This window comes from Rhizobium sp. BK181, assembly GCF_014193305.1.
In the GTDB taxonomy this organism is placed as follows: Bacteria; Pseudomonadota; Alphaproteobacteria; order Rhizobiales; family Rhizobiaceae; genus Rhizobium.
Window position 1 is genome coordinate 674296 of record NZ_JACHZA010000001.1, and the last position, 56857, is coordinate 731152.

Annotated in this window: 54 protein-coding genes, 2 tRNA genes and 1 pseudogene (2 of these 57 running past the window's edge); 24 read left to right on the forward strand and 33 right to left on the reverse strand. The window is 60.2% G+C overall.

Annotated features, from left to right (window positions below; all coding sequences use genetic code 11):
- On the forward strand, positions 1–440 hold the 3' portion of the coding sequence (locus tag FHT77_RS03335; protein ID WP_183752493.1) for a LysR family transcriptional regulator. It extends 457 nt beyond the left edge of the window; 440 of the gene's 897 nt are visible here — the last part of the coding sequence; the start codon falls outside the window, past its left edge; the stop codon is at positions 438–440.
- Positions 441–452: 12 nt separating this feature from the next.
- Here the strand turns inward: FHT77_RS03335 and FHT77_RS03340 are convergent, their stop codons facing one another.
- Positions 453–1304: a LysR family transcriptional regulator gene (locus FHT77_RS03340; protein ID WP_183752495.1), complete on the reverse strand. Its 852-nt coding sequence runs from the start codon at positions 1302–1304 to the stop codon at positions 453–455.
- 106 nt (positions 1305–1410) lie between these two features.
- On the opposite strand from FHT77_RS03340, the gene FHT77_RS03345 reads away from it, so the two are divergent.
- Positions 1411–2409: a zinc-dependent alcohol dehydrogenase family protein gene (locus FHT77_RS03345; protein WP_183752497.1), complete on the forward strand. Its 999-nt coding sequence runs from the start codon at positions 1411–1413 to the stop codon at positions 2407–2409.
- Between the two features lie 39 nt (positions 2410–2448).
- Here FHT77_RS03345 and FHT77_RS03350 read toward each other — a convergent pair whose 3' ends face one another.
- Positions 2449–3606, reverse strand: a complete 1158-nt coding sequence (locus tag FHT77_RS03350) for an adenosylhomocysteinase (RefSeq protein WP_183752499.1) — start codon at positions 3604–3606, stop codon at positions 2449–2451.
- Between the two features lie 93 nt (positions 3607–3699).
- On the reverse strand, positions 3700–4590 hold the full coding sequence (locus FHT77_RS03355; protein WP_183752501.1) for a LysR substrate-binding domain-containing protein: 891 nt from the start codon (positions 4588–4590) through the stop codon (positions 3700–3702).
- Positions 4591–4845: 255 nt separating this feature from the next.
- Between FHT77_RS03355 and FHT77_RS03360 the strand changes: the two genes are divergently transcribed.
- From FHT77_RS03360 to FHT77_RS03380, 5 genes are all read left to right on the forward strand, one after another.
- Positions 4846–5358: an NUDIX hydrolase gene (locus tag FHT77_RS03360; RefSeq protein WP_183752503.1), complete on the forward strand. Its 513-nt coding sequence runs from the start codon at positions 4846–4848 to the stop codon at positions 5356–5358.
- A 64-nt stretch (positions 5359–5422) separates the two neighbouring features.
- Positions 5423–6922, forward strand: a complete 1500-nt coding sequence (locus FHT77_RS03365) for an inorganic phosphate transporter (protein WP_183752505.1) — start codon at positions 5423–5425, stop codon at positions 6920–6922.
- A gap of 13 nt (positions 6923–6935) precedes the next feature.
- Complete coding sequence (locus tag FHT77_RS03370) at positions 6936–7673, forward strand: 16S rRNA (uracil(1498)-N(3))-methyltransferase (protein ID WP_183752507.1); 738 nt, start codon at positions 6936–6938, stop codon at positions 7671–7673.
- A 149-nt stretch (positions 7674–7822) separates the two neighbouring features.
- A complete protein-coding gene (locus FHT77_RS03375) occupies positions 7823–9196 on the forward strand; it encodes a glutamate--cysteine ligase (RefSeq protein WP_183752509.1) in 1374 nt (457 codons plus the stop codon).
- An 86-nt stretch (positions 9197–9282) separates the two neighbouring features.
- Positions 9283–10143, forward strand: a complete 861-nt coding sequence (locus tag FHT77_RS03380; protein ID WP_183752511.1) for a DUF937 domain-containing protein — start codon at positions 9283–9285, stop codon at positions 10141–10143.
- An 86-nt stretch (positions 10144–10229) separates the two neighbouring features.
- On the opposite strand, the gene FHT77_RS03385 is transcribed toward FHT77_RS03380, so the two are convergent.
- Positions 10230–10529 (reverse strand): DUF1127 domain-containing protein, encoded by a 300-nt coding sequence (locus FHT77_RS03385; protein WP_114711580.1) that lies wholly within the window; start codon positions 10527–10529, stop codon positions 10230–10232.
- A gap of 201 nt (positions 10530–10730) precedes the next feature.
- On the opposite strand from FHT77_RS03385, the gene FHT77_RS03390 reads away from it, so the two are divergent.
- Positions 10731–11687 (forward strand): LysR substrate-binding domain-containing protein, encoded by a 957-nt coding sequence (locus FHT77_RS03390; protein ID WP_016552862.1) that lies wholly within the window; start codon positions 10731–10733, stop codon positions 11685–11687.
- A 3-nt stretch (positions 11688–11690) separates the two neighbouring features.
- On the opposite strand, the gene FHT77_RS03395 is transcribed toward FHT77_RS03390, so the two are convergent.
- Positions 11691–12323, reverse strand: coding sequence for a TetR family transcriptional regulator (locus FHT77_RS03395; protein ID WP_246719637.1), 633 nt, complete (start codon positions 12321–12323; stop codon positions 11691–11693).
- Positions 12324–12698: 375 nt separating this feature from the next.
- Between FHT77_RS03395 and FHT77_RS03400 the strand changes: the two genes are divergently transcribed.
- Positions 12699–13604, forward strand: a complete 906-nt coding sequence (locus FHT77_RS03400) for a hydrogen peroxide-inducible genes activator (RefSeq protein WP_183752515.1) — start codon at positions 12699–12701, stop codon at positions 13602–13604.
- On the opposite strand, the gene FHT77_RS03405 is transcribed toward FHT77_RS03400, so the two are convergent.
- The 3 genes from FHT77_RS03405 to FHT77_RS03415 form a co-directional block, all read right to left on the reverse strand.
- Positions 13605–14480 carry a dienelactone hydrolase family protein gene (locus FHT77_RS03405; RefSeq protein ID WP_183752517.1) on the reverse strand — a complete coding sequence of 292 codons (876 nt, stop codon included), beginning with the start codon at positions 14478–14480 and terminating at the stop codon, positions 13605–13607.
- 106 nt (positions 14481–14586) lie between these two features.
- The gene (locus FHT77_RS03410) at positions 14587–15009 is read right to left on the reverse strand and encodes an MAPEG family protein (RefSeq protein WP_183752519.1); all 423 of its coding nucleotides are present in this window, start codon (positions 15007–15009) and stop codon (positions 14587–14589) included.
- A gap of 101 nt (positions 15010–15110) precedes the next feature.
- Positions 15111–15866: an SDR family oxidoreductase gene (locus tag FHT77_RS03415; RefSeq protein WP_183752522.1), complete on the reverse strand. Its 756-nt coding sequence runs from the start codon at positions 15864–15866 to the stop codon at positions 15111–15113.
- A gap of 95 nt (positions 15867–15961) precedes the next feature.
- Between FHT77_RS03415 and FHT77_RS03420 the strand changes: the two genes are divergently transcribed.
- Positions 15962–16879, forward strand: a complete 918-nt coding sequence (locus tag FHT77_RS03420; protein ID WP_183752524.1) for a LysR family transcriptional regulator — start codon at positions 15962–15964, stop codon at positions 16877–16879.
- A gap of 2 nt (positions 16880–16881) precedes the next feature.
- On the opposite strand, the gene FHT77_RS03425 is transcribed toward FHT77_RS03420, so the two are convergent.
- The 3 genes from FHT77_RS03425 to FHT77_RS03435 form a co-directional block, all read right to left on the reverse strand.
- Entirely contained in the window at positions 16882–17442 is a 561-nt protein-coding gene (locus tag FHT77_RS03425) for a hypothetical protein (protein ID WP_183752526.1), read from the reverse strand.
- Between the two features lie 2 nt (positions 17443–17444).
- Positions 17445–18929: an IMP dehydrogenase gene (guaB, locus tag FHT77_RS03430; protein WP_113364426.1), complete on the reverse strand. Its 1485-nt coding sequence runs from the start codon at positions 18927–18929 to the stop codon at positions 17445–17447.
- Between the two features lie 178 nt (positions 18930–19107).
- Positions 19108–20100: an MBL fold metallo-hydrolase gene (locus FHT77_RS03435; protein ID WP_183752528.1), complete on the reverse strand. Its 993-nt coding sequence runs from the start codon at positions 20098–20100 to the stop codon at positions 19108–19110.
- 253 nt (positions 20101–20353) lie between these two features.
- On the opposite strand from FHT77_RS03435, the gene FHT77_RS03440 reads away from it, so the two are divergent.
- Complete coding sequence (locus FHT77_RS03440; RefSeq protein WP_183752530.1) at positions 20354–21778, forward strand: MFS transporter; 1425 nt, start codon at positions 20354–20356, stop codon at positions 21776–21778.
- 3 nt (positions 21779–21781) lie between these two features.
- Here the strand turns inward: FHT77_RS03440 and FHT77_RS03445 are convergent, their stop codons facing one another.
- Genes FHT77_RS03445 through FHT77_RS03455 form a run of 3 tightly spaced genes read right to left on the reverse strand, consistent with a single transcriptional unit; the run spans position 21782 to position 24485 of the window.
- A complete protein-coding gene (locus FHT77_RS03445) occupies positions 21782–22165 on the reverse strand; it encodes a VOC family protein (RefSeq protein WP_183752531.1) in 384 nt (127 codons plus the stop codon).
- 58 nt (positions 22166–22223) lie between these two features.
- The gene (locus FHT77_RS03450) at positions 22224–22943 is read right to left on the reverse strand and encodes an RlmE family RNA methyltransferase (RefSeq protein ID WP_183752533.1); all 720 of its coding nucleotides are present in this window, start codon (positions 22941–22943) and stop codon (positions 22224–22226) included.
- A gap of 9 nt (positions 22944–22952) precedes the next feature.
- Positions 22953–24485 (reverse strand): Ppx/GppA phosphatase family protein, encoded by a 1533-nt coding sequence (locus FHT77_RS03455; protein ID WP_183752535.1) that lies wholly within the window; start codon positions 24483–24485, stop codon positions 22953–22955.
- Positions 24486–24741: 256 nt separating this feature from the next.
- Between FHT77_RS03455 and FHT77_RS03460 the strand changes: the two genes are divergently transcribed.
- The 5 genes from FHT77_RS03460 (at position 24742) to FHT77_RS03480 (ending at position 29876) form a co-directional block, all read left to right on the forward strand.
- Positions 24742–24815, forward strand: a tRNA-Gln gene (locus FHT77_RS03460).
- 139 nt (positions 24816–24954) lie between these two features.
- Positions 24955–25860 (forward strand): helix-turn-helix domain-containing protein, encoded by a 906-nt coding sequence (locus FHT77_RS03465; protein WP_246719641.1) that lies wholly within the window; start codon positions 24955–24957, stop codon positions 25858–25860.
- Positions 25861–26043: 183 nt separating this feature from the next.
- Positions 26044–26685 carry a (2Fe-2S)-binding protein gene (locus tag FHT77_RS03470; RefSeq protein ID WP_183752537.1) on the forward strand — a complete coding sequence of 214 codons (642 nt, stop codon included), beginning with the start codon at positions 26044–26046 and terminating at the stop codon, positions 26683–26685.
- Between the two features lie 3 nt (positions 26686–26688).
- Positions 26689–27666, forward strand: a complete 978-nt coding sequence (locus FHT77_RS03475; protein ID WP_183752539.1) for an FAD binding domain-containing protein — start codon at positions 26689–26691, stop codon at positions 27664–27666.
- The gene (locus FHT77_RS03480; protein WP_183752541.1) at positions 27663–29876 is read left to right on the forward strand and encodes a xanthine dehydrogenase family protein molybdopterin-binding subunit; all 2214 of its coding nucleotides are present in this window, start codon (positions 27663–27665) and stop codon (positions 29874–29876) included. Before FHT77_RS03475 ends, FHT77_RS03480 begins: the two co-directional genes overlap by 4 nt.
- 137 nt (positions 29877–30013) lie before the next feature.
- Here FHT77_RS03480 and FHT77_RS03485 read toward each other — a convergent pair whose 3' ends face one another.
- Genes FHT77_RS03485 through FHT77_RS03495 form a run of 3 tightly spaced genes read right to left on the reverse strand, consistent with a single transcriptional unit; the run spans position 30014 to position 32047 of the window.
- Entirely contained in the window at positions 30014–30805 is a 792-nt protein-coding gene (locus FHT77_RS03485; RefSeq protein ID WP_183752543.1) for an anti-sigma factor family protein, read from the reverse strand.
- Positions 30802–31407, reverse strand: a complete 606-nt coding sequence (locus tag FHT77_RS03490; protein WP_183752545.1) for an RNA polymerase sigma factor — start codon at positions 31405–31407, stop codon at positions 30802–30804. The genes FHT77_RS03485 and FHT77_RS03490 overlap by 4 nt, the downstream gene beginning before the upstream one ends.
- Before the next feature lie 52 nt (positions 31408–31459).
- Complete coding sequence (locus tag FHT77_RS03495) at positions 31460–32047, reverse strand: tetratricopeptide repeat protein (RefSeq protein ID WP_183752547.1); 588 nt, start codon at positions 32045–32047, stop codon at positions 31460–31462.
- 162 nt (positions 32048–32209) lie between these two features.
- Here FHT77_RS03495 and FHT77_RS03500 point away from each other — a divergent pair, with 162 nt between their 5' ends.
- The 3 genes from FHT77_RS03500 to FHT77_RS03510 all read left to right on the forward strand — a co-directional run bounded on the left by FHT77_RS03500 (position 32210) and on the right by FHT77_RS03510 (position 35084).
- On the forward strand, positions 32210–33262 hold the full coding sequence (locus FHT77_RS03500; RefSeq protein ID WP_183752549.1) for a type III polyketide synthase: 1053 nt from the start codon (positions 32210–32212) through the stop codon (positions 33260–33262).
- A complete protein-coding gene (locus FHT77_RS03505) occupies positions 33262–33762 on the forward strand; it encodes an isoprenylcysteine carboxyl methyltransferase family protein (RefSeq protein ID WP_183752551.1) in 501 nt (166 codons plus the stop codon). The genes FHT77_RS03500 and FHT77_RS03505 overlap by 1 nt, the downstream gene beginning before the upstream one ends.
- 74 nt (positions 33763–33836) lie before the next feature.
- The gene (locus tag FHT77_RS03510; protein ID WP_183752553.1) at positions 33837–35084 is read left to right on the forward strand and encodes an NAD(P)/FAD-dependent oxidoreductase; all 1248 of its coding nucleotides are present in this window, start codon (positions 33837–33839) and stop codon (positions 35082–35084) included.
- A gap of 8 nt (positions 35085–35092) precedes the next feature.
- Here the strand turns inward: FHT77_RS03510 and FHT77_RS03515 are convergent, their stop codons facing one another.
- From FHT77_RS03515 to FHT77_RS03550, 8 genes are all read right to left on the reverse strand, one after another.
- The gene (locus FHT77_RS03515) at positions 35093–35626 is read right to left on the reverse strand and encodes a gluconokinase (protein WP_183752555.1); all 534 of its coding nucleotides are present in this window, start codon (positions 35624–35626) and stop codon (positions 35093–35095) included.
- Between the two features lie 47 nt (positions 35627–35673).
- Positions 35674–36513: a dipeptide ABC transporter ATP-binding protein gene (locus FHT77_RS03520; protein ID WP_114711537.1), complete on the reverse strand. Its 840-nt coding sequence runs from the start codon at positions 36511–36513 to the stop codon at positions 35674–35676.
- The gene (locus tag FHT77_RS03525) at positions 36510–37346 is read right to left on the reverse strand and encodes an ABC transporter ATP-binding protein (protein WP_183752557.1); all 837 of its coding nucleotides are present in this window, start codon (positions 37344–37346) and stop codon (positions 36510–36512) included. Before FHT77_RS03525 ends, FHT77_RS03520 begins: the two co-directional genes overlap by 4 nt.
- Position 37347: 1 nt before the next feature.
- The gene (locus FHT77_RS03530; RefSeq protein ID WP_183752559.1) at positions 37348–38238 is read right to left on the reverse strand and encodes an ABC transporter permease subunit; all 891 of its coding nucleotides are present in this window, start codon (positions 38236–38238) and stop codon (positions 37348–37350) included.
- Positions 38239–38247: 9 nt separating this feature from the next.
- Positions 38248–39252, reverse strand: a complete 1005-nt coding sequence (locus FHT77_RS03535; RefSeq protein WP_183752561.1) for an ABC transporter permease subunit — start codon at positions 39250–39252, stop codon at positions 38248–38250.
- Positions 39253–39342: 90 nt separating this feature from the next.
- Positions 39343–40938 carry an ABC transporter substrate-binding protein gene (locus tag FHT77_RS03540; RefSeq protein WP_183752563.1) on the reverse strand — a complete coding sequence of 532 codons (1596 nt, stop codon included), beginning with the start codon at positions 40936–40938 and terminating at the stop codon, positions 39343–39345.
- Between the two features lie 328 nt (positions 40939–41266).
- Complete coding sequence (rirA, locus tag FHT77_RS03545) at positions 41267–41749, reverse strand: iron-responsive transcriptional regulator RirA (RefSeq protein ID WP_183752565.1); 483 nt, start codon at positions 41747–41749, stop codon at positions 41267–41269.
- Positions 41750–41960: 211 nt separating this feature from the next.
- The gene (locus FHT77_RS03550) at positions 41961–43457 is read right to left on the reverse strand and encodes a CoA-acylating methylmalonate-semialdehyde dehydrogenase (RefSeq protein WP_183752567.1); all 1497 of its coding nucleotides are present in this window, start codon (positions 43455–43457) and stop codon (positions 41961–41963) included.
- A 185-nt stretch (positions 43458–43642) separates the two neighbouring features.
- On the opposite strand from FHT77_RS03550, the gene FHT77_RS03555 reads away from it, so the two are divergent.
- A complete protein-coding gene (locus FHT77_RS03555; protein WP_183752569.1) occupies positions 43643–43957 on the forward strand; it encodes a putative quinol monooxygenase in 315 nt (104 codons plus the stop codon).
- Positions 43954–44835, forward strand: a complete 882-nt coding sequence (locus FHT77_RS03560; RefSeq protein ID WP_183752571.1) for a LysR family transcriptional regulator — start codon at positions 43954–43956, stop codon at positions 44833–44835. Before FHT77_RS03555 ends, FHT77_RS03560 begins: the two co-directional genes overlap by 4 nt.
- A gap of 21 nt (positions 44836–44856) precedes the next feature.
- Here the strand turns inward: FHT77_RS03560 and FHT77_RS03565 are convergent, their stop codons facing one another.
- The 4 genes from FHT77_RS03565 to FHT77_RS03580 all read right to left on the reverse strand — a co-directional run bounded on the left by FHT77_RS03565 (position 44857) and on the right by FHT77_RS03580 (position 47407).
- Positions 44857–45324: a DUF4174 domain-containing protein gene (locus FHT77_RS03565; RefSeq protein ID WP_183752573.1), complete on the reverse strand. Its 468-nt coding sequence runs from the start codon at positions 45322–45324 to the stop codon at positions 44857–44859.
- Between the two features lie 65 nt (positions 45325–45389).
- Positions 45390–45848, reverse strand: a complete 459-nt coding sequence (locus FHT77_RS03570) for a hypothetical protein (RefSeq protein ID WP_183752575.1) — start codon at positions 45846–45848, stop codon at positions 45390–45392.
- A gap of 236 nt (positions 45849–46084) precedes the next feature.
- The gene (locus FHT77_RS03575) at positions 46085–46330 is read right to left on the reverse strand and encodes a helix-turn-helix domain-containing protein (RefSeq protein WP_016552825.1); all 246 of its coding nucleotides are present in this window, start codon (positions 46328–46330) and stop codon (positions 46085–46087) included.
- A gap of 492 nt (positions 46331–46822) precedes the next feature.
- Positions 46823–47407, reverse strand: a complete 585-nt coding sequence (locus FHT77_RS03580) for a hypothetical protein (RefSeq protein ID WP_259126537.1) — start codon at positions 47405–47407, stop codon at positions 46823–46825.
- A gap of 754 nt (positions 47408–48161) precedes the next feature.
- Between FHT77_RS03580 and FHT77_RS32180 the strand changes: the two are divergent.
- Together FHT77_RS32180 and ppk2 are read left to right on the forward strand one after the other, a co-directional pair.
- Positions 48162–48479, forward strand: a pseudogene (locus tag FHT77_RS32180) (inorganic phosphate transporter); the annotation flags it as partial.
- A gap of 58 nt (positions 48480–48537) precedes the next feature.
- A complete protein-coding gene (gene ppk2, locus FHT77_RS03590; protein ID WP_183752579.1) occupies positions 48538–49455 on the forward strand; it encodes a polyphosphate kinase 2 in 918 nt (305 codons plus the stop codon).
- A 122-nt stretch (positions 49456–49577) separates the two neighbouring features.
- On the opposite strand, the gene FHT77_RS03595 is transcribed toward ppk2, so the two are convergent.
- From FHT77_RS03595 to FHT77_RS03605, 3 genes are all read right to left on the reverse strand, one after another.
- Positions 49578–50567, reverse strand: a complete 990-nt coding sequence (locus tag FHT77_RS03595; RefSeq protein WP_183752580.1) for a potassium channel beta subunit family protein — start codon at positions 50565–50567, stop codon at positions 49578–49580.
- 214 nt (positions 50568–50781) lie between these two features.
- A tRNA-His gene (locus FHT77_RS03600) sits at positions 50782–50858 on the reverse strand.
- A gap of 127 nt (positions 50859–50985) precedes the next feature.
- A complete protein-coding gene (locus tag FHT77_RS03605) occupies positions 50986–51435 on the reverse strand; it encodes a phasin (protein WP_183752582.1) in 450 nt (149 codons plus the stop codon).
- A 213-nt stretch (positions 51436–51648) separates the two neighbouring features.
- Between FHT77_RS03605 and FHT77_RS03610 the strand changes: the two genes are divergently transcribed.
- On the forward strand, positions 51649–55362 hold the full coding sequence (locus FHT77_RS03610) for a PAS domain-containing sensor histidine kinase (RefSeq protein ID WP_183752584.1): 3714 nt from the start codon (positions 51649–51651) through the stop codon (positions 55360–55362).
- A 222-nt stretch (positions 55363–55584) separates the two neighbouring features.
- Here FHT77_RS03610 and FHT77_RS03615 read toward each other — a convergent pair whose 3' ends face one another.
- A protein-coding gene (locus FHT77_RS03615) for an acetoacetate--CoA ligase (protein WP_183752586.1) crosses the window boundary here: on the reverse strand, positions 55585–56857 show its 3' portion. It continues 680 nt past the right edge of the window; 1273 of the gene's 1953 nt are visible here — the last part of the coding sequence; the start codon falls outside the window, past its right edge; it ends in the stop codon at positions 55585–55587.

The window sequence follows — 56857 nt, forward strand, 5'->3', positions numbered from 1 at the left end:
TCGTCGCGCGGCGACTCGCGTCGGTCAGGCGCCTGCTTTGCGCCTCCCCCGATTATCTTTCCGCCAACGGCACACCAGAAACGATCGAAGACCTGAAGCAGCACCGCTGTCTGCCTGCTCACAACAACGATGCCTGGCGACTGGAAGGACCTGAGGGCCCGCTTTCACTCCGGCCGGAAGGGATGCTTGTGACGAACTCCAGCGAGGTCGTGCGTGAGGCCGTGATATCTGGGCTCGGCATTGCTCTGCGCTCCACTTGGGACATCAGCCGCGAGTTGAAGGATGGTCGGCTGGTGCACATTCTCCCTGCCTATGAGGGGTCGCGCAGCGTGACGCTGTCGGCAGTCTATCCAAGCCGTCAATTCCTGCCGGCCAAGGTGCGGCTGTTCATCGACTATCTCGCCGAGGTCTATGGGCCAGTCCCCTATTGGGAACGCTAGGGCTTTCACTGGTCAACTCGCCAGCCTCTCGATGACGAGATCGAGGAGCGCCCGCAGGCGGGCCTGCCGTTTCATGTCCCGGTGATAGCCGATCCAGGTGTCGCGCCCAGGCGGGGCCTCGCCGAGATCGACCGGCTCGATGTCAGCGATCGCATCGCCGAGGGGGCGCGGCAGGACGGCGAGCCCCGCGCCATTCCTGCACAGCGTCGCCTGCACATCGCGGTTGTTGCTGCGCATGGCGATCTCGGCCTTTGGCAGGAGGCGCGCCAGCCACATGACATCGGGCATGCCGCCGAAGGCTTCGTCCATCGTGACCAGACGCGCGCCTGCGCCATCCCCTGCCTTCGGATGCTCTGCGCCCCGGCGGGTATAGAGCTGGTACTCGATATGCAGCAGCTTGCGCGATATTACATCAGGCTCGGTGAAGGGCGCGATCCGAACGACGACGTCCGCCTCGCGGCGGGAGAGGCTGAGCAGGCGGCTATCGGTCAGCAATTCGACGACGATCTTCGGATGGCGCAGCGAGAATTCCGCAAGCACCGGCGCAAGCACATGTGCACCGAACCACTCCGACGACGACAGGCGTAGGAAGCCGCTCAACTGCCGGCTTTGTCCGGCGAGTTCACGTTCGAGAGCCAGCGCTTCCTCTTCCATCCGTTCGGCGTGCGTGAAGACGGCCGTGCCCTCGTCCGTCAGCACAAAGCCGTCGGCTGTCCGCTGAAACAGCGTCTGGCCGAACGAAACTTCCAGAGCGCGAAGGCGACGCCCCATCGTCGGCTGCGTCAGGCCGAGGCTGCGGGCGGCAGCGCCGAGAGTTCCACGGCGGGCGATCGCCAGGAAGAGCTTGAGATCGCTCCATTCCACAATCCGGCTCCCAAACAAAAATGCATGAACATCGTGCATTCTCTTTCATTTCCATTCGCACATCAACGGCGCATTCTCCGGGCAATTCAAACGAACGGAGAGTTGCATGTCTCAGTCCACAACGATGAAGGCGCTCCTGATCGACGCGCCGAACGCCGATTTCCGCTTGGCCGAGATCGCCGAACCGACGCCACGCGAGGGTGAGATTTTGCTTCGGATCAAGGCGAGCGGCGTCAATCCTTTGGACACCAAGATCCGCGCCGGCAATGCCGCCCATGCGCGGCATCCGTTTCCCGCCGTTCTTGGCATTGATCTGGCCGGCGTCGTCGAGCAGGTAGGTCCCGGCGTCACCGAGTTCCGCAGTGGCGACGAAGTCTATGGCATGACAGGTGGCGTCGGCGGCATCCAAGGCTCGCTGGCTGAATTCGCGGCGGTTGACGCCAGGCTGCTCGCGCCGAAGCCCCACAATCTCTCGATGCGGGAGGCAGCAGCGCTGCCGCTGATCGCCATTACCGCCTGGGAGGGCCTGGTCGATCGCGCCAATGTCCGCGATGGTCAGCAGGTTCTTGTCCTCGGCGCCGCCGGCGGCGTCGGGCACATTGCCGTACAGATCGCAAAAGCCGTAGGTGCCGATGTATTTGCCGTCGACGGTGCCGCCAAGGCTGACTACCTCAGAAGCCTCGGAGCAACGCCGATCGACTACCGGGTGGAGACCGTGACGGACTATGTCGTCAATCACGCGGGGGGCAAAGGCTTCGACATCGTCTACGATACGGTCGGCGGCGCCAGCCTTGACACCGCCTTCCAGGCGATCGGCCGCTTCGGTCACGTCGTCAGCGCGCTCGGATGGGGAACACACGCGCTTGCCCCGCTGTCGTTCAAAGCGGCAACCTATTCGGGAGTGTTTACGCTGCTGCCGCTTCTGACCGGCGAAGGTCGAAGCCACCACAGCAAGATCCTGCGTGAGGTCGGCAAACTCATCGAGGCCGGAAAGCTGATGCCAAGGCTGGACGCGCGTCGCTTCGGACTTTCCGATGTCGCAGAAGCCCATGCTCTAATCGAAAGCCGTCAGGCAAACGGCAAGCTGGTGGTTGAGATCGCCTAAAGTTTGAAGGGCGCGGCGGGCTATCGCCGCGCCCTCTCCTTAACGCGCCAGATCGAGATAGGCGCTTGCCACCATCGCGTCGATATCCCTCGGCACCGGGACGATGCAGCTCTCGGCGCCGACTTCGCGCGTGGCGACACGCTCAAGGCAGCGCGCCTGCAGCGTAAAACCAAGATCCATCGATTCGACGGAATTGCCGAGCGGCCGGGGGCCGGCAAGGTTTGCCATATGCCCGCCGCCAAGAATATGGAAAGAGCGGCCATCCCTCAGGTGCAAGGTCTCGATATGCTCCGCCTCGTAGCGATCGATCCGGACGACTTCGGGGTGCTGTCGAAACGCCGCAACATCGATCTCATGCGGAAAATGTCCACCATTCATCAGGATCGCGCCATCCTTGATCAGCGGGAGGTCGGCGGCGGTGACGATCGCGGGAAAGCCGGTAACGGTGACAAGCACGTCGGCTGAGGCAATCGCCTCGTTGCGCAGCGGCGTGGAGAAGCCGTCGAGGTGCGCCTCCAGCGCAGTCACTGGATCGATATCAACGACGCTGACGGTTGAAAACGCATTGCGGAAGCAGGCTGCGGTGCCTTTGCCGCAGGCGCCGTAGCCGAAAACCGTCACACGCTTGCCGTTGGTCGAGCGATTGGTGAAGCGCATGTAGCTTTCGAACAGGCTCTGGCCGACGGCATGCTTGTTTTCGGCGAACTGCTTGATCGGGCTGTCGTTGATGACCAGGATCGGCATATTCAATTTTTCCCGCATCGGCAGCAGGCGTGTACGGCCAGATGTCGTCTCCTCGGTACCTCCAAGAAGGCCGGCGTAGGGCGCCTCGGCCGCGATTGCAAAAAGGTCGCCGCCGTTGTCGAGCAGCAGATCCGGCCTTTCCGCAACAACCGCCTCGAGGCTCTTGTGATGCGCGACCGGGTCCGTCGTCTGGGTCGCAAACACGGTGATCTCTTGCGAACGAAGAAACTCGACGGTCGAAGGCTGCGTGCTGTTGAGGTTTCCGGTGCAGACGAGCCGTGCGCCACCGGCCTTGAGTGTCATCAGCAGCGCCACGGTCTTCGGCTCCAGATGGATGCCGGTGCCGATGGTCAGACCGGCGAACGGTTGGGTTTTCTCGAATTCCGCCGCCGTTGCCTTGAGCAATCGGCAGCTGTTGCCGATCCATTCGATGCGCGTTGCGTTTCTCTGCATATCCGGTGTCCTTCTGCTGCTAATGCAGTGTTAGACCCGGCCACGCTTTTCGGCCATGGAGATAATTCTTCGCAATAGGGCAGAAAATCTGCCCTATTGGGCTGCCGCGCCCAACCGGACCAACCAATCTCGAAGTGCGGAGAACGCGGGCTTCTTCGCGTCGGCATTGCGACATGACAGACTGTAGCCGGCCGATCGGCGAACGAAGCCGTAGGGTGCCACAAGCACTTTGCGCTGCAAATCATCCTCGATGGCTGCGCGTGGCGCGAGAACGACACCGATTCCTGATCGGGCCGCCCCGATTGCCAGAAGCAGATCTTCAAACTCCTGCTTGCGCCGAAACGTCACTGCCTGTGTACCGCTCTCTGCAAACCACTCCTGCCAAAGGGTTGGCGCAGTGCGGCTGAAAAGAGCCGTGACCTCCGCCATCAGCCGAGGATCTCTCTCGATCCTGTCTGCAAGTTCGGGCGTCGCGACGGGCCCAAATTCGTCCTCCATGAACTTGACCGCCGTCACTCCTACCGCCGGCCGGTATTCAGCGCCCATAATGACCGCATCGAGTTCAGGATGCAGCGCCAACGGCTCGACGACCGTCATCGGCACGATATCGACATCGACGACGCCAAGCGCATCCTGCATGTTTGCAAGCCGTGGCATCAGCCACCATATGGCAAAGGCGGAAGGTACGCCCAGGCGGATGCGGCGATGCCCCGCACCGACAAAATCTGCAGCGGCGCGTTCCAGCGTCGCAAGTGCGGCATTGGAGGCCTCCGCGAACTGTACAGCTTTCGTGGTTGCAGCCAATTTTCTCCCGTCGCGTTCGAATAGTTTCTCGCCGAAGTAGTTTTCCAGAATTGAGATCTGCTGGCGCACCGCGCCCCGGACCACCCCAAGCTCGGCGGCAGCGCCGAGAATGCTTCCGTGACGGCAAACGGCTTCGAAGGCACGGACTGCTTTTAGAGGAGGAAGACGCATGGTTACCATAGTATTGACATAACAGTGTATGACATGACCCCGTCGTTGATCCGAATGCAAGACGGGTGCACATTGAACACCTGTGCAATGGCGGAATCAGGATAGTATTTGGCGGATTTTCCGAACCGTAGCGAAGCGGAAGCTGCCTTATTGATAAGTATCAAATCCCGCTGGAAAACTTGAAAGACGTATGGATCGCGCAAGCTTTCCATTGGATACTAATATAGCTGATCGAAGGAACTAAAATAAAAGGTGACCCGACCGTTGACTCTCCTCGCCCGTCTCGCTTCTGACGTACAGCTGATGTTCAGACGCCCACCGCGTCAACAATATGCTGCGCTTTGCTATCGGGTGAAGAAGAAGGCAGGCGAGATCGAGGTCCTGCTGCTAACGAGCCGCGACACTGGCCGCTGGGTCATCCCCAAAGGCTGGCCGATGGACGGACGTACCGCCTACGAGGTCGCGGCCCGCGAGGCCTATGAGGAAGCCGGCGTGCGCGGGACGGTCGAGAGTGAAATCCTCGGCACCTATTCCTATCCCAAGGTCTTGAAGAACGGCCTCAGCGTAACCTGCAGGGTTCAGGTCTACGCCCTCGAAGTCGCTAGCATCGCCAAGAATTTCAAAGAGAAAGGCGAGCGCAAGACCGAGTGGGTTTCCTGCGACGAAGCCGCGACGTGCGTCCACGAACCGGAGCTTCGGGAGATCTTTCTGCTTTTCAAGCGCCGCATGCAGGACCAATTCGCGGCAAGTGCGCCAAAACAAATTCCGGCGGAGTGAATACTGCCATCTTGCACTGCTAAACTTGGCAACGTTAAAGCAGGAATGAACGCCAAGGAATAGCATGCCCGAACGACCAGCCGTCCTCACGAAACGAACGCTCGACAAGGATCTCGACAAGCTTACGCATGTCGAGGACGCCACGAAGTTCGTCTCGCGAAAGCTGGTGGCACCAGGCATCGCGCTGGTCTTTCTCGGGCTCGCGATGCTTTTTGCCGGCGTCTATGTCTTTGACCGGCCCGGCGCCGTCCTCGTAATCGCCGCCGCGGCGCTCGCCGCTTACATGGCCATGAACATCGGCGCGAACGACGTCACCAACAACGTCGGCGCAGCGGTGGGCGCGCGTGCGATGACGATGGCGCAAGCGCTTGTCATCGCCGCCATCTTCGAGATTCTTGGAGCGACAATTGCCGGCGGCGAGGTCGTCAAGACCATCTCTTCAAGCATCGTCGATACTGTGCAGGTGCCTCCGGGGACGCTTGGCTGGATCATGATGGCGGCACTAATGGCCGCCGCCTTGTGGATCAACCTTGCGACCTGGATGAATGCGCCGGTCTCGACCACGCATGCGATCGTCGGCGCGGTGATTGGAGCCGGCGTCGGTGCGGTCGGCCCGGCGCCAGTGAACTGGCGGGTGATGATCGAGATCACCTCGGCCTGGGTGACGTCCCCTCTGCTTGGAGGGGTGATAGCAGCCGGCCTGCTCTTTATGGTGAAAACCCTTATTATCTACCGCGATGACAAGATCGCGGCTGCCCGGCGTTGGGTGCCTGTGCTGATTGCCATGATGATCGGTGGCTTCACGTCGTACATGGCCCTGCAGCTCGAAGCGACCAATGAGTTTACCCCGCTCACCATCATCCTTTTCGGGTTCGGCGCCGGGATCGTCGGATGGCTCGCAGCACGATCGTTCGTCCGCAGACAGTCGGTAGGGCTTGAAAACCGCAATAGCTCGCTGCGCGTCCTTTTCCAAATCCCCTTGATTGGCTCGGCCGCCCTGCTCTCCTTTGCGCATGGTGCCAACGATGTGTCGAATGCCGTCGGCCCGCTATCAGCAATCGTGCGCGCGGTCGGTGCGTCCCCTGAGGGTACGCATGGGCAGCCGCCGATCTGGGTGCTTCTGATTGGCGCTCTCGGCATCTCCATCGGTCTGTTGCTCTTCGGGCCGCGCCTGATCCGGCTGGTCGGTGAGCAGATCACCAAGCTCAACCCCATGCGGGCCTATTGCGTGGCGCTGTCGACGGCCTTCACCGTTATCGTCGCCTCGTGGCTCGGTATGCCCGTCAGCACGACGCATATCGCGGTCGGCTCCGTGTTCGGCGTCGGCTTCTTCCGCGAGTGGTACACCCGGCATTCGAAGCGCCGCATCGCATACATGCGCCGGAAGGCCGAAAGCTTCGCGACCGACGAGCCCGAAGATCCGAACACACATGAGGTTCGCCGTCGCTATCTCGTTCGCCGTTCGCATTTCATGACGATCATCGCTGCCTGGATCATCACCGTTCCGGCCTCCGCAGCGCTTGCAGCCATGATCTATTGGGTTATGTTCGCGCTCTTTGTTTGAGCAGGACCTTTCGATGCGCGCCAATTTCCGGATGCAACGGCTGTTCGTGGATGCACCTCTTGCTGCCGGAGCGACGGTGGAGGCAACGGCAGATCACTTCAACTATCTCGCCAACGTGCTGCGGATGGCCGAAGGGGCCGAGTTGCTCGTTTTCAACGGTCGCGACGGCGAGTGGAAGGCGCGCCTGACCTTTACGTCGCGGAAGCGGATTGTAATGATCCCCGAGGAGCAGACGCGACCACAACCGGTCCCTTCCGACCTGCACTATCTCTTCGCGCCGCTGAAAGTCGGCCGGTTGGATTATCTGGTGCAGAAGGCGGTCGAGATGGGCGCCGGCGTGTTGCGGCCCGTGCTGACCCAGCATGTGCAAGGTAAGATCACCAATCTCGACAAGCTGCGGGCAAACGTCATCGAGGCGGCGGAGCAATGCGGTATCCTTGCCGTCCCTGATGTTGCCGAGCCGGTGAGGTTGTTTGACTTGTTGGATACATGGCCGAGCGACCGCCGCATCGTCTATTGCGACGAGGGCGATGCGGGGCAGAACCCGCTTCCACTCCTGTCCAAAGTCAGCGAGCGAAAGCTGGCGCTCCTCGTCGGCCCGGAGGGCGGCTTTTCCGAGGAGGAACGCGCGCGGCTGCGCAGCCTCGATTTCGTCACCGCGATCCCGCTCGGGCCGCGGATCCTAAGGGCAGACACGGCGGCGGTTGCTGCCATGGCGGTCATTCAGGCGTCGATTGGCGACTGGGATTAACCTTAGGATCGGTCGCGGCCGAAATATGCTGCTATTTTTTTGATGGACCGTTGAAACAATTTCACTTGCAACATACGTGGGAGCGGTCCTAATCACCCTTCCAATTGCCCGGGCTTTCCCAGGCGCTCTCCCATTGCAGGTAGACTTGAATGGCTCGCGATACCACCGACCAGACGCCACTCTCTTCGGTTCAGGAGCTGACCGATTATCTTGCTGCGGGAAGCAAGCCTGAAGAAAAGTTCCGCATCGGCACCGAGCATGAGAAGTTCGCCTTCTTTCGTGCCGACAACAGCCCCGTGCCGTACTTCGGCGAGGCCAGCATTTCGGCGCTCTTGAAAGGACTGCAGCAAAAATCCGGCTGGGATCCGATCATGGATGGCGACAACATCATCGGCCTTGGCGAGCCGAAGGGAATGGGCGCCATCTCGATCGAGCCAGGCGGCCAGTTCGAACTGTCCGGCGCGCCGCTGGAAACGATCCACGAGACCTGCAAGGAATCGAATACTCACCTGGCCACGCTGCGCGAGATCGCAGAACCGATGGGCATCCGCTTTCTCGGTATCGGCGGCAGCCCCAACTGGACACTGGCCGAGACGCCGGTCATGCCGAAATCCCGCTACGAGATCATGACCCGCTACATGCCGAAGGTCGGATCCAAGGGTCTCGACATGATGTATCGCACCTGCACGATCCAGGTGAACCTCGACTTCTCTTCGGAAGCCGACATGCGCAAGAAGATGCGCGTTTCGATGAAGCTGCAGTCTCTGGCAACCGCCCTCTTTGCCTCATCGCCCTTTACCGAAGGCAAGCTCAACGGCTTGCTCTCTTGGCGTGGCGACATCTGGCGCGACACCGACAACAATCGCTCCGGTCTGTTGGACTTCACGTTCCGCGACGATTTCGGCTTCCATGACTATGTCGAATGGGCCCTCGATGTTCCGATGTATTTCATCGTGCGCGACGGGCACTATCACGACTGTACCCACGTCACCTTTCGGCAGTTCATGAACGGCGCACTGAAGGGCGAAGTCGCCGCATGGGAGCCGACCATGGGGGACTGGACGAACCATCTTTCGACGCTTTTCCCCGACGTGCGCCTGAAGCGCTTCCTCGAGATGCGCGGTGCGGATGGCGGGCCTTGGCGGCGCATCTGTGGGTTGCCGGCCTTCTGGGTCGGCCTTCTCTACGATGACGCGGCGCTCGAAGACGCCGATATGCTGACCAAGGACTGGACATTCGACGAGGTCAACGCCTTGCGTGACGCCGTCCCCTCTCAAGGCCTAAAGGCAAAGTTCCGCGGGCATGAGCTCTATGAAACCGCGCGCGAAGTGATCGCCGTTTCGAAAGCGGGTCTAAGGGCGCGCAACAAGCTCAACAAGGAAGGCCAGGACGAAACCATCTTCCTTGCACCGCTCGACGAAGTCATGGCCAAGAAGGCGACGTTGGCCGAGGACCTGCTGGCGCTCTATCACGGCCGCTGGAACGATTCGGTTGAGCCGGTCTTCGAAGAATATCAATACTAAGCCCTTCTACAAAAAGGGGTTTGCGCATTCCTTTTTCCGGCTATAGTGACGCAATTGCGCGTTGCGAAACCGGGAAGGGGATTACCATGCTGCCACTCTTCGACATGATGATGCAGGCCCAGAACGGCGCGGCGATGGATGCGGTCTCCAAGCAGTTCAATCTGGCTCAGGAGCAGACCGCCAAGGCGATTGCGGCGCTCATGCCGGCATTTTCCGCCGGCTTGAAGCGAAGCACCAGCAACCCCTACGACTTCATGGGGTTGATGCAGGCGGTCGCCTCCGGGAACTACACCAAATATTTCGAGGACATGAGCAAGGCCTTTACGCCGCAAGGGATCTCGGACGGCAACAACATCCTCGCGCAGCTGTTCGGCTCCAAGGAAGTCTCGCGGGCCGTCGCGGCGCAGGCGGCCCAGATGACCGGCATCGGACAGGAGATCTACAAGCAGATGCTGCCTGTCATGGCCGATACGCTGATGGGGGGCCTCTTCAAGCAGTCGATGGGACAGATGACGGCGCCAGTCAATCCGTTCGTCAACACGGCGATGGGTGAGAGCATTCAGAAATGGCTTGAAAGCACTGGCTTTGCGCCGAAGCAGGCGCTGGCACCCGAGCCCAGCATCTTCGACAACCCTTTCACGCAGGCGATGCAGCTGATGTTCGGCATGCAGAAGCCAGAGGCGCAAAAGGCCGTCACCAACCCGTTTTTCGACAATCCTTTTGCAAAGGCGTTTCAGGAAATGATGAGCTCGCTCGGAAAGCCGGTCGAACCGAAACCAGCCGAAGCACCGAAGGAGCAGGCAAAGGCTGAAACCGAAAACTACATGGACATGCTGAACAACATGTTCGATAGCGGACTCGAGGTCCAGAAGAACTACCAGAAAAGCATGGAAGCGATCTTCGAGACCTATATGCCCAAGGCGCCCCCCACTCCCCCCAAGGCATAAAAAAACCCGGAGACGGCTGGGAGGCCGGCACCGGGCAAGAGGCAGGGCTATTGGCTATCACCCTGCGGGGAAAAACTGGGCCGGCCTTAATCCTTTCGGGACCGGAAGAGCGACTTACGTCCGCGAACGCTCGCGGAGCGGGTCAGGTGTTCCGACGGATCTTCAAAGAAGGTGGACGCCAGGAACGCGGAAGTGAGATCGGTCCTTGAAAGGCCGATATCCTTCAATTGATTGTCATCGAGCTCGTGCAGCCGGTTGATCTCCATACGATTGCGGAACACGCGCAGTACGGATGACAGCGTTGCAAAGCCATGTGCGACGCGCTGAGCAAACGTCAGCGAGGTCGGGCTGCAGTCGAGTTCGAGTATCCGGTCTGTCGTGCGCATGGGACGATCCTTTCATAGGCGCGCAACAACCCACCCCTCCCGCGAGGTCGAGCGGGAAGGCATCGGTTGAAATCGATTCGGACAGGCAGGATGTCTGTCCTTCACTTTGCTTGATTTGCATCCCGAAGATGCCAAACACCTATTGATCAGTCCAACGAATGTTTCTAATGATTACCATCAGAGAACTTTATGGGTGAGATCATGTCAGCGCCTCTTGATATCGATCAGTTGCAGACTTTCATCGCAATCGTGGATTCCGGCAGCTTCACCAAGGCTGCCGACAGGGTCTACAAGACGCAATCGGCCGTTTCCATGCAGATGCGACGGCTTGAAGAGCGCATCGGCAAGCAGCTCTTCATCAAGGACGGCCGCGGCAACCGCCTGACCGCCGAGGGCGAAAAGCTCTTGAACTATGCTCGACGCATGATCCGCCTCAACAACGAGGCGATCGCCGCCTTCGACGACAACCGTCTCGAGGGTACGCTGCGCATCGGCACGCCCGATGACTATGCCGACCGCTACATGCCGGAGATCATTGGCCGCTTCGCCAAGACGCATCCGAACGTCGAACTCTATATCGTCTGCGAGCCTTCGGTGGACCTCGCCGAGCGCATGCATCGCGGCGAACTCGATATCGCGCTGGTGACGCATAATCCGCGCGAGCGCATGTCGGACGTCGTGCGAACCGAACCCCTCTGCTGGGTCGGCTCGGCGAACCATCCTATCCGTGACGATGCGCCGGTGCCGCTTGCCGTCGGGCGTCGCGACTGCCAGTGGCGTCAGCTTGCCTGCTCAGCACTCGATGCTGTCGGCCGCGAACATCAAATTCTGTTCACCAGCTGGTCGTGCACGGTCGTTGCAGCCGCGGTCCTCGCTGGCATGGCCGTTTCCGTCATGCCAGAATCGGCGCTGCGCACGGGGATGAAGGTGCTGAGCCAGGCGGATGGCTTCCCTGCCCTCCCCCCGGTCCAGATCGGCATCATGAAACGGCCGGGCGTCTCCCTGTCGCTCATGAACGCGATCACCGCCCATATCACCGCTTGCCTTGACAACATCACGCCCGCTGTCGTCGACGACAATCTGGAGCCTGATGTGAAGAACGCCTATGGGCGGGTCCAGCCCCGCCTCAAGGTCGCCAACGTCGTTCCGAGCTGGTAGGCGTCACGCAGCAACCGGCGAGAGGAAGGCCGTGCGGATCACGCGCTTCCACTCGTCGAGAATGCGTCTGGCGAGCGAGTCCTCGCTGACGACCGCAAGGCGGATCGAGGCGCCGAGCAAATGGCTGAAGAGGTAGGTCCTGGCCTGCATATCGGCTGCACACAGTTCGGGGGCGACGCGGCGGACGGCATCCTGAAAAATGTCGGCAATCCGCTTGCTGTGCTCGATGTTGAGGCGCAACAGATCGTGGTCAGTCTCGGTGCCCATCCAGATACCGAGATAGGCGGCATCGTTACGATAGTCTTCGTAGTGCCAGTCGATGGTCGCCGCGAGCACCTCAAGCGCATGGTCGACAGAGTGCACTGACGAAAAAGCCTCGGCGATACGGGCCTGAATTGCAGAAGCATGGCGGTCGAAGAGCGCTTTGACGATCGCGGCCTTCTCCGGAAAATACTGATAGACGGAGCCGATCGGCACCTTGGCGGCGACGGCCAGTTCCGTCATTCGCATGGCGCTTACGCCCTTTTCGGCAATAATTGCTGCTGCGGCCGACAAGATCAGGTCGAGCCTTTGAATACTGCGTTCCTGCTTTGGCTTCCGGCGGAGGCCAATACGATCCAAACTTCCGACCTTCATGTCGTTCCCATTTGTTCTATGTGGAGCGACGGAGGACATTCATGCCGGCGCCTTTTTGCCGATATGACATGCAGGTCTTCACGACTCGTAAACGAGATAGATTGGATTGTACGGATCCAGAAAAGCATAGCAAAATCGGGGTGATACACCCGGATTTGGTCGAATTTCGACCGCAAGCGAACGCAATCGCGGTCGGTCGATGCGCGCTCGTGCCGCTTGTTTGGGCACTACCGATTCGCAGCAGCCGGCGCCGCGGCACCCATCCCGCCATCGGCTGCTACAATGCCGACTACCCAGCGGCCCCTGTCGTAAATTCATTGACCTTCGATAACTTCCAATCGTATTTACTGAGACATTCGATTGAAAGAACTTATCATGCTGACCCTGCGACAGATGCGCTATTTCGATGCACTGGCAACGACACGCCATTTCGGTAGGGCGGCCGAAATGGTCCACATCAGCCAGCCCGCCCTGTCGACGCAGATCATGGAGATGGAAGAATATCTCGGCGCCAAGCTTGTCGAGCGAACCCGGCAGAGCACGATCCTGACGCCGAAGGGCGAGGAAGTGCTGCACTACGTCCGCGCCATTCTGCATCAGGTCGACCTGCTCGAGCAGACCGCGCGAAAGGGCGGCGGCACGCTTGAAGGACTGATCCGCATCGGGATCATTCCAACGGTCGCCCCCTACCTCGTTCCGCAGTTCGTTCCGCATTTGCGTAAGACCTATCCAAGCGTTGAGGTCGAGTTGCGGGAAGCGGTCACAGATCGATTGATGGCGGACCTTTTGACCGGAAAGCTCGACGCCGTCATCGCGGCATTGCCGCTCGATATCGAAGGCATCCAGACGCGGCCACTCTTCACCGACCGCTTCTTCATGGCGGTGGCGGATAACGGCGAGGCTGTGCTGACATCACCGCTGACCGAGCATGAAGTAAATGTCGATCGCCTGCTGCTGCTCGAGGAGGGCCATTGCCTGCGCGACCAGGCCCTTGCCGTCTGTAGCGCCGGCAAGCGCAGCCTGGTCAATTTCGGCGCGACGTCGATGGCGACGCTCTTGCAGATGGTCTCGCACGACATGGGGATGACACTTATCCCCGAAATGGCCATTCCGACCGAGACCAGCCGCAATTCGATCCGTATCGTTCCCTTCACCGATCCACAGCCGTCGCGCGAAATCGGCCTTGCCTGGCGGCGCAGCAACCATCGGGGCAAGGAGATGGAGGCGCTGGCAGAAGCGATCGTTGCTGTCGCCCCTACCCCGCGCGAGCTGGCCGCCTGATCAGCCGAGGTTCTTCTTCAGAAATTCGACCGTCCTCGTCCAGGCAAGGTCGGCGGCCTTCTTGTCGTATCGCGCCGACGACGTATCGTTGTTGAAGGCGTGGTTGACGCCGTCGTAGACGAAGATCTGGAAGTCCTTGCCGTTTTCCTGCAATGCCTTTTTGTAGGCGTCGATGCCGGCGTTGATGCGGTCGTCGAGGCCAGCATAATGCAGCATCAGCGCCGCCTTGATGTTTGGTACATCGGCGGCCTGCGGCTGGGCGCCGTAATAAGCCACGCCCGCCTTGAGTTCCGGTGATTTGGTGGCGAAGTCGTTGACCAGGCCGCCACCCCAGCAAAAGCCGATCACGCCGACCTTGCCGTTGGAATTGTCAAGCTTGGTCAAATAGGTAAGTGTCGCCTCTGCGTTCGCCACCGTCGCGGGCCGATCGAGCTTACCGAACATCTCGCGGGCCTTGTCCTCGTTTTCAGGCGTACCGCCCTGAGGGGAAAGGAAGTCCGGGGCCAGGGCGATGAAACCCTCCAGCGCCATGCGGCGCGCAACGTCGCGGATGTGCGGGTTCAGGCCGCGGTTCTCGTGGATGACAATCACGGCGCCGAGCTTTCCGGAGGCATCCTTGGGTTCGACGAGGTAGCCTTTCATTTCGCCAGTGCCGCCGGGATAGGTGACGTCCTTGGCCACCAGCCTTTTGTCATCGGCCGAGATCATCTCCGCGCTCGCCTTGTTGGCAGCGAGCATCGGCGCGATGACGGCCGCTGCACCGGCGGAACCGGCCAGTTTCGTCAGCTTGTCCATGAAGTTGCGGCGGTCGAGTGTCAGATGCGTATATTCGTCGTAGGCATTGATCATCGCCTGCGTGATTTCCGGCTTGTCCATGTGAGATCTCCCGTTCCCTACCTGTTGGATTTCACCTGTCGGGGAAGATAGGTCATGGACCAGTAACGCAGGAACAAAACTGCGTTACTTCAAGCGGTTCAGCCGATCAGCCATTGGGAAAGACCATCCAGATGGCCAGCCACACCCACATAGCGCCGAGCACCACGTAGGCAGCCCCGAAAAGCGGACTGCGGTAACGGAGGTCATTGCTGGTGACGTGCACGAAGGCGTGCAGATAGCGGAGCACAACGAAGGTCCAGGCAAGGACGACCGCGACCAGATTGTCGGCTTCGGTGATGTAGAGAAGGACACAGCAGGCATAGAACAGCACTGGCAATTCGAATTGGTTGGCCAAGCAATTCTTGACGACGAGGCCTTCCGGCGGTTCATCGCGGTTTTCGCGATAGTTCGAACGGCGGACCTTGCCTGCCTGAACCAGCTGACGGCGGCGATAACCGAGCAGCATGTAGAGCAAATAGACCAGGGCTACGTGGGCGATAATGGGCCAAAACATCTCGTACCCGGTCATGCTGTCTTCCCTTGCAGTTTTCCGTTTTATTTCCGTGCTGTAGAGGAAAACCGCGAACGCCGCAAATGCCCGCCGCAATTCTGCGACGGGCGAGGCTGGCATCAGACCTGAGCTATGCCACCATCGGCGAAGAGTTCTGCGCCGGTGACGAAGCTCGATTCATCCGAGGCGAGGAACAGAGCGGCGGCGGCGATTTCTTCGGCGCGGCCAACGCGACCCATCGGAACTTGCGAGCCGAGATAGTCGAGAAGACCCTGCTGCTGTGCCTTGTCCTTGCCGGCGAGTTCGACCAGGCCGGTGGTTTCGGTCGGGCCGGGGCTCAGGGTGTTGATGCGGATGCCGCGATCCTTCAGGTCAAGGATCCAGTTGCGTGCGAAGTTGCGGATTGCCGCCTTGGAGGCAGCGTAGACGCTAAAGGCCGGCGTGCCGGTCGCACCAGCGGTCGAGCCGGTCAGAATGACCGACGAGCCGTTGCCGAGCAGCGGCAGCGCCGTTTGCACCGTGAAGAGCACGCCCTTCACATTGCGATTGAATGTGTCGTCGAACTGCTCTTCGGTGATCTGGCCAATCGGCGCGAATGAGCCGCCGCCTGCATTGACGAAGAGAACGTCGACGCGACCGGCCTCGTCCTTAACGCGATTGAAGAGGCGGTCGAGATCGGCCTGCTTGGCGGAATCGGCCTGGATGCCGGTGACGTTGCCGCCGATCTCGGCGACAGCCGCTTCGAGCACATCCACCCGGCGTCCAGTGATGAAGAGGCGCGCGCCTTCGGCAGCGAAACGTTTGGCGGTGGCGAGGCCGATCCCCGATGTCGCGCCTGTGATGACCGCAATCTTCCCGTTCAGTCTCTGTGTCATATCAGTCGTCTCCTTTTGTTCGACTGAGCAGGAGATATGGACGAGGCGATCATTTCGGAATAGAAAGGACTGAAATCCATTGTTGCAGAACTGAAATGATGAAGCTGCCGGATTTCGAAGGTCTCGCAATGTTTGCCAAAGTGGCGGAGGAACGGTCGTTCGCCCGCGCCGCGAAGACACTCGGCATCTCGGTGGCAACCGTTTCGCGCGGCGTCGCACGCCTGGAAGAGAGGCTGGGCGCCCGGCTGTTCAATCGCACATCGCGCCAGCTATCGCTAACCGAGTTCGGCCTCCGTCTCGCCGAACGGGCGTCGCGGATCTATACGGATGCCGAGGAAATCGAGAACGCGGCGCTCGAATTGTCGAGCCGTCCGCGCGGCCTGATCCGGCTGGCGGCGCCGATGACGTTCGGTGTCCACTGGATTGCGCCGATCCTGCCTGACTTCTTCGAGCTTTACCCGGAAATCACAATCGACCTTCACATGAGCGATGCGAGCGTCGATCTTGTGGCGGAAGGCTTTGATGCAGCGCTGCGCATCGCGGTCCTGCCCGACTCATCGCTGATCGCCCGGCGGCTCGCGCCGGTTGCCCCGTTCATTCTGGCGTCGCCCGCCTATATCGAGAAATACGGATGCCCGCAGCATCCACGCGAGCTGGCCGCTCACCACTGCCTCGGCTATGCCTATCGCCCCCGACAGGACATTTGGCGCCTGACGAACAAGGCTGGCGACGAGGAATTCGTCACGCCAACCGGTCCGCTCCGGGCGACCAACTCGGAGGCATTGATCCCAATGGCGCTGCGCGGCCTCGGCATCTGCGAACTGCCGGAGTTCATGGCCAGCGAATACCTGGCTGACGGGCGTTTGAAGGCGATCCTGACTGATTGGAGCCTGCCGAGCGGTGCACTCTATTTTGTCACGCCATCTGCGCGCGCAAGACCGGCAAAGGTCGAGGTATTGGCGGAGTTCATGACAGCCCGCCTTACCAATCCGCCGTGGAGGTGGCCGCGATAAGGCTACCGTTCGCCGTCGCCGCGGTGCATGGCTCGAACGATAGCAAAACGGGCGATGATGATCAGGCAGATGGCGAGGCTCGCGAATTTCAGCCGTGTCATCCATGGCAATAACTCAGCGGCCCGGTCTGCCCAGGCACTGCCGCCAAAGGCAATCAAGCTGGCGATGTTCTCGCCATAGTCTGCAAGACCGTAAACAAAGGGCAGCACATAGATGAGCTTGATGAGGGCAGGACTGATCGGACGCGCAAAATAGGATCCGCCCGGCCTCAACTTCATCAAGACCAGCAGGAGGAGTGCGGTCAGAAGTGCCGGAAAGATCAGCTCGGGGCCGGCATACATGGCCCGCAGCAGACTATTGGCAACATCGTTCTCGCCGAGGAGCCGCTGCATGCGACCGACGGTCAACTCGTCATAGCCGGCGAAATAGATATCGAGAACCGCTTGCCCGGTCTCGTGCTTGAAGGGGACGACAAAGCCGAATGTCGTCCACGCAAGCACACCGAGGCAGATGGCCGCGAGCAGCGCGATAATCCAGAGCGGAATACGGCTGCCCGCGTTCATTTTCAGCCGCCGGCGCTCGGATAGTTGGGGCTCTCGCGGGTGATCGTCACATCGTGAGGATGGCTTTCGCGAAGGCCAGCACCCGAGATGCGCACGAAGGTCGCGCGCTCCTGGAAGTCCTTGATGTCCTTGCCACCGACATAGCCCATCGCCGCCTTGAGGCCGCCTGCGAGCTGGTGCAGGACGCCGGATACCGGACCCTTGTAGGGAACCTGGCCCTCGATGCCTTCGGGCACGAGCTTCAGCGTGTCACGCACTTCCGCCTGGAAGTAACGGTCTGCCGAGCCACGCGCCATGGCGCCGACGGAGCCCATGCCGCGATAGGCTTTGAAAGAACGACCCTGGTAGAGATAGACTTCGCCCGGGCTTTCATCGGTGCCGGCGAGCAGCGAGCCGATCATGACGGCGGAGGCGCCTGACGCGATCGCCTTGGCGACGTCGCCGGAGAACTTGATGCCGCCGTCGGCGATGACAGGGACATCCTGCGCCCGTGCTGCCTCGACGGCCGACATGATGGCGGCGAGCTGCGGGACGCCGACACCGGCAACGATGCGCGTGGTGCAGATCGAGCCCGGGCCAATACCGACCTTGACGGCATCCGCACCGGCATCGATCAACGCCTTGGTACCATCAGATGTGGCGACGTTGCCGGCCATGACCCGCACGGAGTTGGAGAGTTTCTTCACGCGCGCCACGGCATTCAGAACGCCCTGCGAATGGCCATGCGCGGTATCGACAACGAGAAGGTCGACTCCTGCTTCGATCAGGCGCTCGGCGCGATCGAAACCATCGTCACCGACGCCGACGGCGGCGGCGGCCCGCAGGCGGCCCTGCGCATCCTTCGATGCATTCGGGTTGAGCTGCGACTTTTCGATATCCTTGACGGTGATGAGACCGACGCAACGGCCTTCGCCGTCGACCACCAGCAGCTTCTCGATGCGATGTGCGTGCAGCAGGCGCTTTGCTTCCTGCTGGTCGACGCTTTCCTTGACGGTAACGAGGTTCTCGCGCGTCATCAGTTCGTAAATCTTCTGCTTCGGATCCGATGCGAAGCGGACGTCGCGGTTCGTCAGGATGCCGACGAGACGGCCGGTCTTTTCGACGACGGGAATGCCGGAGATGCTGTGGATCTTCATCAAGGCGAGCGCGTCGGCGAGCGTCGCGTCGGGGCCGATCGTCACCGGGTTGACGACCATGCCGCTTTCGAACTTCTTGACCTGGCGGACCTGCTCGGCCTGCTCGGCCGGCGTCAGGTTCTTGTGGATGACCCCCAGGCCGCCGGCCTGCGCCATGGCAATCGCGAGACGGCTTTCCGTGACGGTGTCCATGGCTGAAGAGATGATCGGAATGTTCAGCTCGAAGTCGGTCGCGATGCGGGTTGCGACGCTCGTCTGACCGGGCAGAACCTCGGAATGACCGGGCTGCAGGAGCACATCATCGAAGGTGAGTGCGTCCAAACCGGTTGGCGTTTCTATGATGCGAGCCATGGCCAATTTCCTTCAATTAAGAAAAATGCAACGCCTCCCGGAACGAATAGTCCGCACCGGCGGTGTGCAAGGGTTGCTTTGGAAGTTGGCGAGGGCTGGTAACACGTCTATGACAGGAAGGGAATAGCAAAAAGCCCGGCGTGTCCGCCGGGCCCGGTATGGCTGCCATGCAGCGAGGTCACAGGTCGAACTGGTAGGTCTTCGGAACGAAGCGATAGCCGTCCTCGTAGGTCTCGACGAAGCCGACCGACGGGAACGGCATGTGGTAGCCGACAAAGGCGATCTTCTCGGCGGCGATCATGCCGAACACCTTGCGACGCGTTGCGGCTGCCTGGGCCTTGTCCATATCGAAACGGACCTCCCAGTCGGGCTTCTGCAGCGACAGGATATAGTGGTTGGCGGTATCGCCTGTTGCCACCAGGCGCTTGCCCTCGGATTCGACGTGGAAAACCATGTGACCCTGCGTGTGCCCCGGTGCCAGCATCGCGGTAATGCCGCCAGCAATGGTCCCGCCATCGCCTATGAACGTCGCCTTCTCAGCAAGGGGCACCACGTTGGCGAGAACCGCCTTGTGACCGCCTTCGGCCGGGGTACCTTCGCGGGCCTTGTCCGTCCAGAAGTCGTATTCGATCTGGCCGATGACGTAGCGCGCATTCTTGAAGGCCGGAGCGCCGCCTTCCATCAGCCCGCCGATATGGTCGCCATGCAGGTGGGTGAGCGCGACCACAGTGATGTCGTCGGGCGAATAGCCAGCCGCCTTCAGGCCATCGCGAAGCTGGCCATTGCCTCGCGCACGGCCGCCTTCGCCAAAGCCGGTATCAACAAGGATGACGTCCGAGCCGGTATCGATCAACGTCGGCGCATAGGAATTGACGAACTTCTCGGTCGGCAGGAAATTCTTCGCGAGCAGTTCCTGGACAGTTTCCGGTTTCTGATTGGTCCCGAATGTCTCGTAGGGCTTTTCACCAATATTGGCGCCGTCCTTAAAGACGGTAAACTTATAGGAGCCGAGCTTGAATTGATTGAACTGGGGCTGCGTCGTCGCATCCATCTTGGTCTTGTCTCCGCTTGCGGCCCTTGCGGCCGTCTCTGTCAAAATCATCGGCGCCGCCAGCAGGCCGATGCCCGCTGCAAATAAGGTGCGCCGTTTCATCCCCGACGGTACTGCCATATCCCATCCTTCCAATAGCGTGCGACATCGTTGCCGCCCAGCCCCCAAATAGCGAACCGCTGCCATCTTTCTTGCAGCTGGCCGAAACGAACATATGTCAATCTTGACCGTTGAAATTGCTGAGCAAGCAGTCTCACGCAGACGTGATGCAAACGTGTTTCAGAAGCGGAATGAGGGGTTGGCAGAGGTCTTCCCGAGGACTACAGAGCACAGGCCCCCAGACGCCTTCGCAAGACCCTCAAGGCATTCGCGCATGAACCGCATTGTTCCGCTGATCCTCGCCGTCGCTCTCTTCATGGAGCAGATGGACTCCACCGTCATATCAACCGCCCTCCCCGCCATCGCCAACGACCTCCATGTCGGGCCGATCACGCTGAAGCTGGCGCTGACCTCCTACATGGTGTCGCTCGCTGTGTTCATTCCGATCAGCGGCTGGATGGCCGACAGGTTCGGCGCCAAGCGCATCTTTCGCCTTGCCATCTGCGTCTTCGTCGTCGGCTCCATCTTCTGCGCGATCTCATCCGGCCTGATCGAGTTCGTCGTCGCCCGCTTCCTGCAGGGCATGGGCGGCGCGATGATGACGCCGGTCGGACGCCTGGTGCTGGTGCGGACGACGAAGAAAAGCGAGCTCGTCTCGGCGATGGCGCTGCTGACCATCCCGGCGCTCGTCGGGCCACTTGCCGGACCACCGCTCGGCGGCTTCATCACCACCTATTTCACCTGGCACTGGATCTTCCTGATCAATGTGCCGGTCGGCATCATCGGCGTCTGGCTCGCGACAATCTTCCTGCCGGAAGTAGAAGCGACCGCGCCGCCAAAGCTTGACGTGACGGGTTTCGTGCTGACATCGTTTTCGGCGGCCGGCGTGGTCTTCGGCCTGTCCGTCGTCAGCCTGCCGGCCTTGCCACCAGTGATCGGCATCACGGCGACGGCAATCGGTCTCATCTGCGGTTTTCTCTATGTGCGCCATGCCAAACGGCATCCAGCGCCGATCCTCAATTTGAACCTCTTCAAAAACCCGACCTTCCGGGCATCGACCACCGGCGGCACACTGTTTCGCATCTGCATCGGTGCCATGCCCTTCCTGACGCCGCTGATGCTGCAGCTCGGCTTCGGCCTGACGCCGTTCCAATCCGGCCTCATCACCTTTGCCGGCGCGATCGGCGCGATCACCACCAAGTTCATGGCGCGCCGCGTCTTTGCGGCGGCAGGCTTCCGCACGACGCTGCTTTCGGCAGCGGGCGTCACGACGATTGTGACGGTGGTGACAGGCTTCTTCACGCCGCAAACACCGCACCTGGTCATCATCGCCGTCCTTCTTGTCGGCGGATTCTCGCGCTCGTTCTTCTTCACGGGCGTCAATGCGCTGGCCTTTGCCGACATCGAAGATGCGCAGGCGAGCCAGGCTACCTCCATGAGTTCGGTGATGCAGCAGATCAGCCTGGCGCTTGGTGTCGCGGTTGCCGCGGCAATCCTCGAGACCTCGATCTATTTCCGCGGCGAGGCACTGCAGGTGGCCGACTTCCACATCGCCTTCTATGTCATCGCGGTCCTGACGGTCGTGGCAACGATCCCTTTCATCCGGATGGACAAGAGCGCCGGGGCGGTCGTCTCCGGCCACCGGGTAAAGCGCATCTCCCCAGCAACAATCGAGGCCGAACAGCAAGCGGTGAAGTAAGGGCTATTCCGGAGTTTCGCAGACAGCGCTCAGCTTGTTGCCGTCCGGATCTCGAACGTAGGCGGCATAGAAATTGGCATGGAACGGCCGCAATCCCGGCGCGCCTTCGTCGACGCCGCCTGCGGCCAGTGCCGCAGCATGGAACGCATCCACATCCGCTCGACGTTCGGCATGGAGCGCGACCATCGAACCATTGCCGTTGGAGGCCCGCCGGCGATTGAACGGGGTGACGACCCAGAGCCGGCAGCGGGTATCGCCATCTGCGGCGTAGCCGATCTCTTCTTCGGAATAGCGTTGACGGCGGTAACCGAGCACTGGCAGGACGATGTCGTAAAACCGCCTCGCCTGATCGATATCATTGGTTCCGAGGGTGACGTATAGGAGCATGGTAGCCGGGCATTCCAGGTCTGGGGGCATCGATCATCACTCAAGACCAGCCCAAAGATCAAGCTCCCGAAATATCTGGTTCGGGTTGCCGTCCCTTGAAGCCCTTCGCCAGCAGGAACATTTCGACCGACTCCGCACGCGACGACGGCGGCTTGACGTGAACCACCTGCTTGAAATGCCGCTTCAGCATGTTGAGAAGATCGCGCTCCGTGCCGCCCTGGAAGGTCTTCGCCAGGAAGTGGCCGCCCTCACCCAGGACTTGGACGGCAAAGTGGGCCGCGACTTCGCAGAGATGCATGGTACGCAAATGGTCGGTGCGGTGGTGGCCGGTCGTCGGCGCCGCCATGTCCGAGATCACCACATCCGGCGTGCCGCCGACCGCCTCGATCAACTGCGCCGGCGCCGACGGATCCAGGAAATCGAGCTGCAGGATCTTCACGCCCGGCAGCTGATCCATCTCCAGGAAGTCGATCGCCGCGACGCGGATATCTTCGTCCGTGGAGCCTGTGACCTTGGCGGCGATCTGCGACCAGCTCCCCGGGGCGGCACCGAGGTCGATGATGCGGCGGGCGCCCTTCAGAATGTTGTGCTTCTCGTCGATCTCAAGCAGCTTGAAGGCGGCGCGGGCGCGATAGCCTTCCAGCTGGGCGCGCTGCACATAAGGATCGTTGATGTGGCGCTGCAGCCATTGCCGCGACGACGGCTTCATCTTCTTGTTCTTGACGCGCTGACCGAGTTTGCGGCCGGTGCGGTTGCCCGCAATGGTTGGCTTCGCCATGGTTGTCCCCTATTTGCCGCGCTGACCGCGGCGGTTGCGGTGGCGCCGCCAGACGCCGTCATCCGCCATCATGTCCGTCAGCAGGCCTTCCCTCAAGCCGCGATCGGCAACACGCATACGGGGGCTCGGCCAGCGACGGCGGATCGCTTCGAGAATCGCGCAACCGGCCAACACCAGGTCGGCGCGATCCGGCCCGATGCAGGGATTGGCGGCGCGGCTGGCGAAATCCCACGACAGAAGCTTGGCCTGCATCGCCGAGACCTCGTCGTCGGAAAGCCAGATACCATCGACCTTGCGCCGGTCGTAGCGCGGCAGATCGAGGTGAACGCCGGCCAACGTCGTCACCGTTCCTGATGTGCCGATGAGATGGAAGTCACCGGCATGACCGATGTCGATCGCAGGGCAATCGAAGCGCTCAAGCATGCCCTCCACCTCCACGACCATGCCTTCAAAGACGTCCGGCGTGACATCCCGCCCGCCGTGACGCTCCGAAAGCGTCACGACGCCGACGGGAAGCGAGGTCCAATGCGTGATGTGATTGGCGAGGCGATTGAAGCGGCTATCGCCGATGCGGATGACCGCGATTTCGGAGGAGCCGCCGCCGATATCGAAGAGGACAACCGACCGTGTCTCCCGACCGACCAGAGACGAGCAGCCGGAGACGGCGAGCCGCGCTTCCGTCTCCCTATCGATAATCTCGAGTTCGAGGCCGGTCTCGGCCACAACGCGCTCGAGAAACTGGGCGCCGTTGACCGCCTGCCGGCAGGCCTCGGTGGCGATCAGCCGCATCCGGCGGATTTCACGGCTTTTCAGCTTGGAAGCGCAGACGCGCAGCGCATCGACCGCCCGATCCATCGCATCGTCGGAGAGCCGACCACTTGCCGCCAATCCTTCGCCGAGGCGCACGATCCGCGAAAAGGCATCGACGACGCGAAACTGGCCGGGCCGCGTCGGCTGCGCGATCAACAGGCGGCAATTGTTTGTGCCGAGATCGAGAGCGGCATAGAGCTCGTCCGGCCACGGATGTTCGCCGTGATTGCGGTACCCATTTTCGGCCTGCCGCGGCGCCCGATTCTCGTTCTGACCTATCCGCGATTCAGCGGTGTCACTCCCTTGGGTCGCCTGCTGCGGCTGAGCTGGACGTCCGACCGGCTTCTCATGCACCAGGGGACGTCCCTGCAGACCGCGTTTGCCGCGATGCTTGCGGCGATTGCGGCGGCTCGGTACCGACTCGCTGTCAACGCGAGCGGCTTGCGCTGCGATGGCGGAAACTTCGTTGCTTTGACGACGTTGTTGCGCGGCTTCGCCTGAGGCGCCTGTACCACGACGGCGACGCTTTCGCTTGCGCGCCGCGTTGCCGGCTTCGATTGGGCGTGCCGCCTCTCCGGTCTCGCCGGAGAGGACATGCTGAGCGGACTGGTTCGCGCTGCGGGATTGCCCGCCACGCTTGCCCTTGCGGCGCCTGGACTTCTTGCCGTCCTTGCGCCCTGCCGCCAACGCCCCGTTACCTTGCGGCCCTTGGCCGCCTTCGGGGTCTTCCACGTTCTTTTTCCATCGCACCGCGCAAGTCCAGAAGGTATGCAGCAGGCGCTCATTCGATTTTGCGTTGCCGCGAAGATACCAGCGCATCGCGAAATCACCAAATTCTTTTTGGCAGTAGCGAAATAGGCCAACTTTTTGAGATCAAAAGCCGCTGCAAAATCCCTGGTCATTTTTTTCGAAACAGGTATTTGCAATCCGCCAGCTTTTGTTTATAAGCGCCGCACACCAGCGGAGCCGCTTCGAGCGCCGCAGCTGCTGGGGAATAGTTCAATGGTAGAACAGCGGACTCTGACTCCGTCGATCTTGGTTCGAATCCAGGTTCCCCAGCCAATTCTCCACTTTCCTGCGTGCCGATCTCTCTCTGACCTTAGTCCCGGCAGCCCTACCACCTCCCATCGTCACTTGATTTCGCTTTGAATTCCCCTGCGCAATGCTATTTACATGGCTGGTTTCCACACCGGGGGCGACGATGGCGAAGGAGTTTGGACGGAGCATCGGTCGATTTGTGGGGTTGGAGCAACCTCGCACCCTTTCCACACGCTTTTTGCAACTGGCGGAAGTTACCGGCGGTCGATTGCGCTGGAACGAACCGGAAAACGAAGCTCCGGTCCGCATGGAACGGAGCAACGGCTACTTGATCTGCCTCCAGCGGCGCTATCTCGCCGAGTATCCCTATTGGGTTAATGACAGACCAATGCCCGCGATGCCGCTCAATGCCGGGCAATTTCTTTTCCTTGACCTCAACGAAGAACATGCCTCGCTGACCCGTGGAGCCGTCGACTGTGTGTCCATGTATGCGTCGCATGAGGCATTGCAGCAGTTCCACGACGAGCACGATCTGGGGTCGGTCGGGTCGCTCCGCACCGCCAGCGGCGTGGCCTTCGATGATGGCGTGATCAGAAATCTGGGCGAATGCCTGGTAACCGCTTTCGAGCAGCAGGAGACTGCGACTCAGCTTTTTGCTGATGGCATTGCGCTGGCTCTGTTGACGCACATCAGCGTTGCTTATGCAGAGCGGCCTGCGGTCGTACATGCGATCCGTGGGGGACTGGCGCAGTGGCAAGAGCGTCGGGCGAAGGAGATGCTGCTGGCGAACCTCGACGGCAAGATCGGTCTTGGGGAACTCGCTCGCGGGTGTGGTCTGTCACGCAGCCATTTCGCACGCGAATTCAAGGCCACGACGGGCCTGCCGCCGCTTCAGTGGTTGCAGGCGCAGCGGATAGAACGAGCAAAAAATATGCTTCTGAAGCCTTCCGTGCCGATCGAATTGATCGCCCATCAATGCGGTTTTACCGATCAGAGCCACTTCACGCGTAGCTTTTCCAAGGCGGTTGGTGTCACACCCGGCTCGTGGCGGCGCCTTCGTAGCCTCTAGGCAAGCTCAATCCGACACGGTCCCGTCGGGCCACGGCGCTTTATTGCAAGGTAGCACTGGCATACAAAAAACAGCACTCTGTGCACTGGTCTGCGAGCAATCGGCAGATAGCGTTAAGCGAAGGTGCGGTGGGGACTGGCTAAATGGCCAAGCCTCGCACGCGGTCCGCGTCAGGAGGCCAAGATGACCAATCAAAACCAGACATTGTCAAATGAGGCTGGACCGGAGGAGCACTCTTCCGCGGCTTCGATATCGGTTTCACGCCGCACGGTTCTTCAGATGGCGGGAGGCGTCGTGTCACTCGCGTCCGTGTCCCATGCTGAAGCGCAGTCGTCCCCGCCAACCGTGACAACCAGCGGCGTGACAGGGCCGGTTCGGCTCGTCGTGAATGGAACGGCAAGAGAACTTCAGGTCGATTCCCGGCAATCCCTGCTCGACGTTTTGCGTGAAACTCTTGATCTCACCGGCACGAAGAAGGGCTGCAACCAGGGCGCCTGCGGCGCATGCACTATTCTCCTCAACGGCAGACGTATCGTTTCCTGTCTGACCTTGGCGTCCATGCATGACGGAGCCGAAATCGAAACCATCGAAGGGCTCGAAAGGAACGGCGAGCTTCATCCACTGCAACAGGCGTTCGTGGAGCATGAAGGCCTGCAGTGCGGGTTCTGCACGCCTGGCCAGATCATGTCGGGACTAGGCTGCATTGCCGAGGGCCATGCGGCGTCGCCGGAGGATATCCGGTTCTGGATGAGCGGCAATATCTGTCGCTGTGGCGCCTATCCAGGCATCGTCGCCGCGATCGCCGACGCGGCCGAAAGGAGCTGACCCATGCTTCCGTTTGTATTGGAAAAGGCACGTAACACCGAAGCCGCGATAGCCTCCGCAGCCGCCGGCGCGCGCTACATCGCCGGCGGAACGACGCTTGTCGATCTTATGCGCGAGGAGGTCGAACGTCCGGATCAGCTCGTGGATATCAACGCCCTCCCCTTGGGCGATGTTCGAGTGGATGGTGAGGATCTGGTTATTGGCGCGCTCGCCCGGATGTCCGACGTTGCTACCCACCCGGACGTGCAGCGCCTGCAGCCGGTGATCGCGGAGAGCCTGATCGAAGGCGCTTCGCCACAATTGCGGAATATGGCTTCGATGGGCGGCAATCTGCTGCAGCGATGCCGCTGTCCTTATTTCCGGATGCTGGACGCTGCCTGCAACAAGCGGGCTCCCGGCTCCGGTTGTGCTGCGATCGACGGCCTCAATGCGGGCAACGCGATCCTTGGCACCAGCGATCAATGCGTCGCGACACATCCCTCGGATGTCGCGGTCGCGCTCGTCGCACTCGGCGCGACAATGCGGGTCAGGGGTCCGCAAGGCGAGCGCAGTTTCCCCGTCGAAGACCTCTACCGGTTGCCCGGAAACACTCCGCATCTGGAGCATACGCTCCTTCCGGCCGAGTTGATCCTGGAGATCCGCGTCCCCGGCGGACCCCACAGCCGACGCGCACGCTATCTCAAGGTACGCGACCGGGCTTCCTATGAGTTCGCGCTTGTTTCGGCGGCAGTCGCGATCGATGTCGACAACGGGCTGATCCGCTCAGCGCGTATCGCTGTGGGCGGGGTCGGCACCAAGCCCTGGCGTCTGCGAGCCTGCGAGGCGGCCCTTGCCGGCAATGCCGCAGATCGCGCAAGCTTCGAGGCTGCCGCCCATCTGGCAACCGACGGCGCCCGTCCGTTAAGCCATAACCACTACAAGGTGGAGCTACTGCCGCGGACCATTGTCCGTGCCCTCGAAATGGCAGGAGAAGTCGCATGACAACCAATCTTATCGGCACAGCCAGAACTCGAGTCGACGGCCCGCAGAAGGTGACGGGCGGCGCCCGATACGCGGCCGACTTCAATCAACCTGGCCAAGCCTACGCCGCCATCGTCAGTTCCACGATCGGCCTCGGTACGGTCACCGATATCGACAGCACTTCCGCCGAGAAGATGCCGGGCGTCATCGCCGTCATCAGCCATCATAACGCCGAACGGCTGCCTTATCTGCCGCATAGGGCCATCATTGATCCGGCGTCGGGGGACCGCCTTCATGTCCTGCAGGACGACAAGGTGCGCTTCTACGGCCAGCCCGTCGCCGTAGTCGTTGCGGACAGCATCGATCATGCCGAGCGGGCTGCCGCAGAACTGCACATTTCTTATGAAGCCCAGCAGCCGCTCACGGACCCGACGGATCGGAGGGTTGAGCGCATCATTCCGGAAGCGGGTAGCGTCGACAGATCACGAGGGGATGCCAATAAGGCAGTGGCCGAGGCGCCTGTCGTCATTGACGAGACCTACAATATTGCGCGTGAGAACCACAATCCAATGGAGCCGCACGCAACGGTCGCATCCTGGAGCGGCGACCGTGTGACCCTATGGAGCAAGAGCCAATATCTGGTCAATGAGCAAGCCGAAATCGCGGCAGTATTCGGCTTGCCGCTGGAGAATGTCGAAGTCATCTGTCCCTTTATCGGGGGCGCCTTCGGAACCAGCCTCAGGACGTGGCCGCACGTTACGCTGGCAGCACTGGCGGCGCGCCAGATCCGACGGCCGGTCAAGCTGGTGCTCACCCGCAAGCAGATGTTCTTCACAACCGGTCACAGGCCACGCACCTTTCAGAGGGTTGCGCTCGGTGCTACGTCAGAGGGCAGGCTTACCGCTGTGATCCATGAAGGTACGGGAGAAACGAGCCGCTATGAGCAATTTACGGAGGCGCTAACCTCGGTCACCGACTACTTGTATTCCTGCCCCAACGTCCAGACCGGCTACCGCTTGGCGCAGCTCGACACGAGCACGCCAAATCATATGCGCGGTCCCGGCGAGGCGAGCGGCATCTTTGCGCTCGAAAGCGCTATCGACGAATTGTCCTACAAACTCGGTATCGACCCCATCGAGCTGAGGCGTCGTAATGAACCTGATATCGATGAAGGCGAAAACAAGCCGTTCTCCAGCAGGTCGCTCATCCAATGTTACGACCTCGGCGCCGAGCGTTTTGGCTGGAAGCGACGAACCACCCAACCGCGCTCCATGCGCGACGGGCGTCTTCTTATCGGCATGGGAACGGCCAGCGCGACCTATCCGGCCTTCCATGCACCGGCAAACGCGAGAGTGCGATTGCTTGCAGACGGAACGGCCGAGGTAGAGGCAGCCGCAAGCGACATGGGCCCAGGAACCTATACTTCCATGAGCCAGGTGGCGGCGGAATTCCTCGGCCTCCCGTTGGAGCGAATCCGTTTCAAGCTTGGAAGGTCGGACTATCCGCAAACACCCTCGCACGGTGGGTCCTGGACGATGGCGTCGGTCGGGTCGGCAATCCGTGCTGCCTGTCTCGAGGTGCAGGCAGAAGCGACTCGGCTTGCAACCACAAGCGCCAACTTGCCGGTTTCGGGAACGTCGATAGAAGATTTTGAATGGCGCGAAGGCACGCTTCGGCGCCGCGGCGAAGCGTCATTGGGCATTTCTTATCAGGACATTGTTGTCGCCAACCGCGGTCCGATCGAAGCCAGTGGATCCGCGCAGCGCGATCCGAGCGTGGCGGAGCGATATTCGATGCACTCCTTCGGAGCTGTATTTGCGGAGGTCGCTATCGATCCGGATGTGGGCACGATCACCGTCCGCCGCATCGTCGGTGCCTATGGGATCGGTCGCGTCGTCAATCCTCTTCTCGCCCGCAGTCAGTGCACCGGCGGCATGATTGGCGGCATGGGGATGGCGCTTATGGAGCAGACAGCACTCGATCCGCGCGATGGCCGCCCGGTCAACGCTCACATGGCCGACTATCTGATGCCGGTAAACCTCGACATCCCGACGTTGGAGGCACACTTCGTGGAGGAAGTCGACCCTCACGTTAACCCGCTCGGCGTGAAGGGCCTTGGCGAGATAGCACTCGTCGGCACCGCTCCAGCGATCGCAAACGCAATCTTCCATGCGACAGGCAAACGCGTGCGAACCCTGCCGATCCGGATCGAAGATATGCTGACCGCATAGCCATCAAATGGTCTTCCGGATCGGATGCAGGCAATGGAATTGCCTCGGTCTGGAAGACAATATCCTGGCCTCGCGCAGACGAGGAGAGCCTGGCCTAGAGGGCCAACCGATGCCCACTCGGCCACACCCGGCCGAGACTACGCCGACATCCTTGCCCTGACACCATCCGCCAGTTCCTGCATCCGATCGATCGGGATGCGGCCGATCAACATGAAGGCGTGCGTTGCGTTCGACCAGTAGACGACGTTCATGCCATTTCGGCCTTCGACGTCAGGCTCCTTCATGCCGACATCCGAGCGAACGATGCAGAGCGCCAGCGGTCCGGTCTCGGGATCGAGATAGGCAATCTGCGCGAGCGGCTTTTCGTCATACTGCAGCATCTGTGCGCGCTTGAACTCGATGCCCGGCAACGACACGGCTTCAGGGGACAACGAGAGGCCAAGCTTGTCGTCAAGGCGCGCGAGTTGGGCGACCTGTGCTTCGGCGGATGGCGACGGACCGGCCAGGGTGTCTGGCGTATAGAGAGCGATGTATTCGGCGACCACGGCCCGCCATTCATTGCTTTCGTCGGGTGCGTGAACGCGGTTGCGAATGCCGATGACGGCCCGGTCGGCCACAACACCGGCGACCAGGCAGGCGGCAAGCGCAGCCAGGAAGCCGCGGCGATTGGAGCGCGCCGGAACCGGCCTCGCCTCGGCCGGCAGAATGCCCAGTATCGCATCCAGCCTCGCCTTCGGTGCCGCGGACAGCAATGGCTCGAAGGCCTGCTGGAATGACAGGCTGCTCTGCGACAGGAACGCCAGCCTTGCGGCCGCATGCTCGTCAGAGCCCAGAACCGCCTCGATGCGCGATACCTCGGCATTCGACAACTCACCGTCGATATAGGCCGTCAATTCCTCATCGGAGGGGATTTTATTCTTGTCGCTCATGTGTCCCCTCCCCCCGATACGCTGGTTGCGATCTTGGCGCGCGCGGCAGCAAGGCGGCTCATCACCGTTCCGATCGGGATGTCCAATACGTCTGCTACCTCCTTGTAGGAAAGACCTTCTACGTAAGCGAGGAACACGGCCGCCCGCTGCGCGTCCGGCAGCGTATTGACCAGTCGCAGAACCTGGTTCGCCAAGACATGTGTTTCCGTTTCGCGGGCACCATCGACGACCAAGGCCTCGTCGGCATCAACGAAGCCCCGACCAAGGCGCACTCGTTGCGACCGGATCTCATTCAGCCAGATGGAATGCAGGATGGAAAACAACCATCGATCCAGCCGGGTTCCCGTCTCGAACTGCCCGACACGCTCAAGCGCGCGGACACAGGTCTGCTGCACGAGATCGTCGGCAACGTCGCGGCGATGCGAAAGCACAAGGCCATAGCGCCACAGCCGCAGCAGATTGTCCGCCAGGCCGCTTCTGATATCGGCTTCGCTTGCGATGTGAGCCTCCGCCACAAGTTTTCCTTCCAAAGCCGCCGGTTGTACCGGCGGCTTTGGCGTTGCAGGACTATAGGCAGGAAATGTGGTGTACGCGAACGGCATTTGGAGGGTTCCTGTCAACCGTGATTGCGCGCTCCTGTCCAGTCGCCGGAAATCACATCTTAGAGGGCTTCATGATTGCTTCGTGGAGGTCCTCGTATTCCTCGCACTCGGTGCTGCCGCAAAGCGTCTTGATCACTTCGAGCTGTTCTTTGGCGAGATCGAGGCGACCCTTAACGACGTAGGCTTCGCCGAGATATTCGCGAACCTGTGCATATTTCGGATCGATCTCGACGGATTTCAGGTAGTAGGAAATACCTTCGTCCGTGCGGCCGAGCTTGCGGGTGGCGTAGCCGCGGTAGTTCAGGGCTTCAGCCGTGTTCGGGTCCTTCAGCGTATCGAGCATGGCAATCGCTTCTTCGTAGCGGCCAGCCTTTGCCAGCGAATAGGCATAGTCCGTGCGGTTTTCGTCCGTCACGTTGGCGCTGCTCTGCTTGACACATCTCCTTGTTTTCTTGTCATACAGCTGGCCCTTCTTGCAGGTCGGCATGGTGCCGCTGCTGCCGCCCGTGCCACTGGCACCGCTGCCGCCACCAGCGCCGCTGCCACCGCCTCCCACTGCAAAAGCGGGAGCCGAAAGCGCGAAAGCGGCAATGCAGCCGCCGACCAGGATGGAAGCAATACGAACAGTCGCGATCGTCATGGGATATCTCCTAGGAAAATGACGTTGGCGGCGAGTGAACACTGTTGAATGGCAGTTTATTCGATTGCTTGTTCTTCTTTTTTGGAGCGCTGCGCTGCACCGCCGGCGAATAAATGCGAAGCTGAGGTGTTAGCCGTTCGCGCCGGCCAAAAGGAGCATTCCGTGAGTGATACCGTAAAACTGTTGAGTCTTGCCGTCGCGACACCAGAGCATGTCATCACCCAGAAGGAAGCAGCGGAGACGTCCGCCCGGCTGTTTTCGTCCCGATTCAAGGATTTCTCTCATCTTGCCAGCGTCTTCGAAAATTCCGGCATCAAGAAGCGCTATGCCGCGCGTCCGCTGGAGTGGTTCATCGAACCGCACGGCTGGCAGGACCGGATGGAAGCATATGGCGAGGTGGCACGCAGCCTGTTCTTCGAAACCGCCACCAACGCGCTGAAACAGGCGGGACTGCAGGGGCGTGACGTCGACTGCATCGTCACCGTCTCATCCACTGGGATCGCGACACCGAGCCTTGATGCACAGCTCGCGCAAAAAATGGGCTTTCGCTCGGATATCGAGCGTGTTCCCGTTTTCGGGCTCGGCTGCGCTGCGGGCGTTTCGGGCTTCGCCATTGCCTCGCGGTTTGCCCACGACCGGCCGGGCAAGACCGTGCTTTTCGTGACCATCGAACTTTGCACGCTTGCGTTCCGGCTCGACGAACTGACACGCGCCAACATCATCGCCACGGCCCTTTTCGGCGATGGCGCGGCGGCCTGCGTTCTCCGGGCGGGGCCGCATGGCAAGGCTGAGGTCGAGTCGACGGGCGAGCACCTTTTCCCCGATACGCTGGGCATCATGGGCTGGAAGATCGACGATACCGGCTTTGGCGTGGTTCTCGCCCAGTCGCTGCCGCCCTTTGCCGAGGCTGAACTCGGCCCCGCCGTCGACGGAATACTGGCGCGTAACGGCCTGTCCAGGTGCGATATCGATCGCTTCATCTGTCACCCCGGTGGCGCGAGAGTCTTGACAGCTTTGGAAAGCGCTCTGTCACTCGAAGCAGGAAAACTGGATCATGAGCGCGCCGTGCTCGCCGAATATGGCAACATGTCCTCGCCGACGATCCTTTTCGTACTGGAACGCGTCTTGAAGGCCGGATTGCCGCCACGTAGCGCCATGGTCGCAATGGGGCCAGGCTTTGCGGCGAGCTGCGTAACGTTGAAGAGGGTCGCGTAATGTGGCCCTCTGTTGCCCTCCTCGCCTTCGTGACGGCCCAGCGCCTCGCGGAACTCGTTCTCGCCCGCCGCAATACGCGGGCGCTTTTGGACAGCGGCGCGAAGGAGGTCGCGCCGGAGCACTATCGCTACATGGTGGCGCTGCACAGCTGCTGGATTGCCGGATTGTGGCTGCTGGCAATTGGTCGCCCGATCGACCCAGTGTGGTTGGCCGTTTTCGTGGTTTTGCAGGCAGGTCGTCTCTGGGTCATCGGCACGCTCAAGGGCCGCTGGACGACACGCATTATAGTGCTGCCCGGCGCTCCCCTCGTCAGCGGTGGACCGTACCGGTTCATGACGCATCCGAACTATGCGGTTGTCGCCGGCGAGATCGCCGTCCTTCCCCTCGCCTTTGGGATGCCCGTCTACGCCGCGATATTTTCGGCGCTGAACGCGGCGGTACTCTATGTCCGCATCAAAGCGGAAAATGAGGCGTTGAGAACCGCAATGTTTTTGAAATGAAACGCAATTTTTCGTTTGCGTGCGACTTGCCGGAGCGGCATTTTCATTGCCTGAAATAGGTGGAATGCACGGAAATGACAAAGAACGCAATTGTGCTTGGCGCCGGGATCGTCGGCGTATCGACAGCCATTCATCTGCAGCGCCGGGGACGGCAGGTGACATTGATCGATCGCAAGGCGCCAGGCAAGGAAACGTCCTTTGGTAATGCCGGACTCATTCAACGCGAGGGTGTCGTTCCCTACGGCTTTCCACAACAGCTCGGCGTTCTGGTCCGCTACGCTTTCAACAACCGGATCGATGCCCACTATCATCTCAAGGCGCTGCCCGGCCAACTTGCCTTCCTCGCCCGCTATTGGTGGAATTCCAACGCCAAACGCCACGAAATGATTTCCCGCGCCTATGCGCCGCTGATCCAGCACTCGATATCGGAGCACAATGATCTGATCGAGGCGTCCAATGCGCAGCACCTGATCCGCAAGAATGGCTGGATGGAGATTTTCCGCACGGCCGGCAAGCGTGATGCAGAATTTGCCGAGGCCGAACGGCTGCGAGCGGAATTCGGGATCAGCTATGAGCAGCTGGATGCTGCTGGGGTTGCGCGATTGGAGCCCCACATCAACGGAGATTTCGTCGGCGGCCTACGCTGGCGCGATCCCTGGTCGGTTCTCGATCCGCACGGGCTGACGATGGCCTATCGCGCTTATTTCGAAAGCCTGGGCGGCAGATACCTGACCGGTGATGCCAACTCTCTCGGCCGCTCTGGGGCAAATTGGAGGGTGGTAACCAGCGAAGGCTCGCTGGACGCGGAGGATGCGGTCCTGGCACTCGGCCCCTGGGCTGCAGTAGCAACCAGACGGCTCGGCTATGCCTTCCCGCTCGGCGTCAAGCGCGGCTACCACATGCACTATGCCGCGGCAAAGAATGCGACCCTCAACAACTGGACGCTCGATGCGGAGCGCGGTTATTTCCTGGCACCAATGAACCGCGGCATACGACTGACGACGGGCGCTGAATTCGCCGCCATGGATGCACCAAAGACACCCGTGCAGCTCGATCGAGCCGAGAAGGTGGCGCGCACGGTCTTTCCGCTCGGCGAAAGGCTTGATCCGGAGCCCTGGATGGGCGCTCGCCCGTGCACCCCGGACATGATGCCTATCATTGGAAAAGCGCCGCGGCATGATGGGCTATGGTTCGCCTTCGGCCACGCCCACCACGGCTTGACGCTGGGGCCGGTTACAGGCCGTGCTCTGGCTGAGGTCATGACCGGCGAGAGGCCATTCGTCGATCTTTCCGCCTATTCGCCGCAGCGTTTCAATCCGTGAACTCTCCCCTAGGCGACACCGAGTCCCGACAAATCCCGGAGTGCCGCCCTTGCAATCCCGTCGATGCTGTCATCGATATCGACCGTCACCACGCCGGGCTCGCCGGTCGGCACTTCCAGCGTCGCGAGTTGGCTTTCCAGCAGTGATGGAGGCATGAAGTGGCCCTTCCGCTCACCCATCCGATTCGTCAGCAGCTCTTTCGAACCAGACAGATAAACGAAGAACAGGCTTCCATTCACCGCGTTGCGCAGCCGGTTGCGGTAGGCGCGTTTCAACGCCGAGCAGGAAACGATGACGCCCTGCCCGCGATCCAGCGCCTCTTTCATCGTTTCACCGATGAGATCGAGCCAAGGCATGCGGTCGTCGTCCGTCAGCGGAATGCCCTTCGACATCTTCTCGACATTCGACGCGGGGTGAAGCTGGTCACCCTCGACAAATTGCAGGCCGAGGGCGTCCGAAATCTTCAGGCCTATCGAGGACTTGCCGCAACCACTGACCCCCATGACGATGATGGCATGAGGGGTCGTGTTGGTCTCTGGCATTGTTTATCTCTCCCACAATTCCGGCGCTCCCGGAACAGGGAGAACCCTTATGACGCGGCGAGTGCCGCACTCTTGCGCGCAAGACGAGCCTTAATGGTGTCGACATCGGCGCGCGGTGTCGCAGCGAACAAGGTCTTCGTATAGCTGTGCTGCGGATCGTTGAAAACCTGATCCCGCGCGCCATACTCCACAGCCTCACCGAAATACATCACCATGACGTCGTCGGCCATGTAGCGAACGACCGAGAGATCGTGGCTGATGAAGACATAGGTGAGGTTCAGCTCGTCCTGCAAATCCGCGAGCAGATTGAGAACCTGAGCCTGGACCGAAAGGTCGAGTGCAGACACCGGCTCATCGAGAACCAGGAGCCGCGGCTTCAGCATCAGAGCGCGGGCGATCGCGATGCGCTGGCGCTGGCCGCCGGAGAACATGTGCGGATAGCGATTGAAATGAATCTCCTGCAGGCCGACCTTCTTGAGCATCGCCATCGCCAATTCGCGCCGCTCGGCGGCGGGCGTATCGGTGTTGATGATCAGGGGCTCCATCAGGATGTCGCCGATCTTCTTGCGCGGGTTCAGCGAGCCGTAGGGGTTCTGGAAGACAATCTGCACCTTACGGCGAATTTCCGGTGTCAGATCGCCTGCAGCGATATCGACCTTCTTGCCGTCGATGAAGAGATCGCCACCGCTCGCCGGATCGATCATCGTGACGATGCGGGCGAGCGTCGACTTGCCGCAACCGCTTTCGCCGACGATCGCCAGTGTCTTGCCCTGCTCCACCTTGAAGCTCACACCCTTGACGGCGTGTACGGTTCTCTCCTTCTTGAAGAGACCGCCCGGCAGATAATAGTTGCGGACAATGTTCTTTGCTTCGAGGACTGGCGTCATTGGGCCGCTCCCTTGAAAATTTCACCGATGGTCGGCAGTCGGTCACCGGTGGCGTTTTCCGGCAGGGCGGCGAGCAGTGCTCTCGTGTAGTCGCTCTTCGGAGACTCGAAGAGCGACAGGACGTCGGCCGCCTCCATCTTGCGTCCTTTGTACTGCACGATCACGCGATCGGCCGTCTCGGCGACCACGCCCATGTTGTGGGTGATCATGATGAGACCCATGCGGTGCTCCGTCTGCAGCCGCATCAGCAGATCGAGGATCTGCTTCTGGATGGTGACGTCGAGTGCGGTGGTCGGCTCGTCGGCAATCAAGAGCTTCGGATTGCAGGCGATCGCGATGGCGATCATGACGCGCTGGCATTGGCCGCCCGACATCTGGTGCGGGAAGTGGCTGAGCCGTTCGGCCGGGTTGGGAATGCCAACAGCCTCGAACAGCTCAATGGCGCGCTTCCGCCGCGCAGCCTTATCAAGCCCGAGATGGATCCGCAGGACCTCCTCGATCTGGAAGCCTACGGTGAAGCACGGATTGAGGCTGGCGATCGGCTCCTGGAAGATCATCGACATATCCTTGCCGATGATCTTGCGTCGTTCGCTTGCCGACATGCCAAGCAGATTGCGGCCGTCAAAGACCATCTTGTCTGCCGTCACCTTTGCGGTCCACGGCAGGAGGCCCATCGCAGCCAGCATGGAGACCGACTTACCGGATCCCGACTCGCCAACGATTGCCAGGACTTCGCCCGCATCAACCTTCAGCGATACGCCATCGACGGCACGAAACGGGCCCGTGGAGGTCTGGAACTCGACGACGAGATTTTCGATTTCAAGAAGTGCCATCTCAGGACCTCTTCAGTTTGGGGTCAAGCGCATCGCGCAGTCCGTCGCCCATCAGATTGATAGCGAGAACGGTGATCAGAATGCAAAGACCCGGGAAAGTGACGAGCCACGGAGAGCTCTGGAAGAATTCGCGCGCATCCGCGAGCATCGTGCCCCATTCCGATGTCGGAGGCTGGGCGCCCATGCCAAGGAAGCCGAGAGCTGCGGCATCGAGAATCGCAGCGGAGAATGCGAGCGTTGCCTGAACGATCAGCGGCGCAAGGCAGTTCGGCAGGATCGTCTTGAACATGAGACGGAAAGTGCCTGCGCCGGCCACGCGCGATGCGACAACATATTCCTTCTCGCGCTCGCTGATCACGGCGGCGCGCGTCAAGCGCACGAAATGCGGCTGGTTGACGATCGAGATGGCGATCATGGCGTTCAGCAGGCCCGGCCCGAGAACGGCGACCAGCACCAGAGCGAGCAGCAGCGACGGGAAAGCCAGGATGATATCCATGACGCGCATGATGAAAGTATCGGTGCGGCCGCGGAAATACCCGGCGACAAGACCGAGCAGCACGCCGGCGACAGCCGAAAGCGACGCGACGACAAGGCCGATGAACAGAGAGAAGCGCGTTCCATAAATCAGGCGCGACAGCATATCGCGACCGACGGCATCGGTTCCAAGCGGGAACATCGGGTTGCCTTTTTCCGCCCAAACCGGCGGGACGCGCTGCATGCCGTCGAATGGAACGTTCGGATCATGCGGTGCAATCAACGGCGCGAAGATCGCCATCACCAGCACCAACAGAAAGACGCCGAGGCCGATGACGGCGCCCTTGTTGCGGGAGAAGTAATACCAGAACTCAGAGAGCCCTGACGGCTGGGTCGACTTGGTGGTTATCGCACTCATAAGCCGCTCCTAGTGACGAATACGTGGATTGATGAGACCGTACATGAGGTCAACGATCAGGTTGACGATCATGATGATGCCGGCAATGAGCAACAGGCCGCCTTGAACAACGGTGTAGTCACGCTTGAAGACGGCATCGACCATCCATTTGCCGATGCCCGGCCAGGAAAAGATCGTTTCCGTCAGGATCGCGCCGCCGAGCAGCACGCCGACCTGCAGACCGATCGACGTCACGACCGGGATCATCGCGTTGCGAAGCGCGTGCAAGCCGACGACGCGCAAGGGCGCTAGGCCCTTCGAGCGAGCGGTTCGTACATAGTCTTCACCGAGCACTTCCAGCATGGCCGAGCGCGTCTGGCGCGCGATGACCGCAAGCGGAATGGTGCCGAGGACGATTGTCGGCAGGATGAGCGAGACGAACGCCGACTTGAATGCACCGGCCTGGCCGGAGAGCAGACTGTCGATCAGCATGAAGCCGGTCACCGGCTTGAAGAAATACATCAGCGAAATACGACCGGACACGGGCGTCCAGTGCAGCGTGTTCGAGAAGAGAACGATGAGCAGCAGGCCCCACCAGAAGATCGGCATCGAATAGCCGACGAGGGCAACGCCCATCACGCTCTGGTCGAACCAGGTTCCTCGCTTGACCGCGGCAAAGACGCCGGCGGGAATGCCAAGCACGATGGCAAAAATGATCGCGCAAAGCGAAAGCTCAAGCGTCGCCGGGAAGAGCGAGCCGAATTCCTGCAGAACCGGGCGCTTGGTAACGATCGACGAACCGAGATCGCCTTGCACCACGTTGCCGAGGTAATCAAGGTATTGAACGTAGACCGGTCGATCGAGGCCGAGATCATGCATGACCTGGGCATGGCGTTCCGGCGCCATCACGCGCTCGCCCGACATCAGCATGACCGGGTCACCGGGCAGCAGTCGGATGAACGAGAAGGCGATGAGTGAAACGCCGATGAAGGTTGGGATCAGGATCGCAAGGCGTCCGATGAGAAATCGCAACATTGGCAAGTGTCCATAGTGTTCCGGCGGTCAGGTATCAAACCTGACCGCCGGCCAAGCCCGGGATTGCCGGGCATCTTTGCATAATTTTGATTACTCGGCGATATCAACGCCGTCGAAACGGTGAACACCGACCGGATCCTGCACGTAGCCGGAAACCTTAGCGCTCATCGGTACGAATTCCGTGGAGTGATCGATGGTCGCCCACGGAGCTTCCTTCTTGAAGACGACCTGTGCCTGTTCGTAGAGCTTGGTGCGCTCGGCGACGTCAGCGGTCTTCTTGGCCTTCTTCACGAGATCGTCGAATTCCTTGTTGCACCACTGCGCGCGGTTGTTGCCGCCAACGGCTTCGCAGCCGAGCAGAGTGTCAAGGAAGTTGTCCGGGTCGCCGTTGTCGCCGGTCCAGCCGAGGATCGCAGCACCGTCGCGGGCCTTGTCCTTGGAGAGCTTCAGGTACTCGGCCCATTCATGGGTGACGATGTCGACCTTGACGCCGACCTTTGCGAGGTCAGCCTGCATCAGTTCAGCGGCGCGACGTGCGTTCAGCATGTACGGACGCGAAACCGGCATTGCCCAGATCTTCATCGAGAGATCCTTGACGCCAGCCTTTTCGAGCATCTTCTTTGCTTCGTCCGGGTTGTAGACGTCATCCTTGATGTCGTCGTTATACGACCACATCGTCGGGGGGATCGGGTTCTTGGCAACCTGGCCGGCGCCTTGGAAGACGGCCTGGACGATCGCCTGCTTGTTGATCGCCATGTTCAGCGCCTGACGCACTTCGGCCTTATCGAACGGGGCCTGGAGCGTGTTGTAGGCGAGGTAGGAAACGTTCAGGCCCGGCTGTTCCAGAACCTTGAGGCTCGAGTCCGTCTGAAGATCCTTGACGTCAGCAGCGTTCGGGTAAGGCATGATGTGGCATTCGCCGGCCTTCAGCTTCTGAGCGCGGACAGAAGCGTCCGGGGTGATCGCGAATACGAGATCGTCGATCTTTTCCTTGCCCTTGAAGTAGGTTTCGTTGGCCTTGTAGCGGATGACGGCATCCGGCTGGTAGGCAACGAAGGTGAACGGACCGGTGCCGAGCGGCATCTGGTTCATCTGTTCCATCTTGCCGTCAGCCTGCAGCTTGTCGGCATATTCCTTGGACACGACGGACGCGAAGTCCATTGCCAGGTCGGCAAGGAACGGTGCTTCCGGATGGTTCAGCGTGAACTTGACGGTCAGGTCATCGACCTTTTCGACCGACTTGATGAGTTCCGGGAAGCCCATGCCAGCAGCATATTCGTAGGAAACGCCAGCAACGTACTTCGCCCACGGGCTATCAGCCTTCAGCTGGCGCTCGAACGAGAAGACGACGTCGTCAGCGGTCAGATCACGGCTTGGCGTGAAGAATTCCGTCGTCTGGAACTTTACGCCCGGACGCAGCTTGAAGATGTAGACTGTACCGTCGTCGGAAACCGTCCAGCTTTCGGCCAGGCCCGGCTCGATTTCGGTCTTCCCGTGCTGGAACTCGACGAGACGGCTATAAACCGTACGCGAGGAAGCGTCGAAGGTGGTGCCTGCAGTGTAGATGCCCGGATCGAAGCCTTCCGGCGACCCTTCGGAGCAGTAAACGAGCGTTTTGGACCAGGCTGCGGATGCCATGGCCGAAGCCAGGACCGTCGCGGCCAGCAAGACAGACATCTTTTTCATGATATCATTTCCCAGATTTGTTCTTTTATTTGAGACCCCGGGGGACCCCGGAATGACGGCAGATGGAACGACATTTGTTTGCTGAAATCAACGACCGAAGTGGAAAATTTTTCCACGCGGACAACTTTAGTAATTTTCCGCCAAAAATGGGCCGTATTTAGAAATAATCGGACTGGATAAACTCGATTCTTGTCGCATTTGGTATAATTTCGCGTCGCTGGCGACTTTTGCGCACACGCACGCGAATTTACCGACAAAAACTCCCCTAAAACGGAACGGCCGCGGCGCTTGACGCAGCCACGGCCTATCAAAACTTTGTCATCGCTGATCAGGCGGCGGGTGCCGCCACGCGAGGCTTGCGGTGTTCCTGTTCGCCGGTCAGGCCAAGCAGGAAGTTGATCTGCGGTCGTGCCTTGACGAGGTCGTCGATCGAATATTGCGTCAGCACGTCGAAGAAGGCGTTGAGGGCCTTGCGCAAGGCAGAGTTCAAACCACAGCTATCGACAAGCGGGCACTCGACCATGCCGTCGTCTTCGAAGCATTCTGCCATCGCAAAACTGTCCTCAGTGACGCGAACGACGTCGAACAGGCTGATGTCCTTCGCCGGCCTGCCGAGCCGCACGCCGCCGTTGCGGCCGCGGACGGTTTCAACGAGACCTGCCTTGTTGAGGGGTTGCAGGATCTTGAACAGGAACAGTTCAGAAACGCCGTATGCCCTCGCAATCTCAGGAATCCGGCTCAACTGCCCATCGTTGGCAGCACAATACATCAACATGCGAACCGCATAGTTGGTCTGCTTGGTCAAACGCATGCCGATCTCCAGAATCGTCGTCTACAATCGTCTATATAGGGGCTTTGCTAGTTTTGAACAATTCCAAAATATGAAAACCATATTCACCTTATGTGAGACCGATTGCCGCGACAATTGCTTCTGCAACAGTTCCTAGGTGCCTACGCGCCGACATCCCGAAATGCAAATTGGGGGCCACAGCCCCCAATTCGATAACGTTCGTTCCTTTGACTTACTTCATCGTCGGCATGACGAACTCGGCGCCGTCCTTGATGCCTGAGGGCCAGCGGGCGGTGATCGTCTTGGTCTTGGTCCAGAACTTGATCGAGTCCGAACCGTGCTGATTGAGGTCGCCGAAGCTTGATGCCTTCCAGCCGCCGAAGGAATGGTAGGCAAGCGGAACCGGGATCGGCACGTTGATGCCGATCATGCCGATGTTGATGCGCGATGCGAAGTCGCGGGCGGCATCGCCGTCGCGGGTATAGATCGCGACGCCATTGCCATATTCGTGCTTCATCGGCAGGTCGAGGGCTTCCTCGTAGTTCTTGGCGCGAACGACGGAGAGGACCGGCCCAAAGATCTCGGTCTTGTAGATGTCCATGTCGGGCGTGACATGATCGAACAGCGTGCCGCCGACGAAGTAGCCGTCTTCGTAGCCTTGCAGCTTGAAGCCACGGCCGTCGACGACGAGCTTGGCACCCTGCTCCACGCCGCGATCAATCAGGCCGTTGACCCTGTTATAGGCGTCCCTGGTGACGAGCGGGCCCATATCGGCCTTCTCATCGGTGTAGGGACCGATACGCAGCGACTCGATCTTCGGTGCCAGCTTCTCGACCAAGCGGTTGGCGGTGTCCTCACCGACCGGCACGGCAACGGAGATCGCCATGCAGCGTTCGCCGGCAGAGCCGTAGCCTGCGCCCATCAGAGCGTTGACGGCCTGATCCATGTCGGCATCCGGCATGATGATCATGTGGTTCTTGGCGCCGCCGAAGCACTGGGCGCGCTTGCCGTTCATGGCAGCCGTTCCATAGACGTAACGGGCGATGGGTGTGGAGCCGACGAAGGAAACAGCACCGATATCGGGATCCGTGAGGATCGCGTCGACTGCAGCCTTGTCGCCGTTGACGACGTTGAGGATACCGGCCGGAAGACCAGCTTCGATCATGAGTTCTGCCAGGCGGATCGGAACGGACGGATCGCGCTCGGACGGCTTCAGGATGAAGGCGTTGCCGCAGGCGATTGCCGGCGCAAACATCCACATCGGGATCATGGCCGGGAAGTTGAACGGGGTGATGCCCGCGCCGATGCCGACTGCCTGGCGCATCGAGTACATGTCGATTGCCGGACCCGCGCCCTCGGTGAATTCGCCCTTCTGGAGGTGCGGGATGCCGCAGACGAATTCGCAGACTTCCAGACCGCGGACGATGTCACCCTTCGAATCCTCGACCGTCTTGCCGTGCTCGGTGGACAGGAGGGTGGCGAGTTCATCCATATGCTTGTTCAGCAGATCGACGAACTTGAAGAAAACGCGTGCACGACGCTGCGGGTTGGTGGCGGCCCACTTCGGCTGAGCGGCCTTGGCGTTCTCGACCGCGACGCGCATGTCCTCGACGCTCGCGAGCGCTACCGTTGCCTGAACCTCACCGGTGGCCGGATTGTAGACATTGCTGGTGCGGCCGCTGGTGCCGGCGACATGCTTGCCGCCGATGAAATGACCAATCTCACGCATGAGTGCTCCTCCTGTTTTTGGATGGCGAACAATCGCACTACAATTTGCACAAATCAATGAGTTAAGATAAGCAACCGTTGTGCGCAAATTGAAGCCCAGCAAATCGAGCTGCGCTTCCTCAAGGCCTGCAAAGGACATGACCAGACTACCACGGCCGGCCCAAACTGGAGAGGAGATAGTGCTCGATGAGCGGGAAACTGGTTGTCAGAATAGCGGAGATCGAGATCGACCTCGATCAGCTTGAATCCTATCGGGCTTTGCTGGCAGAGGAGATCGAGGCGTCTGTCGCGTTGGAGCCCGGCGTTCTGTCGCTGAATGCGGTCTCCGTTAAGGACAGTCCCAACAGCATCCGTATTCTCGAGGTGTACGCGAGCCAGGCGGCGTATGAAGCGCACCTGCAGACTCCGCATTTCCTCAAATACAAGAGCGCGACCGCGGGTATGGTGACGTCCCTGACGTTGCTCGACGTCGACCCTATAGCAATGCACGGCAAACCATGAACTGGGACGACGTTCGCATCTTCCTTGCTGTCGCCCGCACTGGTCAGATCCTGGCCGCATCAAAGAGGCTGGGTCTAAACCACGCCACGCTCTCGCGGCGCCTTACCTCGCTGGAAGAGGCACTGAAGAGCCGCCTCTTCGTGCGCCGAACAAACGGCTGCGAATTGACGGCGGAAGGCGAGGTTTTCCTTGCCTCCGCAGAGCGAATGGAAACCGAAATGCTTTCCGTGCAGGCCAATCTCGGTCGCACGGATACGGCAATCGCGGGAACCGTGCGCGTGGGAGCACCGGATGGTTTCGGGGTTTCGTTTCTTGCGCCCCGCATCGGTCGGCTGATCGAGCGCCATCCGGAACTGAAGATCCAGCTTGTGCCGGTGCCGCGGTCGTTCTCGCTCTCGCAGCGCGAGGCCGATATCGCCATCACGCTTGAACGGCCCGAGCAGGGCCGCTTGGTATCGGCGAAACTGACGGACTACACGCTCGGTCTTTATGCGTCGAGGAGCTATGCCGAACTCAACGGTCTGCCCGCCGATGCAGAGCAGTTGAAGCAGCATCGGCGTATCGGCTACGTGGAGGACCTGATCTTCTCGCAGTCGCTGAACTTCACCGGAGAGGTGATGCGCAACTGGAACGCCGGGTTCGAAATTTCGTCGGCGACAGGGCAGACAGAAGCGGTGCTCTCAGGCGCCGGCATCGGCATCCTGCATGATTACATCGCCCGCCAGCACCCGGCACTCGTACGCATCCTGCCGGATATTTCGATCCGGCGGGCATATTGGACGACATTTCACGAGAGCGCGCGGGAACTCGTGCGGGTGCGCACGGTTTCCGATTTCCTGCAGGAACTCGTCGCTGCCGAGCGCCACATATTCCTGTGACACCGGCGCAGCGCATGATGGTCAATCACGCCTGTCAGGCTCGTCGCTGATCTGCTGCTTCTCTGCAGCGACCTCCGCTGCGCGCACTGGCATGCCATCGACAATCGTGAACAATTCGCCGCTCGTGATCGGCTCGCCGACCTTCAGTTTCACCGTCCCGTCCTTGCCGACAAGAAAGGCGACAAAATCTCCAACCGTCGGATTGCCGAGTTCGCTTGCGATCGCCGCAGCGTCGAGATTTTCACCTGCCCCGAAAAGCACTCTCACGCTACCGCCGACAATCTTGAGAAGGACGATGTCGCGTTCCTGCAAGGAATCTCGGTTGGCAAGGAGTTGATTTTCCTGGCGCGCGGCCCGTGCATTCTTCTTGTCCGCGAAGATGACCAGGACGCGATTGCGCCATTGAAACTGCTCGAGACTTGCGAGGGCGGAATAGGCGCTGTTGTCCTCATCCACCTTGGTGGCACCATATAGAAGCGTTTTCGACATGCACATTATCTCCTCTCGACGGAACGTCGAAGGAGTATGGACGGTTCCATCCACCGCAACGGGGCTCAGCTGCGCCAGGATTTCCGCAATTGCCAGATGGCACCGAGCAGCACCAGCAACAAGGCTATGCTGCCGTAGGACAGGGAAACCTGCGCCAGTTGATCCAGCCTCGGCAAGGATCCAGCTGCCGCGCCCGGCGCAGAACTTGAGCCAAGAGCATAGGCGCCGCGCAGGACGGCGACGAACGCGACGATCAGTCCGGCCATGTCGATGAAGCGCGCATGCGCCCGCATGCCATCGATGACAACGGTCGCAAGGCCGCAGAGAAATGCCACCGGTAACAGATAGGCAGCGCCGCCCAGGAGCAGAAAGTCACCGAGAACAACATCGTCGGATTCACCCAGGGAACTAACCTTCAGGATCGGCAGCAAGACCGCGAGAACGGAAAAGACGGCAAGCACACCGCGCTTGATGATTTCGTTCAAGTCAATCCGCGTGGCGCCAATGCGACGTACCCGGCTCATTCTACCTCCCCGATACAGTAAACCACCGCAGCGCGGTGGCGCTCGGCACGTTCGAGGGAGATTTGCTATGAAGTTGCTAACGCACCGCACAATCAGCGACGGTAAAACTACCCTTTGCGGGCAAAAGCGTTCAGCCGGTTCGGAGGGAAAAGTTAAAGAAGGATTAAGGGTCGTTTTAGGGTGCCTGCAGGCAGGCAAGGCCAGGCGGCAAATGCCGCCCGGCCCTGAGATTATGTTCACATCGGAACAAACGATGAGACCGGCACCTGCAGTGCAGAGGCGATCCGCTTGAGCTTGGCGGGATCAGCATCCTCACCGCTCTCGATTTCCTCAATCTCATTAACAACCAAACCGCAGGTTACTGCGAGGTCGTCGACGCTATAGCCGACCGCCTCACGAGCGGCACGTACAGCACCGGCTACATTCACGGCCGAAACGGCGGTAGCCTTGGATGCATCCAGATTGCTGAGCGAAATGGACATTTAAGTCTCCTTCTGAAATCACTCTGAATTAGCCCCCGGCTGGAAAATGGCACTCCCGATCACGATTTGCAATGCAGTATGGTTAATTCGTGATCGGCCAGAGCCCGCCAGCGGGAAGCCGAACCGGGTCCTAAAACCCCATTGTCCTTTGTAAGCAAAGCACATTTGCCTGACAGTCTCGCCCGCTTCATCCACGCTGCCATCGATATAAAAAACGGCCGGCACGCGGCGATTTGTCACCTATTTTTAGGCATTCACATCGGCTTGAGGACGAATCATTGCGATCGAAATCGGGCAAATGAGACAAGAGCCAAGGCTCCTGGTTAGGCGCATCGGCAAAGACCGATGCGTCGCCGGACTTGCTTCGAAAAGGGGCAAGGCATTTTCCGAAGCAAGTCCAGGCCGAGCGGATATAGGTAGGATCCAATGATACCGCTAGGTCAAGGGATCATGTAGCGGGTGGCCCGAAGATCACGCGCCTCAATGTGGCTGTCACGCAAACTTGGCGGACAAAGCGACGTCTTCCTCAGAAGCGTCCTCAGAGCTTCCGGTCGGGACGACGAACAGCAATGCGTGGGCAAACAAAATCGCCGAGCCCAGCAGGGCCGCGTAGGCGAGCAGGATTGTACCCATCGGCACTGCGAAGTTGAGTTGCGGCAGCGCGCCGAGCATCATCGGCACGTACCAGGAGACGGCCGAAATCGCACCAGAGACGATAAACACACTACGATGCGACGACGGCAGGCCTTCCATGATCGAACGACCGATCTGCTTCTTTACGCGCGGAAGGATGACGGAGTGGATAAAGCCGCCGTTGACGGTCAGGATGAGCACGATGGTCATCTTGGCCCAGATCTTCTCATTGCCCAGCTTCGCCGGATCGAACGCACCATAATAAGTGAGAAAACCAAGTCCTGTGGCCCAGAGCAGGATCAGGCCCCAGTTAACGACTTTAGAGCCGAACTTGAAGACCTTCCAATGATCTTCGGTGATCTTGCCTCTGACCAAAAACCGCAACACAAGAAGATCGAGCACTGTTGCGGCGCCAAGCCCGAGTGCCAACCCAATGAAATGCACTATTCTCAATGCAGACTTGATTGATACTGCAGGATCTTGGCTGAGAGTCTGAATAAGGAGAGTAAATCCCATACTTATGCACCTTTCATTCTTTGGATCACAGCGTTGGAACGCAGGTAGGTCTGAGTGTCAGGACACGGGAAATCGCACCAGGCGCCGATATCGATCGGCATCTACAAGTGAGCGAATTAACGTTCCGACAGTCTGTGATCCCTCTTTGGTGCCCCGTTCCCCGGCAATGGATTTATTAGTAAAGAATGAACAAAGGGCGGCGAGAAGGTGGCTGAACCGCGTCCATATAGAGATATCGCAATGTATCTTTGCCTAATTCAAGGAAAGCCGCACGTATAAGATGAGAAATTCTTTGCACTCAATGCACAGGCCGGGCGCCTGATGTCACAGGAGCTTCATTCTATGGGAATAGACCCGACTAAGGACCAGTCCCAAGAGGAGCCGAAAGATGACAATAGTTCAGGGTGAAGAACATCGCCACGATCGAGCGAGCCACCCACTGGAGGGACGCAGCGCAGCAAGATGGTTCCACCCAGTCTTCTTGATCCTGCTCCTTGCAGGACTTGGTTATGTTGCCTGCGCGCTTGGCCGGGAGCCAACCAGCGCCGTCGCCGTTCCCTGGATTCTGCTTGGGATCGCGCTGCTCATTGCGCTCGGCTTCGAGTTCGTAAACGGCTTCCATGACACGGCCAACGCCGTTGCGACCGTCATCTACACACGGTCGATGCCGGCGGAACTTGGGGGGCTGGGCACGATGGTCGGCTGGAAGCGCATTGTCGTCACGGTCGGCGAGAAAATCGGCAAGACGCACTTGACCTATGGCCAAGGTGCCGCTGCCGAAGTCGTGGCAATGGCAACGATCGGTGCAGCCGATCACCTGGGATTGCCGGTTTCCACGACACATGTACTATCGTCAGGTGTGGCCGGGACGATGGCCGCGAACGGCTCGGGGCTGCAATGGTCGACGGTCAGGAACATGCTGATGGCGTGGATTTTGACACTTCCTGCCTCGATCATGATCGCCTTTCTTTTGTTTGTCGTCTTGCGCCAATTGTTCTGACGCCGGCTCGGCAACCTTACTTCAAACCTTGCCACGAACGCATTCAGGGTGAACGTCCATGAACAACAAATCCGACACCGAACATTCAGATTGGCTTGAGGCCGAACTGGCCGACACCCTCGATGAGGATTATGAGCTGGAACTCTCGGAACCAGCACTCTCCGACGCAATCCGCAAGATCTATCGAAACGCCCATCCGGTCTCGATCCCGAGGCTCGACTATTTCCGCGCGCTGTTGTCGCTGCAGGCGGAGCTGATCAAGCTTCAGGATTGGGTGGTCTATAACAAAGAGAAGGTTGTCGTGATCTTCGAAGGTCGCGACTCCGCAGGAAAGGGCGGCGTGATCAAACGCATCACGCAGCGCCTCAATCCGCGTGTCGTCCGCACCGTCGCTTTGCCCGCCCCTTCCGACCGCGAGAAGACGCAGTGGTACTTCCAGCGCTACGTGCCGCATTTGCCGGCTGGCGGTGAAATCGTCCTCTTCGATCGCTCCTGGTACAATCGCTCTGGCGTTGAGCGCGTCATGGGATTTGCGACCGAGGACCAGGTCGATCAATTCTTCAACGACGTTCCGGAATTCGAGCGCATGCTCGTCCGTTCCGGCATCCGGCTCGTCAAGTACTGGTTCTCGATCACCGACGAAGAGCAGCAGATGCGCTTCCTCGTTCGCATTCACGATCCCCTGAAGCAGTGGAAGTTGTCGCCGATGGACCTGCAATCGCGCGTCCGCTGGGAGGCCTATACGAAGGCCAAGGAAGAGACTTTCGCGCGCACCAATATTCCCGAAGCGCCGTGGCATATCGTGGAAGGCAACGACAAGAAGCGTGCCCGACTGAACTGCATCGATCACCTGCTGCAGCAAATACCCTACGGCGATGTTCCACACGAGGAAATCACGCTGCCCGACCGCGTCTTCAATCCCGACTACGAGCGCAAGGTGCTGCCGCAGGAGCTCTACGTTCCCCCGAAGTATTGACCCGCCTTGTGTCTGACGGGCTACGCCCGCCAGACCGGCCTCCGCGTGACGACGCATCCAGCCACGTGCTCCGGCCGGTCGCAAGACGTCGGCTCGCGTGCGGCTCTGCGGGTCTAGCGCAGTTAGAACCGCTGGGGCGCCGCCGGTTTGTTTCCGGTGATTGTGTCGATCCGGTCGAGCACGTCTGGCGTCAATTTGTCCCTATGCGATAGGGCGGCAAGATTATCCCGCAACTGACTTGTGCGCGATGCGCCAAGAATGACGGTCGAGACGTTCTTGTTGGCCAGGCACCACAGCAGAGCCAGGTGTGTGATCGATATCCCGATCTCGTCTGCAAGCTTCGCCAACTCGCGGACCTTTGCGAGCTGGGCGCGGCCTGCATCGCTCGATAGCTTCTCCTTCAGCCACTCGTATCCGGGAAGGTTCATGCGGCTGTCAGCCGGCACACCGTCATTGTATTTGCCGGTGAGGACGCCCGACGCAAGCGGCGACCAGATCGTGGTTCCGAGACCCAGAAGATCGTAGAGTGGCCGATATTCGGCTTCCACCTTCTGGCGCTCGAATATGTTGTATTGGGGCTGCTCCATCGTTGGCGGCGTGATGCGAAGATCTCGCGCGACGGCATAGGCTTCGGTCAACTGCTGCGCCGACCATTCCGAGGTTCCCCAGTAGAGGATCTTCCCCTGCGCCACGAGATCGTGCATCGCCCGAACCGTCTCTTCGATCGGCGTATCGATATCCGGCCGGTGGCAGAAATAGAGGTCTAGGTACTCGACCTGCAGCCGTTTCAGCGCGGCGTGGGCGGCATCGGTCACGTGCTTGCGCGACAGCCCGCGTTGCGTCGGCTTCTCACCACCCCAGAAGACCTTGCTGGAGACGATGAAGCTATCGCGGCTCCAGCCGAGCGTCTTGAGCGCTTCGCCCATGACAAGCTCGGATTTTCCACTCTCGTAGCCTTCGGCATTGTCGAAGAAGTTCACACCGTCGTCATAGGCGAGCTTCATCAGGCTGACCGCATCGCCGCCCTCCACCTGCTTGCCAAAGGTGACCCAAGATCCGAAGGAGAATTCGCTGACTTTCAGGCCTGATTTGCCAAGACGACGATACTCCATCACGAATCTCCTACGAATGTTTACAAGAAACCAGCCGGGCGGCTGTTCGTAGCGAACCTAGCCTTATCGCGCTCGGGTGCAAGGCAAAAAGTGAGAGTGCGGAGTGAAGGACCTGCCGCGGAAAGGCGGGCAAGGCGACATCGCTCGTCGGAGCGACGTATAAGGATGGCTTCTTCACCACCCGCGTACTGCAACTAATTTTCTTGGGGGAGAATGGTACGGTTGGGGGGTCTCGAACCTCCGACCTCAGGTGCCACAAACCTGCGCTCTAACCAACTGAGCTACAACCGCACAAATCGCGTCCGACGCGACGGGGGTCACATACGAGGACTTGGAAATTAATTCAAGTCCTATCTCTCCCCAATATACAAAAAGGCCGGACAAATGGTCCAGCCTCTTCGTGTGTCGTCTCGAAAAATCAGGCCGCCTTGAAGGAGGCCATGACCTTTTCAGCTGCTTCCTTGGAAGGCTTGGCAAGCTTTTCGGCAACCTGCTTGGAGGTTTCCTGCATCGCCTTGGCCTGCTCGATCGTCAGCTCGACCTGCTTGCGCAGGAAGGTGGTCTGCAGTTCGACGAGTTCGGCGACTGACTTGACGGCAAGCAGAGCTTCCATGTGCGTCAGCGAGTTTTCTGCGTTCGTGCGCAGAGCGTCGATTGCCTTGTGGCCGATTTCAACAGCGCCGGCCTGGGCTGTCTGAACCGTTGCTTCGAGCGTCTTGCTCGCGTCCTCGCCAGCGGTCTTCATCTTCGCGTAGGCTTCGCGCGACTGCTGCGCGCCCTTTTCCGCGAAATCCCGGAAGGATTCAGTGAACTTGGAAGGATCAAACGACGACATTGAAAAAACGTCGTCCATCTTTATGCTCGCCATTGGTTTGTGCTCCTTTTGCCTCGGCATGGATATCGCCTCGTAGGTTAGATGTTCATTATATAGCGCAAGTTTTTGTGCATTGCAACATCTTTGTGCGTCGCACAACGCGTTAACCTTTTCGGCCGAAAGCCGAGGGCTGTTCTGGACCCCATTCCGGCCTATCGTTATTAATAGACTATTAATTTCAGAATGACCGAAGCTGAAGGTTCGATCATGCCCGCAGTCCAATATCCGTTCATCGACATCGCCGTGCATCCACGCGTGCGGGAACGTTTTTCGCGCGGCGAAGCGATGGTGCTGCTTTCGGCGGATCTCAGCCGTGCTCTCTGGGCAAACGGCGCTGGCGCTGAACTCTTCGGGCAATCGGCAGTCTACGACCTGCTGGACCAGGGCATCGACGGCGCCGACATCACCTTTCGCCAGTTGCAGGTGACAGCCCGGCAGCTTGTGAATGTGGGCGACAGCCGCAACTTCATGATCCGAATTGCCAGTGGCTTCCAGCGCGTTGCCGTTCAGGCAACGGTAGAACTAATCCGCCTTTCCTCGGGCGAACGCGGCGTTCTCCTGTCGCTGCCGGTCGCGACTCGTGCACTGTCGATCAAGGCCTCCGCAGAACAGATGCTAAAAGGGCTCGACGACCCGGATACGCATATGGCTGTAATCGGCGCTGGCGGCGAAATCATCGCCGCCTCCCCCGGTTTCGCAGCGCTCGGTGTCACACAGCAGACCGCCAAGGCCATGACCACGATGGCCGGCGATCATGCCGATCGATTGGTGAAGCGGCCCGTCGCGACCGGCAAGGGCTACCTTCCGGCGGCCGTCGGACGACTCAGCGACGAGCCGGTGCTCAATCTGCTTTTTGCGGTCGAAACCGTCATCGGGCACCTCGACCCGATCGACACCCCGACGGCCCCTGAAGACGACTTATCCACAGCCGCCGTTAACCATAACGAAGCGCCGGAGACAGCAAACTTCGTCGATGCGATCGATGCCATTGCCGGCATCGAAGACCTGGAAGAGCCTCTCGACGAGAACCTCCATGAAGGCGATGTCGCGGAAGCGGTGAACTCGGACCCTGCTGCAATCGCCGAAGACGCGATGGACGCCGAGCCGGCTCCTGAGGTGATGAGCCAAGAGGACGGGCCGGTGCCGGAAAACGCCCGTGAGCTACCCATGCCGGTCGAAGAACACTCCGTCGAAGCCTATGCGGACGTACCGGCAATGGAAACAATATCGGATGGAGCCGGGAACGAGCCGGTTTCTATCGCCTCGAACGAGGAACCGACAGCGGCCGAAGAGATCCCAGCAGAAGCGCCAGCTGTGGAAAGCCCGGGGACAACCGATCATGGTGTCGAAATCGCTGCCAAGAGAGAGCAGCCGGAACCTGAGCCGGCTGCCAAGGCTGATGCCTTCGTTTTCCACCCGAACAGCCGCGCCACCCGCTTCGTCTGGAAAATCGACGCGGCAGGGCGGTTCAGCGAGGTGTCAAATGAGTTTGCCGAAGCAGTGGGACCGCATGCAGTTGATATCATCGGCACGCCGTTCAGCGACATTGCGGCGCTCTTCAATCTCGATCCTGAAGGCAAGATCAGCGAAGCTCTGGCGCGCCGCGACACCTGGTCCGGCAAGACGATCCATTGGCCAATCGAGGGAACGAGCCTGGCCGTACCGGTCGATCTCGCAGCCCTGCCCACCTATACACGCAGCCGCGAATTCGACGGCTTTCGAGGATTTGGCGTCGTGCGCCTGTCCGATGCGGCCGAAGACCCTCTGGCGCTTGGACTGACGCTTGGTCCGAACGGCTTGATCGATGACGCCGCAATACCCGACCAGCCAGAGGCCTCCGAGGATGATGCGGCGCCGGCGCGCGCCGAAGAAGTGGCGGCCAGCGACGAGACAGAGGCAACGACGCCCCCATCCGAAGCGCCCACCGCAGAGGAACCTGCTACCGCCGACGCTGACGACGAAGTGAGGACCGAGCCGACAGTCAATCCGTCGCCAGCCGCCGAGCCGCCGGCCTTGCGGATTGTCGAAACCCCAAGCCGTCGCCTGACGGACAAGATCGTGCAACTGCATGGCGTCGGCCCGCGGCTGACCTCGGCCGAGCAGGCAAATTTCCGCGAGATCGCCAAACGGCTCGAAGCCTTCGGCGTCCGAGAGCCGGAAGTGCGCGACGACGAGCCTGCGGTGAGCGAGACTGAAGAGCATGACGCGCCCGCAGCGGATACGCAGGCAATCACCGGGCATGTTGATGAAGCGGCCACAGACGCCTCGTTTGAAGATCAAGACATCACCAAGGCTGAGGGCAGTGAAGGCGAGACGGTCGATACCAGCGAGCCTGGCGAAGACGATGTGACCGAAGGGCTGGAAGAAACCGTCAGCCAAATGGATATGCTGGCAAGCTTCATTCCGCCGCGCGCCAAAATGATCGGGGGACTGTCCGCCGCGACCGTCGACCAGCTCCCCGTCGCCGTCCTCGTGCACGCCGGCGACGAATTGATCCACGCGAACCCGGAGTTCATGCGACTGACCGGCTACAAGTCGCTTGAGGAATTAAGCGAGGTGGGCGGCATCGATGCGCTGCTGCAGCGCTCGGAGCTCGAAGGCAGCTCCGGCTCGATGATGCTGGTAACGGCCGACGATAGTCTCATTCCAGTCACGGCACGGCTGCAGTCCATTCGCTGGGAAGAAAGCAGCGCCTTGATGCTCGCCCTGATGCCGGCAGCAAGTGATGCGGTGGTTCCGACGCGACCTGTGCCGCCTGCGGAGCCCCGCTCCTTCGAAAGGATGCTGGAGAAGGTCGCCAAGCTGCAGGTGGAGGTCGAGGAGCTACGGTCGATCCTCGAAACGGCAACAGACGGGGTCGTGGTGATCGGCGCGGAGGGTGACATCCGTTCGATGAATCGCTCCGCCAGCGCGCTTTTCAATTACGACGAGGACGAGACCCGCGGGAAGCCGTTCGTCATGCTGTTTGCGCATGAGAGCCAGAAGGCTGTACTCGACTACCTCGGCGGCCTGTCGGGCCATGGCGTCGCAAGCGTGCTCAACGATGGCCGCGAAGTGATCGGACGCGAGGCCGGCGGCGGTTTTGTGCCGCTCTTCATGACGATGGGACGGCTCACCTCCTCCAGCGGCTATTGCGCGGTCATTCGCGACATTACCCAATGGAAACGCACGGAAGACGAACTTCGAAACGCCAAGAGCGCTGCGGAGACCGCCAACGAACACAAGACGGATTTCTTGGCGCGTGTCAGCCACGAGATTCGCACACCGCTCAATGCAATCATCGGCTTTTCCGACATGATGGCAACCGAGCGCTTCGGTCCCATCGGGCATCCGCGCTACGTCGAATACGCCAATGACATCGGTCGTTCCGGCCGCCACGTCCTCGACATCGTCAACGACCTGCTGGACATCTCGAAGATCGAGGCCGGGGAAATGGAACTGGACTTCGGCGCAATAGATCTGAACAATGCGATTTCGGAGGCAGTTTCGTTGCTCCAACCGCAGGCAAACAGCCAACGCGTGATCATCCGCACCGCCCTCTCCCAGGCTGTGCCCGATGTCGTTGCGGATCTTCGCTCGATCAAGCAGATCGCGCTCAACGTCCTTTCCAACTCGATCCGGTTCACGCCGGCTGGGGGGCAGATCGTCGTATCAACCTCCTACGAGGCAAACGGCAGCGTCGTCTTGCGCGTGCGTGATACCGGTGTCGGCATGACGCGCAGCGAACTCGAGCAGGCCATGAAGCCATTCCGCCAGGTTTCCGCACAGTCGCGACACCGCGGTGACGGCACGGGGCTTGGCCTGCCGCTCACCAAGGCGATGGTAGATGCCAACCGCGCGATTTTCGCGATTAGCTCCGCACCCAACGAAGGAACATTGGTCGAGATCGCCTTCCCGTCGCAGCGGGTCCTCGCAGGCTGAACAAAAGAAGGCAGCCAAAAGGCTGCCTCAGAGTTTGGGTGCTGTTCAACAAGGGCTTAGTCAGTCCAACATCATGTTTTGGGAGCCAACCGCTCCGGCTGCATCGTTCATGCGCAGCCCCAAGTTGAATTCACTTCTGACCAACGTCTCTTAACAAAAGGTTGCCACGGTCCTCAATCTCTCAAAGGTGAAAGCTTGTAACCGGCTCGTTATTTCTCTCGGTCAGATACGCAATTCCTCGAGCCCCGCAAACAGCTCCAGTGCCTCTGGATTGGCGAGCGCCTCCTTGTTCTTGACCGGCCGGCCGTGGACGATTTCGCGCACGGCAAGCTCGACGATCTTGCCCGACTTGGTGCGGGGAATATCACTGACGGCAACGATCTTCGCAGGTACGTGGCGAGGCGAGGCGCCGGTGCGAATGCGGCTCTTGATCGCCTTCGTCAATTCCTCGGTAAGGGCTGCGCCGGGCGCCAGGCGAACGAAGAGAACGACGCGGACGTCGTCATCCCATTCCTGGCCGATGCAGAGCGCTTCTGCGACTTCGCCCATCTGCTCCACCTGGTTGTAGATCTCGGCCGTTCCGATGCGGACGCCGCCGGGGTTGAGCGTGGCGTCGGATCGTCCATGGATGACGATGCCGTTATGCTCTGTCCACTCGGCAAAGTCGCCGTGGCACCAGACGTTGTCGAAACGCTCGAAATAGGCTGCCTTGTACTTTGCACCGTCCGGATCGTTCCAGAACATCACGGGCATCGACGGGAAGGCCTTGGTGCAGACGAGCTCGCCCTTTTCCTGCCGAACCGGCTTGCCGTCGTCATCCCAGACATCCATCGCCAGACCAAGGCCGGGGCCTTGGATCTCGCCACGCCAGACCGACTGCAAAGGATTACCGAGGACGAAACAGGAGACAATGTCCGTCCCTCCGGAAATGGAAGCGAGTTGCACGTCTTCCTTGATACCTTCATAGACGAAGGTGAAGCCCTCGGGCGAAAGCGGTGACCCGGTCGACGTCATCAGCCGCAGGCTGGAAAGGTCGTGGCTTGTTCGTGGTGTCAGCCCGCTCTTGCGGACCGCGTCGATATACTTCGCCGACGTTCCAAAAACGGCGAACTTCTCGGTTGCGGCAAAGTCGAACAGCACATTCCCATCGGGCGCGAAAGGCGAGCCATCGAAGAGGCAGACAGTGGCCCCGACCGCCAGTCCGCTTACCAGCCAGTTCCACATCATCCAGCCGCAGGTGGTGAAATAGAAGAGCTTTTCGCCGGGTTGAATGCCGCAATGCAGCCGGTGTTCCTTGAGATGTTGCAACAATGTGCCGCCGGCGGAGTGCACGATACACTTCGGAACACCGGTCGTTCCCGACGAGAAGAGAATATAGAGGGGATGGGAAAACGGCAGCCGCGTGAACTCGACCGGACGTGGTTCAAAGGACGCAATGAAGTCTTCCAGCGTCTTGCCACCCGGTGTCTCGTTGACAACAGCGGCTGCATCGCCG

Bases quoted from the DNA above. Each gene is read 5' to 3' on its own strand.
- FHT77_RS03345 (WP_183752497.1), top strand. From the start codon at position 1,411: ATGTCTCAGTCCACAACGATGAAGGCGCTCCTGATCGACGCGCCGAAC.
- FHT77_RS03350 (WP_183752499.1), bottom strand. From the start codon at position 3,606: ATGCAGAGAAACGCAACGCGCATCGAATGGATCGGCAACAGCTGCCGA.
- FHT77_RS03355 (WP_183752501.1), bottom strand. From the start codon at position 4,590: ATGGTAACCATGCGTCTTCCTCCTCTAAAAGCAGTCCGTGCCTTCGAA.
- FHT77_RS03365 (WP_183752505.1), top strand. From the start codon at position 5,423: ATGCCCGAACGACCAGCCGTCCTCACGAAACGAACGCTCGACAAGGAT.
- FHT77_RS03370 (WP_183752507.1), top strand. From the start codon at position 6,936: ATGCGCGCCAATTTCCGGATGCAACGGCTGTTCGTGGATGCACCTCTT.
- FHT77_RS03375 (WP_183752509.1), top strand. From the start codon at position 7,823: ATGGCTCGCGATACCACCGACCAGACGCCACTCTCTTCGGTTCAGGAG.
- FHT77_RS03380 (WP_183752511.1), top strand. From the start codon at position 9,283: ATGCTGCCACTCTTCGACATGATGATGCAGGCCCAGAACGGCGCGGCG.
- FHT77_RS03385 (WP_114711580.1), bottom strand. From the start codon at position 10,529: ATGCGCACGACAGACCGGATACTCGAACTCGACTGCAGCCCGACCTCG.
- FHT77_RS03390 (WP_016552862.1), top strand. From the start codon at position 10,731: ATGTCAGCGCCTCTTGATATCGATCAGTTGCAGACTTTCATCGCAATC.
- FHT77_RS03395 (WP_246719637.1), bottom strand. From the start codon at position 12,323: ATGAAGGTCGGAAGTTTGGATCGTATTGGCCTCCGCCGGAAGCCAAAG.
- FHT77_RS03400 (WP_183752515.1), top strand. From the start codon at position 12,699: ATGCTGACCCTGCGACAGATGCGCTATTTCGATGCACTGGCAACGACA.
- FHT77_RS03405 (WP_183752517.1), bottom strand. From the start codon at position 14,480: ATGGACAAGCCGGAAATCACGCAGGCGATGATCAATGCCTACGACGAA.
- FHT77_RS03410 (WP_183752519.1), bottom strand. From the start codon at position 15,009: ATGACCGGGTACGAGATGTTTTGGCCCATTATCGCCCACGTAGCCCTG.
- FHT77_RS03415 (WP_183752522.1), bottom strand. From the start codon at position 15,866: ATGACACAGAGACTGAACGGGAAGATTGCGGTCATCACAGGCGCGACA.
- FHT77_RS03420 (WP_183752524.1), top strand. From the start codon at position 15,962: ATGATGAAGCTGCCGGATTTCGAAGGTCTCGCAATGTTTGCCAAAGTG.
- FHT77_RS03425 (WP_183752526.1), bottom strand. From the start codon at position 17,442: ATGAACGCGGGCAGCCGTATTCCGCTCTGGATTATCGCGCTGCTCGCG.
- guaB (WP_113364426.1), bottom strand. From the start codon at position 18,929: ATGGCTCGCATCATAGAAACGCCAACCGGTTTGGACGCACTCACCTTC.
- FHT77_RS03435 (WP_183752528.1), bottom strand. From the start codon at position 20,100: ATGGCAGTACCGTCGGGGATGAAACGGCGCACCTTATTTGCAGCGGGC.
- FHT77_RS03440 (WP_183752530.1), top strand. From the start codon at position 20,354: ATGAACCGCATTGTTCCGCTGATCCTCGCCGTCGCTCTCTTCATGGAG.
- FHT77_RS03445 (WP_183752531.1), bottom strand. From the start codon at position 22,165: ATGCTCCTATACGTCACCCTCGGAACCAATGATATCGATCAGGCGAGG.
- FHT77_RS03450 (WP_183752533.1), bottom strand. From the start codon at position 22,943: ATGGCGAAGCCAACCATTGCGGGCAACCGCACCGGCCGCAAACTCGGT.
- FHT77_RS03465 (WP_246719641.1), top strand. From the start codon at position 24,955: ATGGCGAAGGAGTTTGGACGGAGCATCGGTCGATTTGTGGGGTTGGAG.
- FHT77_RS03470 (WP_183752537.1), top strand. From the start codon at position 26,044: ATGACCAATCAAAACCAGACATTGTCAAATGAGGCTGGACCGGAGGAG.
- FHT77_RS03475 (WP_183752539.1), top strand. From the start codon at position 26,689: ATGCTTCCGTTTGTATTGGAAAAGGCACGTAACACCGAAGCCGCGATA.
- FHT77_RS03480 (WP_183752541.1), top strand. From the start codon at position 27,663: ATGACAACCAATCTTATCGGCACAGCCAGAACTCGAGTCGACGGCCCG.
- FHT77_RS03485 (WP_183752543.1), bottom strand. From the start codon at position 30,805: ATGAGCGACAAGAATAAAATCCCCTCCGATGAGGAATTGACGGCCTAT.
- FHT77_RS03490 (WP_183752545.1), bottom strand. From the start codon at position 31,407: ATGCCGTTCGCGTACACCACATTTCCTGCCTATAGTCCTGCAACGCCA.
- FHT77_RS03495 (WP_183752547.1), bottom strand. From the start codon at position 32,047: ATGACGATCGCGACTGTTCGTATTGCTTCCATCCTGGTCGGCGGCTGC.
- FHT77_RS03505 (WP_183752551.1), top strand. From the start codon at position 33,262: ATGTGGCCCTCTGTTGCCCTCCTCGCCTTCGTGACGGCCCAGCGCCTC.
- FHT77_RS03510 (WP_183752553.1), top strand. From the start codon at position 33,837: ATGACAAAGAACGCAATTGTGCTTGGCGCCGGGATCGTCGGCGTATCG.
- FHT77_RS03515 (WP_183752555.1), bottom strand. From the start codon at position 35,626: ATGCCAGAGACCAACACGACCCCTCATGCCATCATCGTCATGGGGGTC.
- FHT77_RS03520 (WP_114711537.1), bottom strand. From the start codon at position 36,513: ATGACGCCAGTCCTCGAAGCAAAGAACATTGTCCGCAACTATTATCTG.
- FHT77_RS03525 (WP_183752557.1), bottom strand. From the start codon at position 37,346: ATGGCACTTCTTGAAATCGAAAATCTCGTCGTCGAGTTCCAGACCTCC.
- FHT77_RS03530 (WP_183752559.1), bottom strand. From the start codon at position 38,238: ATGAGTGCGATAACCACCAAGTCGACCCAGCCGTCAGGGCTCTCTGAG.
- FHT77_RS03535 (WP_183752561.1), bottom strand. From the start codon at position 39,252: ATGTTGCGATTTCTCATCGGACGCCTTGCGATCCTGATCCCAACCTTC.
- FHT77_RS03540 (WP_183752563.1), bottom strand. From the start codon at position 40,938: ATGAAAAAGATGTCTGTCTTGCTGGCCGCGACGGTCCTGGCTTCGGCC.
- rirA (WP_183752565.1), bottom strand. From the start codon at position 41,749: ATGCGTTTGACCAAGCAGACCAACTATGCGGTTCGCATGTTGATGTAT.
- FHT77_RS03550 (WP_183752567.1), bottom strand. From the start codon at position 43,457: ATGCGTGAGATTGGTCATTTCATCGGCGGCAAGCATGTCGCCGGCACC.
- FHT77_RS03555 (WP_183752569.1), top strand. From the start codon at position 43,643: ATGAGCGGGAAACTGGTTGTCAGAATAGCGGAGATCGAGATCGACCTC.
- FHT77_RS03560 (WP_183752571.1), top strand. From the start codon at position 43,954: ATGAACTGGGACGACGTTCGCATCTTCCTTGCTGTCGCCCGCACTGGT.
- FHT77_RS03565 (WP_183752573.1), bottom strand. From the start codon at position 45,324: ATGTCGAAAACGCTTCTATATGGTGCCACCAAGGTGGATGAGGACAAC.
- FHT77_RS03570 (WP_183752575.1), bottom strand. From the start codon at position 45,848: ATGAGCCGGGTACGTCGCATTGGCGCCACGCGGATTGACTTGAACGAA.
- FHT77_RS03575 (WP_016552825.1), bottom strand. From the start codon at position 46,330: ATGTCCATTTCGCTCAGCAATCTGGATGCATCCAAGGCTACCGCCGTT.
- ppk2 (WP_183752579.1), top strand. From the start codon at position 48,538: ATGAACAACAAATCCGACACCGAACATTCAGATTGGCTTGAGGCCGAA.
- FHT77_RS03595 (WP_183752580.1), bottom strand. From the start codon at position 50,567: ATGGAGTATCGTCGTCTTGGCAAATCAGGCCTGAAAGTCAGCGAATTC.
- FHT77_RS03605 (WP_183752582.1), bottom strand. From the start codon at position 51,435: ATGGCGAGCATAAAGATGGACGACGTTTTTTCAATGTCGTCGTTTGAT.
- FHT77_RS03610 (WP_183752584.1), top strand. From the start codon at position 51,649: ATGCCCGCAGTCCAATATCCGTTCATCGACATCGCCGTGCATCCACGC.